23 protein-coding genes and 2 pseudogenes are annotated in these 45,897 nt (G+C 45.4%); 13 read left to right on the top strand and 12 right to left on the bottom strand.

What is annotated here, in order from left to right:
• On the top strand, nucleotides 1-18,939 hold an 18,939-nt coding region (locus tag AB4384_RS07580), incomplete at its 5' end, for a tandem-95 repeat protein (protein ID WP_372129242.1).
• 189 nt (nucleotides 18,940-19,128) lie between these two features.
• Entirely contained in the window at nucleotides 19,129-19,482 is a 354-nt protein-coding gene (locus AB4384_RS07575) for a hypothetical protein (RefSeq protein ID WP_372129240.1), read from the top strand.
• Nucleotides 19,483-19,669: 187 nt separating this feature from the next.
• Here the strand turns inward: AB4384_RS07575 and AB4384_RS07570 are convergent, their stop codons facing one another.
• The 5 genes from AB4384_RS07570 to AB4384_RS07550 form a co-directional block, all read right to left on the bottom strand.
• Nucleotides 19,670-20,566, bottom strand: coding sequence for an RNA polymerase sigma factor RpoD/SigA (locus AB4384_RS07570; RefSeq protein ID WP_229647550.1), 897 nt, complete (start codon nucleotides 20,564-20,566; stop codon nucleotides 19,670-19,672).
• Between the two features lie 411 nt (nucleotides 20,567-20,977).
• A complete protein-coding gene (locus AB4384_RS07565; protein WP_017060508.1) occupies nucleotides 20,978-21,310 on the bottom strand; it encodes an Hpt domain-containing protein in 333 nt (110 codons plus the stop codon).
• On the bottom strand, nucleotides 21,304-22,893 hold the full coding sequence (locus tag AB4384_RS07560) for a response regulator (protein WP_017064673.1): 1,590 nt from the start codon (nucleotides 22,891-22,893) through the stop codon (nucleotides 21,304-21,306). Before AB4384_RS07560 ends, AB4384_RS07565 begins: the two co-directional genes overlap by 7 nt.
• A 288-nt stretch (nucleotides 22,894-23,181) precedes the next feature.
• The gene (locus AB4384_RS07555; RefSeq protein WP_017060506.1) at nucleotides 23,182-24,732 is read right to left on the bottom strand and encodes a DHA2 family efflux MFS transporter permease subunit; all 1,551 of its coding nucleotides are present in this window, start codon (nucleotides 24,730-24,732) and stop codon (nucleotides 23,182-23,184) included.
• A 3-nt stretch (nucleotides 24,733-24,735) separates the two neighbouring features.
• Complete coding sequence (locus AB4384_RS07550) at nucleotides 24,736-25,800, bottom strand: HlyD family secretion protein (RefSeq protein WP_017072190.1); 1,065 nt, start codon at nucleotides 25,798-25,800, stop codon at nucleotides 24,736-24,738.
• A 128-nt stretch (nucleotides 25,801-25,928) separates the two neighbouring features.
• Here AB4384_RS07550 and AB4384_RS07545 point away from each other — a divergent pair, with 128 nt between their 5' ends.
• Nucleotides 25,929-26,840: a LysR substrate-binding domain-containing protein gene (locus AB4384_RS07545; protein ID WP_372129238.1), complete on the top strand. Its 912-nt coding sequence runs from the start codon at nucleotides 25,929-25,931 to the stop codon at nucleotides 26,838-26,840.
• A gap of 68 nt (nucleotides 26,841-26,908) precedes the next feature.
• Here AB4384_RS07545 and AB4384_RS07540 read toward each other — a convergent pair whose 3' ends face one another.
• The 4 genes from AB4384_RS07540 to AB4384_RS07525 all read right to left on the bottom strand — a co-directional run bounded on the left by AB4384_RS07540 (nucleotide 26,909) and on the right by AB4384_RS07525 (nucleotide 32,308).
• Nucleotides 26,909-29,341 carry a glycoside hydrolase gene (locus AB4384_RS07540; protein ID WP_372129236.1) on the bottom strand — a complete coding sequence of 811 codons (2,433 nt, stop codon included), beginning with the start codon at nucleotides 29,339-29,341 and terminating at the stop codon, nucleotides 26,909-26,911.
• Nucleotides 29,342-29,461: 120 nt separating this feature from the next.
• The gene (locus AB4384_RS07535; protein ID WP_372129233.1) at nucleotides 29,462-30,274 is read right to left on the bottom strand and encodes a DUF2861 family protein; all 813 of its coding nucleotides are present in this window, start codon (nucleotides 30,272-30,274) and stop codon (nucleotides 29,462-29,464) included.
• The gene (locus AB4384_RS07530) at nucleotides 30,274-30,921 is read right to left on the bottom strand and encodes a response regulator transcription factor (protein WP_372129231.1); all 648 of its coding nucleotides are present in this window, start codon (nucleotides 30,919-30,921) and stop codon (nucleotides 30,274-30,276) included. Before AB4384_RS07530 ends, AB4384_RS07535 begins: the two co-directional genes overlap by 1 nt.
• The gene (locus AB4384_RS07525; RefSeq protein ID WP_372129230.1) at nucleotides 30,899-32,308 is read right to left on the bottom strand and encodes a DUF3404 domain-containing protein; all 1,410 of its coding nucleotides are present in this window, start codon (nucleotides 32,306-32,308) and stop codon (nucleotides 30,899-30,901) included. The genes AB4384_RS07530 and AB4384_RS07525 overlap by 23 nt, the downstream gene beginning before the upstream one ends.
• Before the next feature lie 243 nt (nucleotides 32,309-32,551).
• Here AB4384_RS07525 and AB4384_RS07520 point away from each other — a divergent pair, with 243 nt between their 5' ends.
• Nucleotides 32,552-33,085, top strand: a complete 534-nt coding sequence (locus tag AB4384_RS07520) for a YbhB/YbcL family Raf kinase inhibitor-like protein (RefSeq protein ID WP_017060498.1) — start codon at nucleotides 32,552-32,554, stop codon at nucleotides 33,083-33,085.
• A 73-nt stretch (nucleotides 33,086-33,158) separates the two neighbouring features.
• On the top strand, nucleotides 33,159-33,956 hold the full coding sequence (locus tag AB4384_RS07515; RefSeq protein WP_372129229.1) for a helix-turn-helix transcriptional regulator: 798 nt from the start codon (nucleotides 33,159-33,161) through the stop codon (nucleotides 33,954-33,956).
• 29 nt (nucleotides 33,957-33,985) lie between these two features.
• Here AB4384_RS07515 and AB4384_RS07510 read toward each other — a convergent pair whose 3' ends face one another.
• Nucleotides 33,986-35,179 carry a CynX/NimT family MFS transporter gene (locus AB4384_RS07510; RefSeq protein WP_372129228.1) on the bottom strand — a complete coding sequence of 398 codons (1,194 nt, stop codon included), beginning with the start codon at nucleotides 35,177-35,179 and terminating at the stop codon, nucleotides 33,986-33,988.
• A gap of 132 nt (nucleotides 35,180-35,311) precedes the next feature.
• On the opposite strand from AB4384_RS07510, the pseudogene AB4384_RS07505 reads away from it, so the two are divergent.
• From AB4384_RS07505 to AB4384_RS07480, 6 genes and pseudogenes are all read left to right on the top strand, one after another.
• Nucleotides 35,312-35,941: pseudogene (locus tag AB4384_RS07505) on the top strand (D-serine ammonia-lyase); the annotation flags it as partial.
• A gap of 209 nt (nucleotides 35,942-36,150) precedes the next feature.
• Nucleotides 36,151-36,951 (top strand): hypothetical protein, encoded by an 801-nt coding sequence (locus AB4384_RS07500; protein WP_065583740.1) that lies wholly within the window; start codon nucleotides 36,151-36,153, stop codon nucleotides 36,949-36,951.
• Between the two features lie 226 nt (nucleotides 36,952-37,177).
• Entirely contained in the window at nucleotides 37,178-37,639 is a 462-nt protein-coding gene (locus AB4384_RS07495) for a hypothetical protein (protein ID WP_029235242.1), read from the top strand.
• Nucleotides 37,640-37,995: 356 nt separating this feature from the next.
• Complete coding sequence (locus tag AB4384_RS07490) at nucleotides 37,996-38,859, top strand: delta-class carbonic anhydrase (RefSeq protein WP_017064661.1); 864 nt, start codon at nucleotides 37,996-37,998, stop codon at nucleotides 38,857-38,859.
• Between the two features lie 226 nt (nucleotides 38,860-39,085).
• Nucleotides 39,086-39,940, top strand: a pseudogene (locus AB4384_RS07485) (DUF1214 domain-containing protein); the annotation flags it as partial.
• Nucleotides 39,941-40,377: 437 nt separating this feature from the next.
• A complete protein-coding gene (locus tag AB4384_RS07480; protein WP_206361188.1) occupies nucleotides 40,378-40,920 on the top strand; it encodes an MSHA biogenesis protein MshA in 543 nt (180 codons plus the stop codon).
• A gap of 95 nt (nucleotides 40,921-41,015) precedes the next feature.
• Here AB4384_RS07480 and AB4384_RS07475 read toward each other — a convergent pair whose 3' ends face one another.
• Complete coding sequence (locus tag AB4384_RS07475; RefSeq protein WP_372129226.1) at nucleotides 41,016-42,398, bottom strand: MATE family efflux transporter; 1,383 nt, start codon at nucleotides 42,396-42,398, stop codon at nucleotides 41,016-41,018.
• Nucleotides 42,399-42,858: 460 nt separating this feature from the next.
• On the opposite strand from AB4384_RS07475, the gene AB4384_RS07470 reads away from it, so the two are divergent.
• Nucleotides 42,859-43,692, top strand: coding sequence for an alpha/beta fold hydrolase (locus AB4384_RS07470; protein ID WP_102320437.1), 834 nt, complete (start codon nucleotides 42,859-42,861; stop codon nucleotides 43,690-43,692).
• Between the two features lie 260 nt (nucleotides 43,693-43,952).
• Here AB4384_RS07470 and AB4384_RS07465 read toward each other — a convergent pair whose 3' ends face one another.
• On the bottom strand, nucleotides 43,953-44,825 hold the full coding sequence (locus tag AB4384_RS07465; RefSeq protein WP_372129225.1) for a WYL domain-containing protein: 873 nt from the start codon (nucleotides 44,823-44,825) through the stop codon (nucleotides 43,953-43,955).
• 206 nt (nucleotides 44,826-45,031) lie between these two features.
• Here AB4384_RS07465 and AB4384_RS07460 point away from each other — a divergent pair.
• Nucleotides 45,032-45,897, top strand: an 866-nt coding sequence (locus tag AB4384_RS07460) for a hypothetical protein (protein ID WP_372129224.1), incomplete at its 3' end; no start/stop codon positions are given.

The following is a 45,897-nucleotide window of genomic DNA, read 5'->3' as shown; positions in this document are numbered from 1 at the left end:
GGTGACATCGATATCAGCTTCGATATCTCTGATGGCACCAATACCGTTCAAGCATCGGCTGACCTAACGGTTAACCCAGTAAACGACCTACCAGTACCTCAAGATCAACAGTTCAGTATTGCAGAAGACGGTACTTTACAGTTCACAGACGCGGATCTGCTTACAGGCGCGACAGACGTTGAAGGTGATAACCTGACGGTTGAGGGCATCACTTATGAAGGCACTGATGGCGTACTGACTGACTTGGGTGAGGGATCATATAGCTTTGCTCCAAACGAAAACTTCAATGGTGATGTGAGCTTTAGCTTCGATGTGTCAGACGGTACCGATACCGTGTCTGCAAACATTGATGTTAGCGTGACTCCTGAGAACGATCCGCCTGTTGCGGGCTCAACGTCCTACACGGTGAATGAAGATAATTCGATTACCATTTCTGATGCACAACTATTGGCAACATCTTCAGATATTGAAGGTGATGTATCGATAGACAGCGTGACTTACTCTGGTAGCGACGGTGTCCTCGAAATCAATGGTAACGGCACTTACACCTTCTCGCCAAATGAGAACTTCAGCGGTGAAATTGCACTGGATGTGGTTGTTGCTGATGAAGATGGTGCGACCGACTCAACGACCGCGGGCATCAATGTTCTTGAAGTGAACGATCCGCCGGTTGCAGGCCCTACGTCTTACACCATTGATGAAGACTCAGTACTTACCTTCAGTGAGTCTCAAGTGTTGCTTAACGCCTCAGATGTAGAAGGGGATGTTGAGCTTGTTGGTATTAGCTACGATGGCCCTGAGGGTATCTTCTCAGTAAATGGTGACGGCACTTGCAGCTTCGCTCCAAATGAGAACTTTAATGGCCAAGTTCAGCTTGATGTCACCATTCGTGATGAAGATGGTGCAGAAGTGGAAACCGTCATCAATGTTGACGTATTACCAATCAATGATGCGCCAGTGTCTGGTGATTTGGCTTACAACGTTAACGAAGATGGTTCAATCACACTGAGCCAAGATCAGCTGTTGTCTCAAGCGTCCGATGTAGAAGGCGAAGATCTAACCGCAAGTGACTTAACAGTTGGTGGTGATGCGACGGTTGTAGCTAACGATGACGGCAGTTTCACGATTACGCCAGATGAAAACTTCAACGGTGACATTGATATTCAATTCAACATCACTGACGGTACTGACACGGTTCAAGCAACCGCCGATCTTACTGTTAACCCAGTTAATGACTTGCCGGTTCCTCAAGACCAACAATTCAGTATCGCAGAAGACGGTACGCTTCAATTTACAGACGCCGACTTACTTACCGGTGCCACCGATATTGATGGCGACGACTTAACCGTTGAAGGTATTAGCTATACAGGTGGTGATGGCGTACTGACCGACCACGGTGATGGTACTTATACCTTTGCGCCAAATGAAAACTTCAATGGCGATGTGAACTTCAGTTTCGATGTGTCTGATGGCACAGAAACCGTTAGCGCTAACATTGATGTGAGTGTGACTCCTGAGAACGATCCGCCAGTTGCGGGTTCAACCTCATACATGGTCAATGAAGACAATGCCATCACAATTTCTGATGAACAGTTGCTAGCTAACTCTTCGGATATTGAAGGTGCGGTGTCGGTTGATACTGTGACTTACAGTGGCACTGATGGTGTGTTCCAAGATAACGGCGATGGCAGCTATACCTTCCTTCCTAATGAAAACTTCAGCGGTGATATCAGCCTTGATGTGATTGTTGCAGATGAAGAAGGTGCAATTGATGAAACCACAGCAGGTATTACCGTTCTTGAAGTGAACGATCCACCAGTTGCGGGTCCAACGTCATACACCATTGACGAAGATTCGGTTCTGACGTTCAGTGAATCTCAGATTCTTGTGAATGCTTCGGATGTCGAAGGAGATGTAGAACTTGTTGGCATTAACTACGATGGCTCTGACGGTATCTTCACTGTAAATGGTGATGGTACATGCAGCTTTGCACCCAACGAAAACTTCAATGGTCAGGTTCAACTGGGTGTGACCATTCAAGATGAAGATGGCGCAACGGTTGAAACATACATTAACGTTGATGTATTGCCAATCAATGATGCGCCAGTATCGGGCGATTTGGCTTACACCATCAATGAAGATAGCTCCATCACGCTAAGCCAAGAGCAATTGCTAGCAAGAGCAGGTGATATCGATAGCGACAACTTAGAAGCTATCAACCTATCTACTGATGAAAATGCGACCATCCAACACAATGATGATGGTAGCTACACCATCACACCGAACGCAGATTACAACGGTGACCTAGATCTGAACTTCGATATCATCGATAACGATGGTGGTTCAGTTCAAGTTGGCCTAGACATTACCGTGAATCCGGTTAATGACTTGCCACAAGCGCAAGATCAACAGTTCACGATTGAAGAAGACGGTACGTTACTCTTCACCGATGCTGACCTGCTTGTAGGCGCGTCGGATGTTGATGGTGACGAGCTGTCGATTGAAAACGTGCTCTACACTGGTGCAGATGGTGTTCTTAGCGATAATGGCGATGGCACATATAGCTTTGCTCCAAACGAGAACTTCAATGGTGATGTTCAATTCTCATTCGATGTCTCTGACGGTACTGATTCAACATCAGCTGTTATTGATGTCAGCGTAACGCCTGAGAATGACCCACCAGTAGCGGGCTCAACATCGTACACAGTTCAAGAAGATGGCCAAATCACGATCAGTGATGAGCAATTATTGGCAAACTCTTCCGATGTAGAAGGTGATGTTTCACTGTCTGGAGTATCGTACTCCGGTGATGACGGCTCTTTTGTTGATAATGGCAATGGTACTTACACCTTTACGCCAAATGAAAACTTCGATGGTGATATTTCACTAGACGTTGTTGTCGTTGACGAAGACGGTGCAACCGCAACCACAACCGCTGGCATCGATGTTATCGCTGTGAATGATGGACCTGAAACTTCGGGCATTCAGGCTGAAGTCGATGAAGATAATTCAATCACCATTACTCAAGAGCAGTTACTCGCTAATGCGACCGATGTTGAAGGTGATGAGTTAACGGCATCTAACCTACAAACCAACGATCCAGATGCGACAATTGTTACTAATGACGATGGTTCATTCACTATTACGCACACAGAAAACTTCAATGGCGAGTTGGACTTCACATACAGCATCAGTGATGGTGAGAATGAAGTTCTGACGACACTCGACTTGACGGTTAACCCTGTCAACGATGCGCCAGAAGCGGGCGATGAAATCTTCATCCAAGCGCAAGAAGACCAAACAGTTGGTGTGACACTTCGTGAAGAACCAGCACTACGTTTAGACCAAGCGCCAGAAAACGGCATCATTGAAGCAAATGTTAATGACGAATGGGTGGTACTGGAAGTAGGACAAGAAGTTCCTGCAGATACCGAAGTGCGCTTTGTTCCAAGTGAAGATGCTCTTGCTGAAGGTACACACACCACACAAATCGGTACGTTTGACGATAACGCGAGTGTGGATGATTGGGGTACAGAAGTTGACCCTTATACGCGTGAGTTCTCAGATGGTGACTTAACGGTAACTGTTCAAAGTAACGATGACCCTCTTGGTGCCTGGAATGGCAACACCCACATTGGTCATGGTATCGGTGATACTGACCGCCAAGGCTTAAGTGGTGATGAGAAACTGACGGTTTCAGTTGAAGGTCAAGACATCAATGAAATCAGTTTCCACCTAGATGGTTTGGGTGGCTGGTTCATGGAAGAGTCTCGTCACTTTACAGAAGTAGAAATCAAAGCGTTCAATGAGGATGGCGACCTAATTGACTCGATGACTTACCACAAAGAAGACCGTGGTACTTTCGAGACAGATTACACGCTAACGGTTGATCAACCAGTGTCCTACTTTGAGCTCGGTACCGTGCAAGGTAATGGTACTTACGTCGTTCAAAACATGACAGTGTCACAAACTTGTCATGATGAAGCGGTGTTTACATCGATTGGTGTAGATGGCTCAGAGATTACTGAAACGGTTGAGTTGAATATCCATGCGGGTGACAACGAAATCGAGTTAACGGCTGATCTTCCGAATATTACTGTCGATACCGATGGTTCTGCCCAGTTTGCTTCGGTTGTGATTACCGAAGAGCAACTACTGGCGCAAGCATCTGATATTGATGGCGACGACCTTGATATTGAAAATCTAGAGCTAGTGGGTGAAAACTCAGAGCATGCAACACTCACCGATAATGGTGATGGCACTTGGACGGTAACACCGGATGAAAACTTCCATGGTGAAATCGAACTTGGTTACCAAGTTACCGATGGTGAGCTGACAGACAGCAATATCATCAATATCAATTTCGAATCAGTAAATGATGCGCCAATCGTTTCTGGCCCGATTGTTCTATCGACAGATGAAGATGAAGGTATCACGTTCAGTGCAGATGACTTGCTAGCGAACACCACAGATGTGGAAGGCGATACGCTGTCTATTTCTGACATCACTTACGGTGGTGATAACGGTGAGCTAGTTGATAACGGCGATGGTACGTTTACCTTCATGCCGAATGAAAACTTCAATGGTGAAATCGACATCGACTACAAGGTGTTTGATGGAACTGATGAAGTTGCAACGCATCTAGACCTAACGGTCGTACCAGTCAATGATGTGCCGGTTCCGGGTGAACCATTGCACACCCAAATGCTTGAAAACGGCTCCATGATCATCGAAGCGAAAGACCTATTGTCTGGTGCTACCGATGTTGATGGCGACATTCTTCATGTCGAAAACCTATTACTTGCAGACCAAACGCAAGGTACGTTAACGGATAACGGTGATAATACCTTTACCTTCGAACCTGCAGAAGACTTCTACGGTGAAGTGAATCTGACTTTCGATATCAGTGATGGCCAAGCAAGCGCACCAAGTACAGCAAGAGTTGACGTTGAAATTGTCAATGAAGGCCCAGAGGTTGGTGGTCCAATTGAAGCCGCTGTTGATGAAGATGGTTCAATCACTATCACTCAAGAGGATCTGTTAGCGAATGCGACGGATGTCGATGGCGACAACCTTGAAGCCGTTAACTTAGCGACCAACGATCCAAATGCGGTTGTTGTAGAAAACCCAGACGGTAGCTTCACTATTACACCAAGTGCAGATTTCTTTGGTGAGATTGAGTTTACTTATGATGTCACTGACGCGATCGAAACTGTTGCGGCTGACCTCAACCTAACCGTAAACCCTATCAACGATGCTCCAGACGTGCCTGACATGTCTTTCACTACGGAAGACGGTCAAGCGATTACCATTACCGAAGCTGAACTATTAGCACAAGCGACAGACATTGAAGGCGACGAACTGTCAGTTGTGAATGTGACGAGTGCAAGCGACACGGTAGAAGTCACAGACAATGGCGATGGAACATACACATTAACACCAGAGCAGGGCTTCTTCGGTAACGTTGACTTAGCGTTTGATGTGAGCGATGGCACTGATGTGGTTGCCGCAAACATCGACCTAAAAGTTGAGTTCGTCAACGATGCGCCAGAAGCGACGCCAATGGTGGCAGATGTCGACGAAGATGGTTCAATCCTCGTTACACAAGAAATGTTGTTGGAGAACGCGAGCGACCAAGATGGCGATGAGTTGTTTGCAAGCGCGCTTGAAACTAACGATCCAAATGCCAGCATTGTAGACAATGGTGATGGCACGTACACAGTGACACCTTCAGAGAACTTCAATGGCGATATTGCATTCACTTATGAGGTGAGCGACGGTGAGCTGAGCACGTCTAATGATATGACATTGACCGTTAATCCGGTGAATGACATTCCAATTGTTGCTCCAGGAATGTACCACATCGAAGAGGATGGCAGCATCCTGTTCACTCAAGAAGATCTATTGAGTGGTGCAATTGATATTGATGGCGACGACCTAAGCGTTACCAGCATCAATTACTCTGGTGATGAAGGCACAGTAACCGACAACGGCGATGGCACGTTCAGCTTCGTTCCTGAAGAGCACTTCAGTGGTGATCTGCAGTTCAGCTTTACTGTGACAGACGGTACGGATGAAGTTGAACAAGACATTAATGTTCACATTGAAGCAGTTGCTGATGCGCCTGACTTAGTTATCACGGATGGTGATGGTGTTAACGTCGACGACCAGGCGATTTTGGTTGAGCCAGGCGGTATTGTTGAACTGAACATTGCTGCGGCACTTGTCGACCAAGACTTGTCTGAAACACTCACTGTTACAGTAGATGGTGTGCCAGAAGGTTCGGTTATTCAATACGATAACGAAGGCGTTCTGAATGACCAAGAGAACGGTATCACTAGTTACAACGACACTGAAATCACAGTAACGTTTGAAGGTGAGACGGCTGGCTACCAAAACGCTGCGGGTTACTACAAAGTAGACGAAGACGGCAACATCACAGGTGTTGAAGTTGTTTACGAAAACGCATCACAAGTTGGTGGTGGCGGCGACCTTGTTCCAGGGCAAGATCAATTCAGCTTCCAAGTCGAGGAAGGCGAAAGCTTTAACCTGTTCTTAATTCCAAACGGACATCAGCACAACGACTTTGATGCGATGCAAGACGGTCAGTATGAGTTCCGTGCTGAGGATGGTTCGCCTGCGAACATGGATACGGTTGATCCTCAACTTGTCTTTGTTGCGGCAGATGGCACTGAGACCGTGATTCAAGGCCAGAATGGTGACGCGATCTTCCATGGTGGTTCAAGCTCTCAGCTAAACCAAGATGGTATCGAACATACTCGCACGACGGTTAATGAAGACGGCGAGCTGGTTTACGGCTTTGAAGATTTGTATGGCGGCGGTGATGCTGACTACACAGATTTCAACTTCACAATCGATGTGGGTGAAGTGAACAGCCAAATCTACAGCGGTGAAGTAACGGTTGGCCCTGATGGTACGGTGAACTTACCGACAACGGCTATCGAAAATTCACTACAAATCCAGTTACCAGAAGACTTCAACGAACAGCTTGAAGTTCATGTAACCGCAACTGCGACAGAGTTATCGAATGATGATTCTGAAACGGTATCTCAAACCATCTACATTAACGCGACAGGCGCGCACATTGAGCACGCACCTGAAGCACTTCCGGTTTCTGCAACGGTTGAAGAAGATGGTTCAATCATCATTACGCAAGAAGACTTATTGGCTAATGCGCGTGATTTAGATGGCGATCAGTTGACGGCTCTGAATTTAGCAACCGATGATGAGAGCGTTACGATTACCGATAACGGTGATGGTACGTACACATTAACGCCAGATGCTGATTTCAATGGCGATGTGAGCTTTACGTTTGATGTGTCTGATGGTGATGATGTTGTCTCTACCAACCTTGAGTTAACAGTTTCACCAGTAAATGACGGTCCAGAAGCACAAGACCACGCATTCACAGTCGGCGAAGATGGCGTGTTAACGTTCAATGACCAAGACCTATTAACAGGTGCAACGGACATTGAAGGGGACGACCTAAGTGTTGAAGGTGTAACTTACACTGGCGCAGATGGTGTCCTAACCGAAAATGGCGATGGCACATACAGCTTCGCGCCAAACGAAAACTTCAATGGCGATGTGAACTTCTCGTTCAATGTATCAGATGGTACCGATACGGTAACCGCTAACATTGATGTGAGCGTGACGCCAGAGAATGACCCTCCGGTTGCGGGTAGTACGTCTTACACGGTTCATGAAGACAACTCTATTACAATCAGTAACGAACAACTGCTAGCGAACTCTTCGGATATCGAAGGCGAAGTCGCAATTGATAACGTGACTTACAGTGGTAGCGACGGTGTTCTGGAAATCAACGGTGACGGTACATACACCTTCTCGCCAAACGAGAACTTCAATGGCGAAGTTAGCCTAGATGTTGTCGTGACGGATGAAGATGGCGCGACTGAAGCAACAACGGCGGGTATTACAGTCCTTGAGGTGAACGATCCGCCAGTTGCTGGCCCAACGTCATACACCATCGATGAAGATTCAGTACTGACTTTCAATGAGTCTCAAGTTCTGTTGAACGCTTCTGATATTGAAGGTGATGTTGAGCTTGTTGAGATCAACTACGACGGTCCAGACGGTATCTTCTCTATCAATGGTGACGGTACATGTAGCTTCGCTCCGAATGAAAACTTCAACGGCCAAGTGCAGTTGGATGTGACCATTCAAGATGAAGACGGCGCTCAAGTTGATACGTTTATTACGGTTGATGTATTACCAATCAACGACGTACCAGTATCAGGCGACCTTGCATACAGTGTTGAGGAAGACGGTTCGATTACCTTGAGCCAAGAGCAACTTCTTTCGCAAGCGAGTGATGTAGATGGCGACGACCTTACTGCTTCTAACTTGATTGTTGATGGAGACGCGACGGTTGTTGCTAACGATGACGGCAGCTTTACCGTTACGCCAGATGCGAACTTCAATGGTGACATTGACCTAACGTTCGACATTAGCGATGGTACAGATACGCTGGTTGCGACGGCTGACCTAACCGTTAACCCAGTCAATGACCTTCCACAACCACAAGATCAAACGTTCAGCATCGGCGAAGACGGCATCTTGAACTTCACTGATGAAGACTTGCTGACAGGTGCGACTGACATTGATGGGGATGACCTGTCGGTTGAAGGCGTTACTTACACAGGTGCGGATGGTGTTCTTACTGATAATGGCGATGGAAGCTACAGCTTTGCGCCAAACGAGAACTTCAATGGTGATGTGAACTTCAGTTTTGATGTGTCAGATGGCACGGATACAGTTCAAGCCAACATTGATGTCAGCGTGACACCAGAGAACGATCCACCGGTTGCAGGTAGCACGTCTTACACCGTTCATGAAGACAACTCAATTACCATCAGTGACGAACAGTTACTTGCTAACTCTTCTGACATTGAAGGTGATGTGGCAGTCGATAGCGTGACTTACACTGGCGCTGACGGTGTCTTTGAAGACAACGGTGACGGTACTTACACCTTCTCACCAAACGAAAACTTCAACGGCGAAGTTAGCCTTGATGTTGTCGTAACTGATGAAGAGGGCGCAACTGAAGCGACCACCGCGGGTATTACTGTACTTGAGGTGAACGATCCACCAATCGCAGGCTCAACCAGCTACTCAGTCAACGAGGACGAAGTTATCACCATCAGTTCAGAGCAACTGTTGGCAAACGCTTCTGATATCGAAGGTGAAGTGGCGATTGATAGCGTTAACTACACAGGTTCAGACGGTATCTTTACCGACAATGGTGACGGAACATTCAGCTTCGCACCAAACGCTAACTTCGATGGCGATGTAAGCCTTGATGTTGTCGTTACTGATGAAGAAGGCGCAACCGTAGCAACCAACGCAAGCATTGATGTTCTGCCTGTTAATGATGCTCCAGTATCGGGTGACTTGGCGTACAGCGTGGACGAAGATGGTTCAATTACCTTGAGCCAAGAGCAATTACTTGCTCAAGCGAGTGATGTTGACGGCGATGACTTAACAGCGGCTAACCTGACCGTTGGTGGTGATGCGACCGTCACTGCAAACGATGACGGTAGCTTTACTATCACACCAGATGCGAACTTCAATAGCGACATTGATTTGAACTTCGACATTACCGATGGTGATGCGACGCTTCAAGCAACGGCTGATCTTACCGTTAACCCTGTCAATGACTTGCCAACGGTCGGTGAGCCACAGTTTGTGACTCAAGAAGACACCAGCTTTACCTTTACAGAAGAGCAACTGCTGCAAAATGCGGGCGACATTGATGGCGATAACCTATCGATTGAAAATGTGGCTTCAGATAGCGGTACTTTGGTTGATAACGGCGACGGTACTTACACATTCGCACCGAATGAAAACTTCGACGGCAATGTGAATGTGACGTTCGACGTGAATGACGGTACAGCGACAGTACCAGCAGAAGCGACGATTGATGTTCAATCTGTGGTTGATATGCCTGAGCTGTCGATTGCGTCTGACCTAGTGATTGCTTCAGACAACTTCGAGTCTGGCTCAAACGGTTGGAATACCGGTACTGAAAGCTCACAAGGGTTCGAATCAGGTGACATGCTAGGTCGTATTGGTGGCACTGGTGGCGATGAAGCTGTCAGCAAAACTTACGACATTCCAAGTGATGTGAGCGAAGTTAATATCTCGTTCAGTTTCTACGAAATTGATTCTTGGGATGGTGAGTCATTCCAAATCTTTGTCGGCGGCGAAGAGCTTACCTCGTTAGATAACTCAGCCTTCCGTACCGAAGATGGCACGACAACGTTGTACGACTCAGCGGGTAATGAAGTCGGTGAAGTCGTTCATGGCGTATCGCAAGGTGAAGGTTTCAGTGGTTGGAACGACCAAGCGCACCAAATCAACCTAACGGTACCCGTTGAAGACGGCCAACTTGAGTTAGGCTTCGGTTCAACCTTGAACCAAGGTGTGAGTGATGAGTCGTTTGGCATCGATAACATTGAAATCACAGTGTCTGACGCGGATTACCAAATCATTGGTACCGAAGACACACCTGTACCACTTGATATTGATGCGGCGCTTACTGATACCGATGGTTCAGAAAACCTTGCTATCTTGATTGAAGACGTGCCAGAAGGCAGCTCGCTTTCTGCAGGTGCTGATAACGGTGATGGCACTTGGTCATTGCAACCAGGCGAGCTAGAAGGGCTAGAGTTTATCCCTTCAGGTGACTTCAATGGTGATGTGGTTCTAACTGTAAATGCGACATCGACTGATGTTGATACGGGCACCACCGCGACGGCAACCCAAGATGTGACGATTCATATCTCGCCAGCGAATGATGCTCCAGAAGTTGATGGTGACATCAGTGCTGTGACAGCCGAAGACAACAGCATCACGCTAACTCAAGAGCAGTTGCTAGAGCACGCTGTTGACATTGATGGTGATGATTTATCAGCAATCAATCTAACTACCAATGATGAAAATGCGACCGTTCAAATGAACGACGATGGCAGCTTCACCATTACACCGAGTGAAAACTTCAACGGTAATATCGAATTTAGTTACGATGTAACCGATGGGGAAGACATGGTCGCGGCTGGCCTAGACTTGACGGTAACACCTGTCAATGATGCGCCAGAGCCACAAGACCAAGCATTCACTATTGGTGAAGATGGGGTTCTTAACTTCTCTGACGCTGACCTGTTAACGGGTGCAACGGATGTTGAAGGTGATGACCTAACAGTCGAAGGTGTGACATACACGGGTGCTGATGGCGTTCTTACCGACAATGGTGACGGAAGCTACAGCTTTGCGCCAAACGAGAACTTCAATGGTGATGTGAACTTCAGCTTTGATGTGTCAGATGGCACGGATACGGTTCAAGCCAACATTGATGTGAGCGTGACGCCTGAGAACGATCCACCAGTGGCGGGTAGCACGTCTTACACTGTGCATGAAGACAACTCAATCACGATCAGTAACGAACAGCTATTAGCCAACTCTTCAGATATTGAAGGTGAGGTTGCGATTGATAGCGTGACTTACACTGGCAGTGACGGTGTGTTCGAAGACAACGGTGACGGCACTTACACCTTCTCGCCAAACGAGAACTTCAATGGTGATGTGAGCTTAGCGGTTGTTGTTACCGATGAAGAAGGGGCAACAGAAGCGACCACCGCGGGAATCACCGTACTTGAGGTGAACGATCCGCCAATCGCAGGCTCAACCAGCTACTCAGTCAACGAAGATGAAGTTATCACCATCAGTGCAGAGCAACTGTTGGCGAACTCTTCTGATATTGAAGGTGAAGTGGCGATTGATAGTGTTACTTACACAGGCGCTGACGGTATCTTTACTGACAACGGCAACGGCACATTCAGCTTTGCACCGAACGCAAACTTCGATGGCGATGTTAGCCTCGATGTAGTGGTGACAGATGAAGACGGTGCGACAGTAGCCACCAGCGCAAGTATTGATGTTCTTCCAATTAATGATCCACCAGTATCGGGTGACTTGGCATACAGCATTGATGAAGATGGTTCGATTACTCTGACTCAAGAGCAGTTGCTGTCTCAAGCATCTGATGTGGATGGCGATGATCTGACCGCAAGCAACTTAAGCGCAGGCGATAATGCAACCGTTGTTGATAATGGCGATGGCACCTTTACGGTAACGCCAGATGCGAACTTCAATGGCGATATCGACCTAAGCTTTGATATTTCGGACGGCACCGAGTCGATTGTGGCGAACGCCGATCTGACGGTAAACCCAGTCAACGACTTGCCAACGACATCTGATGTTTATGCGAACGTTGATGAAGATAATGTCATCACTATCACGCAGGAGCAGTTACTTGCGAATGCCGCTGATATTGAGGGCGATGACCTTGTCGCTTCCGACTTAACCTTAGTGGGCGACGATGCAACGATTGTCGACAATGGCGATGGCACGTTCTCAATCACTCCAAGCGAAAACTTCAATGGCTACATCGATGTTGCCTACAGCATCAGCGATGGCGACACACCAATTGCCGCTAACTTAGGCTTAACCGTTGACCCAGTTAACGACGCGCCAATTGTTTCTGCTGATGTGGCGATAACCATTGAAGAAGACGGTTCATACACCATTACTCAAGAAGAGCTCCTACAATTCGCGACTGACATCGAAGACGATGACATGACCGCAATTATCGGAGAGCAAGGCGATGAAACGACCGTTACCGGTACTGTGTTGGATGCTGAAACTGGCAATCCAATCGCAGGTGCGGATGTCACGCTAACCGACAACGCAGGTCATTCTTACACGGCGGAGACGGATCAATCCGGTAACTACTCTGTGAGCGGTCCTGTTGTTGACCAAGGTACCGTCACTATTGAACAAGAAGGCTCTATTACTAGCAGCTTCCTAGTTCCAGCTGGTGAAGATACCAACGGTGGCGTAACCGCAATATCGGAAGTACTTGAAGAAACAGATATGCGTATCGTGGTCACATGGGGTGACAGCCCACGTGATATGGATAACCACCTATGGCTCTACGATACAGAGAATGGCAGTGAGCTAGACCATATTTACTATCGCGACATGAGCCATGATTTGGGTGAAGGTAATGTCGTTCAGCAAGATGTAGATGACACGAATGGCGGTGGTCCTGAAACCATAACTATTCCAAATTATCAAGATGCGGACATGCACTATTCAGTACACAACTACACCAGCAGAAGTTGGGATGTCGATGGTGTTGAAGATGTACAGGTTCAGGTATTTGTAGGCGATACATTGGTTGAAACCTTCAGCCCAGATTTATCTGATAACCCATCAGGTGACCATTGGCATGTATTTGATATCGTGAATGGCGTTATTGTTCCAAGCCAAGATGTAGGCAGCGAGAATGCGTTTGATTTACCAACGGCAGAAGAAGCGCTCGCGAATGAAAACGGCATTGATATCTCTGAATTGCTAACCGGCGAGGAAGGTGATGATTCTGGTGAAACGGGTGGTAACGAACCAAGTGTTGGAGATGTTTCCATTGAGAACGCTCTTATCACTGACAATGGTGATGGTACTTACACCATTACACCGGAAGAGAACTTCAATGGTGAATTCTCGATTAGCTACAACGTAGACGATGGCAACGGTGGGGTTACTCCAGCGGAACTAGACGTGACCGTAACAGCAGTTAACGACCTTTCTGTAATTTACGACCACGACTACACCATTAATGAAGATGGTTCGCTGACCTTTACCGATGAACAGCTATTGGCTGGTGCAACGGATATTGATGGCGATGACCTTTCTGTCGAGTCGGTTAACTACGAAGGTACAGACGGTGTGTTCACGGATAACGGCGACGGTACTTATACCTTTGCTCCAAACGAGAACTTCAATGGTAATGTCGACCTAACTTACGATGTGAGTGATGGTACAGATGTTGTATCGGCGAATATTGATGTTCAAGTGGTTCCAATCAACGACGTACCGGTAGCGGGTTCTACGACTTACAGTGTTGAAGAAGACGGCAGTATCACCCTAAGCGATGCACAACTTCTAGCGAATAGCTCGGATGTTGAAGGGGAAGTGTTTGTCAGCGATGTAAGCTACAGCGGCACTGATGGTGTATTCACTGATAATGGTGATGGTACTTACACCTTTGCTCCAAACGAAAACTTTAACGGTGACATCAGTCTTGATGTCTCTGTTATGGATGAAGATGGCGCAACCGCTGAAACAACCGCAGGTATCGACGTCATTGCCGTTAATGACTTGCCAGTTGCAGGTTCAACGACCTACAGCGTTGACGAAGATAACGTGATTACCATCTCTGAAGCACAGCTTCTTGCGAACAGCTCAGACATTGAAGGTGATGTATCCGTTAGCGACGTTTCCTACTCAGGCGCAGACGGTATCTTTACTGACAATGGTGATGGTACTTACAGCTTCGCACCAAATGAAAACTTCAACGGCAATGTCAGCCTAGATGTCACCGTTGCTGATGAAGAGGGTGCAACGGCTGAAACCACTGCGGGTATTGAAGTTATCGCGGTTAACGACGCGCCAGTGTCAGGTGACTTGGCTTACTCAGTGGATGAAGATGGTTCAATCACACTAAGCCAAGAGCAGCTGCTTGCTCAAGCATCGGATGTGGACGGCGATGATCTTACCGCTGCCAACCTAACCGCCGGTGATAACGCGACCGTTACGGCAAACGATGATGGTTCATTTACCATTACCCCGGATGCTGACTTTAATGGCGATATTGACCTAAGCTTCGACCTTTCTGATGGTACTGAAACGGTTGTTGCAACGGCTGACCTTACTGTGAATCCAGTGAATGACATCGCAGTTGTAGAAGATGTCGCTTACACCATTGAAGAAGACGGTTCGCTTACCTTTACGGACGAGCAACTGCTAGCAGGTGCTTCTGATATTGATGGTGATGAGCTTTCAGTTGCCGACGTGTCTTACACTGGCGCAGAGGGTGTGTTTACCGACAATGGCGATGGAACCTACACCTTTGCACCGAACGAGAACTTCAACGGTGACGTAAGCCTAGACTTCTCAGTATCTGACGGTACAGAGACGGTTGATGCAAACATCGACGTAACGGTAACAGACGTTAACGATGCTCCAGTGGCAGGCGCAACGTCTTACCAAATGAACGAAGATGGCACCATCACATTGAGCCCTGAGCAGTTGATTGCTAATAGCTCCGATGTGGACGGGGAAGTGTCTCTTGATAGCGTGAGCTACTCAGGTGCAGACGGTATCTTGGTTCAAAATGAAGATGGTTCTGTAACGTTCGCACCAAACGAAAACTTTAACGGCGACATCAACCTTGATGTGACGGTTATTGATGACGATGGTGCTACCGCTCAAACCACTGCTGGTATTGAAGTTATTGCAGTTAACGACGCACCAGTGGCCGGAAACCTGGCTTACTCGGTTGATGAAGATGGTTCAATTACGCTATCTCAAGAGCAGTTGCTGGCTAACGCATCGGATGTTGATGGTGATGCACTAACCGCAAGCAATCTATCTGCAGGTGACAATGCGACTGTAACAGCGAACGAAGATGGTTCATTTACTATCATGCCGGATGCTGATTTCAACGGTGACATTGATTTGAGCTTCGATGTGTCAGATGGCCTTGAAACTGTTCAAGCTGGAGTCGACCTAACGGTTAACCCAGTCAATGACCTACCAACAGCAGAAGACCAAAACTTTACTGTTGAGGAAGATGGAACGCTAATCTTCACGGATGCAGACCTACTAGCAGGTGCTGCAGACATTGACGGCGATGACTTGTCTATCGTTGACGTGTCTTACACGGGCGCAGAAGGTGTGTTCACTGATAACGGTGACGGCACTTATAGCTTTGCTCCGAACGAGAACTTCAATGGCGATGTCAACCTAGGCTTCACAGTGACTGATGGCACTGAGACAGTCGATGCCAATATTGGTGTGACGGTAACGGATGTTAACGATGCGCCGGTAGCGGGTTCTACGTCTTACCAAATGAACGAAGATGGCACCATCACAATCAGCCCTGAGCAGTTAATTGCTAATAGCTCTGACGTTGATGGTGAAGTGTCACTTGAAAGCGTGACTTACTCAGGCTCTGACGGCACCTTGGTTCAAAACGATAATGGGTCTGTGACCTTCACGCCAAACGAGAACTTTAATGGTGATATCAGCCTAGATGTGGTCGTGACCGATGATGACGGTGCAACGGCAACAACAACGGCAGGTATCGAAGTTCTGGCTGTGAACGATGGACCTGAATCTGAGGATGTGAAACTAACCACAGCCGAAGACAGCACCATTCTTATCACACAAGACATGTTGTTAGCTCAAGCTACCGACATCGATAACACCGCAGACGAGCTGTCGGCTTCTGGTCTACAAATCGACCCTAGCTTGGGTGAGTTGCTAGATAACGAAGATGGTACTTGGTCATTTACACCAAACGAAAACTTCAATGGCGATGTGCCAATGACGTTTAACGTTAGCGATGGCCAAGAGACAATTTCAGTCGACGGCAACATCGATGTTACGCCAGTGAATGATGCACCTGAAGCGCCAATGATTGAGATGCAAGGCGAAGAAGATGTGGTCATGGTGATTGACCCGGCTTACATCGCGGATCAAGTGACAGACCTTGATGGCGACGAGATCAGCATTGAGAGCATCACAGTTCGAGCTCCAGCGAACGCGACCTTAACTCAGCAACCAGACGGCATGTATCACTTAGTGACTACTCAAGACTTCAATGGCTTAGTAGAACTCGGTTATCAAGCGACTGACGGTGAAGAAGTGGTTGATGGCTCGCTGAATGTGGATGTCATTCCGGTTAACGACGCACCATTCAATGTCGGCAACGCAATGATGACCACAGACGAAGATGGCGCGTTCACCTTCGATGCTGGCGACTTGATGAACTTGTTCGGTGACATTGATACCGCAGACCTTGTTGTTTCTCGCATTATCACCGCAGACGGTGAAGATGGCGGAGAAGTTACAGACAACGGTGATGGTACTTGGACATTCACACCAACAGGCGACTTTGCGGGTGTTTCTGACCTACAAGTTGTCGTGAGTGACGGTGAGTTCGAAACGGTTCTCGATGTTCCTGTGTTCGTACGTCCTGTCGCAGATGGCGCGGTTATTTCAACTGACCATGACGGTCCATTGGTGTTCGGTGAGGATGAAACCGGTCACTTAGGACTGAATGTTGGCCTAGTCGATGATTCAGAAACACTAAGTAACCTAGTGATGACAGGTTTCCCTGTTGGATTCGAGGTAACAGATGGTGTGAATACCGTGATGATCACCGAGCCGGGTCAATACATCGACCTGTTCGATTGGGATATCTCAAACATTCAAATGACGCCTCCTGAAGACTTCCATGGTGAGTTCTTCGTAACCGTAAGCGCAACAACGGTTGATTACGGAGATGAGCCGGAAGCGTTTGAAGATGGCATCGATTCTGGTGATTTCGAAACCGTAGCGGGTGATTCCATCATCCTAACGGCGGACGACCTAATCGGTTTGGCTGAGAATGTGGATGCCGACAGCGATGATGAAGTGAAACTGGTTCATCTTGCCGACCGCAGCCAAGGTGAGATTGTCGATAATGGCGATGGCACTTGGACGTTCACACCAGCACCAGGCTTCACGGGCGAAGCAGACATTGCGTACGTAGTTGATAAAGATGGCGTGCTTCATGATGAGCAAACTGGCGTAGTCGTGAAAGAAGGTGACTCGCAAGGGAATGCAGCACCAGAAGTTAACAGCATCACAACGACGGAAATCGCAGCGGATGCCACCTTGTCGTTCACTGATGAAGACATGTTAGCGAATCTGAGCGATGCAGAAGGCGACAGCTTGAGCATTGAGTCAGTAAGCTTGATGGAAGGTCAGGGCGTAATTGAGAGCGATAACCAAGGTAACTATCAATTCACTCCTGCTGAAGACTACACCGGCGATGTTCAAGTTGGGTTTATAGCGACCGATGGCGAAAATCGCATCGAAAGCTTCTTCAATGTGGATATCCAAAGTGGCGATGAAGCAGCGGCGAGCGAAGGTTATACCTTAGCTGATGATGGTTCACTAACTATCACGGATGCACAGCTGGTGGATGAGTTAGGCGTCAGTGATTCTGCACAAGTTGTTGATGTTGCAGACGCGAACGATGCTGGCTTCTTTGCCGAATCAGGTGAAGGTGAGTGGACTTACTGGCCGAACGAAGACTTCGATGGCAATTTAGCGATGAATGTTGAAGTTAACGACGGCGGTGAAGTATCAAGTCACAGCTTAAGCATCCAAGTTGAAGATGATTCAGTACAAAGTGATGAACCACAAGTCCAAGCTGCTCAAGCAACAGAAGAGCAACAAGTGGAAGTGGCTCAACAAGCTGATGACCAAGCTCAAGATGCTGAAACTGAAGACAGTACAGCAGATGTAACCGCGGCACCGGGCGATACTATCTCTATCTCGATTCCAGATGAGGTGAGTGGTAACGAATCGGTTGATTACGCTGATATGTCTGGTCTACCTGAGGGCGCTACTGTGAGCAATGCACTGGATAACGGTGATGGTAGCTTCACAATCAGTGGCAACCTAGAGCAGCCTGTATCTGTCGAACTCCCAGAAGGTTACGAAGGTACTAGCGAGATCCAATTCCAAGGTTACGACGAATTGGGTAGCTCAATAGACGGTGCTAGCGGTTCTGTTGAAGTTGAGGTCGATGATCAATACACCATGCAAGGTTCTACGCAAGAACAGCAACCGGACATGGCGGGTATGGAATCTGGTGGCAGCGACTGGACAAGTTCAGGTGGTCAAGATCAAGGTGTTGACTTCACGGACGACTCTGGAAGTTTCGATTCAGATTCTCAAACTGGAACCGATCAAGGCAACGACTTCGATCAAAGCTCGATTTAATCGAGAGGGCTTAGTTTTAGTCTAAACCGACAAGCAGATAGGGCAGCGTAAAGTTGCCCTCATTAAAGCCATGTAGAGTTATTGATGCATGGCTTTTTTTTATTTATTTTTTTGTTTCGCTAAATAAACTTGAGAACAGGTAAATATGTCCTTAATTATTAGAAGGGTCCGTTAGACAGGAGGGACGACATGTATCGTTATGTCAGTTCACCGCAAGCGTCGAAGTACATAGTGCCACCACCTAAACATCGAGAGTTGTCGAGTGTGGATGTGCCTGAGTCCGAATTAGAGATGCGAGAAATATTGAATAATTGGTTTGCTGATGGTTTAGCGCCCATTATTGAAAGTGAAGATGACTACATCTCTGCGAGCGATCACGTTCGATTTGAAAAGCTTAGCCGCACCGTTGGGATGTTGTTGAGAAACAAAGATTATTATTTTGCGGCTAAACGGATTTTATCAGTGTGGGAACAAGATTGTCTTGAAACCACTTATATCAATTATCTCATTTTTCGCAGTGAGCGAGTCACTTCTTTAAGGTAAGTTAATGGCGTGGCATTTGTCATTTGTCATTTTTCATTAGGCATTAGCGACTTAGGGTTCGTGTGCTTACGATTTTTTTATTTTTCTAACGAATCAGCAAACAAAAAGGGCAAGCTTGGAGGCTCACCCTAAAGGTCTTTGTTTTGGCTTAACGTTATTTTCAACTAATTCTCAACTGGGCTACGACTTACACCCAACCATCAAATTTGAGTCGTTTTTGAATTCTTTCGACCGCTTCTTTCTGCATTTGTCTAACACGTTCATTAGACACATTCACATCCAACATTTGTCCGACCTCAGACAGCGTTTTCACCTTGTTATCAAAGAAACCAAAACGGTGGATGAGCACCTTTTGTAATTTTGGAGGAAGTGTATAGATGATTTGTTCTAGAGCTTGGGTAAAGGATTGATCCTCACAATCTTGTTGAGGGTCTGGGATATATTCACTTTCGCATTGATCAAGCACCATAGGCGCATGGCTAGTTCCAACCGTTGTCGTCACGTCAATAAACCCGCTTAACGCCACCAGTTGATCGACGCGTTCGGCCTTTACACCTGAACTGTCTGATAGCTCAGAAATTGAAACCTCTTTACTCATTTTTTTGCTTGCATCGAGCTTTTTTGAGGCGAGGCTGTTTATTTCTTTACACACGTGGGCTGGCAATCGAACGGTTCGACCCGTGTTCATGAGTGCGGCTTCAATGTTTTCGCGGATCCACCAAACAGCATAGGTTGAAAAACGATAGCCTGGTTCTGGATCGTATTTGTCGATGGCCTTAATCAAGCCAATGTTGCCTTCCTCGATCAGGTCGAGCAGGGTGAAATTATTGCCTTTACGTTTTAGGTAACTCTTTGCGATTTTCACAACAAGGCGCAGGTTTGATTCGATCATTACATCACGCGCTTTTTTCTCACCCGCGCGATTCAATTTTGCGTAATACACCTCATCTTCACGCGACAGCAGATCAATGCCAACAATATCTTTCAGATAATGAGCATAAGGGTCTGCACTGGTAGAAAATGATTCGGTAATGGGTGTTTCATCCGTGAGCCCCTGAAACGCAGCAAAACTATCGTTGTTCATTTCCTTGTCCTTATCTAGCCGACTGAACGTTTTAGTTTTTATTATGCCACCAAGTGATTAACGCTTGGTTTCATTAGAGTGTAGATAACAATTTCTTCTTTACCAATAAATAAAATGCAATTTCGTATGTTTATGTCACAAAAAGATCTACAAATATTTAACTATTTTGCATCTCATCAAGTGTGTTGGTTTTTCGTTTAAAACATTAAGACGGATAGTTTATAAAGCATGTGTTATACATCGGTTTATCTAGATAAATGACGTGAATTTATAGGTGTGGGTTAGAACTATAATTGAGAGGAGAAATGATGAGAAAAATGTTAAGAGTCGAGGTTCAATGTTTCCAAGCACCTCAACTCTTTTAGCTGTGTCGGCTGTTAAGTATCGCCATGCACGTTTTAATTCTATCGACTAATAAGTGCTAAGAACCTCATCGATTTGCTGATTAATGATCTTCATTTCGCTGTAGATAACCGAAAGATCATCATCTTGCGGCGCAAGCTTATTGAGTGTGTTTTGTTCTACTCTTTCCAATGCAACTGTGGCCGTTTCTTCACCAAAGCTGGCTAAAATGCCTTTTAAGGTGTGCACGGTAAAATGAAGCTTGCCCCAATCTTGTTGTTGAACCAACTCTTCGATCTCTTGTAGCGAATTGCCATGGTCTTCTTGATATGTAGACAAAACGGCGTAAATGACGTCTCTGTCATTGTCTAAATAGGCGTTTAAAGCATCAAAGTCTAGCATGTGGACTCCTGTCGGCTGAATGTTGAAAATGGGCTAGGCGGCTTAGTGGAAAAACCATACCTTGATGAATCACTAATCCATTGATTCCATTTTGGAGGAAGTTCTAACTGTAAGATTTCTTCTAGATAGTCGTCGCTAAGTTTCTCATCTATATGAGCTTTATTGACGGCGTATATATAGTCAAGTTTGGCGGCAACTGAATATGGGTAACTGTGAATGTAGTCCTTTATTTCTTGGATCGAACCCAAATTTTCAATGTTTATACACGTTGAAGGGTCGACATTTTTGGACTCAAGTTGGTGATTTATGGCTTCTCCACGAGATTTGAGACATTCCACTGTTAAATGATAAAGAGAGTACTCACCAAAGTGGGCGAGCATGGGTAGTAACTGAGTGAGCAAATAAGTCGGTTGGCTGTGGAAATTGTTCGCTAACAGTGTCGAAGCTCTAATCACTTTTTTGTGGGCAATCTGAGGGCTATTTTCGATGAGCAATATGCTGCTCTGAAATAGGGCAAGGCTGGCCAAAACTTGCTGCTGTTGTTTTACCGGAAGTTTCAGGTTTACCAACTCGGTGAATTGGTTGGCGTGCTCAAGCAAAATACGTTTGTACTTTAGTTGCGTCTCGCGCTGATACGTTGCTTTTAAGGAATTAAAGTGCGCACCAATGGAATGGATGACATCAATGTCAGCAGCTGAAATGTGGGTTGCATACATCTCACCTAACTTTATGATCATATGTGTGTTATCTGCGTTCTCAGCTAAGTCGATCGCCCTGATTGCACGATGGCTGATGCTAGGAGTCATCTCAAATGCACGAATCGCTAATTTAAGAGCAGGCAGCAGCATTTTATGTTTTTCATAGATACAGCTTAAGCAGTCAATCACGCTCAATGAGAGTGGCTGTGCTATTAGAAAATTGTGGAGCTTATCTATGGCTAAATTTGGCTTGCCTAAGCTGTCGAGAATCAGCGCTTCAGCCACCAATTTGGTTGGGTGCATGTTGGTTTTGGAGTTGTTAATGACGCTAGAGAGTAACTGCCATTTCTTACCTGCAATTAAATGTTCAATCAATGTCGCTTCGAACTGAACGCTAGTACCATTAGGGGAGATCGCCAAAGCTTGAGCTAATCTCTCTTGACTGGCAATGGGATACAAATCATTCAGTTGGGTGAGTTTCTTTGAAACGGACACGGCACTTTGGATCTTTTTACCCAACGTTTGAGTATTAATCGGTTTAGAAACGAAGTGGTGTGCTTCACCTGAAAGGGCGGTTAATACTGTTTCCTGACGCATATCCCCAGAGAGCAAGATTGTCGCCACCGTATGATCGATGAGGCGATTTCGATACAGAATGCCCAACAGCTCAAAGCCAGTAAAAGACTGTTCTAAGTGGTAGTCAATGAGGAGTACATGAAAAGAGTGTGTCTCGACCGCTTTAATGGCTTTTCGATAGTCGGTCGCAATAAAAATACAGTCGCGCGAAACTCCCAAACTAGCCAGTTGCTGCTTAATAAGTATTGTTGCGCTTTTAGAGTCGTCGACGATCAAAATTCGAAGGTCTGTTGGTAAGGTCAAATCCATTTTCCTTAATACCAAATGTTATTTTTTAATTTAGGTGTCAAGTTGCACATTGTCAAGGTGCCTATATCACATACAAACACTCAATAAACTATTGGTAATTAAAGAGTATTAGATAACATTTATGAAAGCCTTCAAACGCAGGTGACTTTTACCTGATTTTAGTGGGGTTATACGTGTTTTAGAAATAAAAAAGAGGCAAGCCGATAAGCTCACCTCTCTGTTTATTGTTCGAGTTTTTATTCGAAATGTTGATCTTTGCTTGAAGTTTTATTTACCGAAACTCTAGCGTTAATCACGCATGTTTAGAATCAATACTGCCGCTAGAGCCAAGAACGCCGTCATCATTAAGAACACATCGTTGTAAGCCATGATGGCTGCGTCACGTTGCATTGTGCCGAGCAAACTTGCTTGTGCTTGTTGCATCGCAGTTGCGGCATCACTTCCTGACTGAATGAAAAACGCTTGTTGTTGCTGAAGCGTCTGCCAACCAAGTTGACTCACTGAAGGTAGCGACTCCTTGATGTGTGCTAAGTGCTCACGGGTTTTGTTATCCAATAGCGTAGCGATAATCGCGATGCTGAAAGCGCCCCCTAAGTTCCGCATTACGTTGGTTAACGTTGATGCGTCTGGCGTGTCCATTTTGCTGATGTTCTTCATGGCAACCAAAGACAGCGGAACCATGATGAACGGACTACCAATAGCACGCAGAACCATAGATAAAATCAGCTGTTGCCCGCCAAAATCGATTGTCATGTGTGTATTTACGTAACAACTAAAACCGAACATCGCGAAGCCAAAGGTAACCAAGTACTTAGGCTTAATGATCTGTGTTAGCTTTGGCACAATTGGGAATATCAGAAGCTGTGGGAAACCCATCCACATTAGCACTTCACCAATTTCCATCGCGTTATATTGCTGAATTTGAGTGAGATACATCGGTAGAACATAGATAGAGCCGAGCAATGCCATTCCTAGAATCAAATAGGCGATACAAGACATCGCAAATTGCCCATCCCGCAATAGCCGCAGGTTAACCAATGGCTTCTTGTGTTGGAGTTCGTTTATCACGAAGTAAACCAAACTCACCGCCGACACGATACTCAAGCCAATAATAAAGCTCGAACTGAACCACTCTTCACGGTTACCTTCTTCTAACACCACTTCCAAACAACCTAGCCCTAATGCCATGGTGGCGATACCAAACCAATCGGCTTTTTTCAGCGTGCCAAGGTCGAGCTTTTCATCGTCCAAGCCATATCGGATCATGGTGATCACAAGCAAAGCTGGCGGAATATTGATGTAGAAAATATAGTGCCACGAGAAGTTCTCCGTCAGCCAGCCACCAAAGGTAGGGCCAATCGATGGAGCAAAGGTCGCGGTTACACCAAACAGTGCCATACCCACAGCACGCTTGTTGACCGGCAATAACTGAATCACCAGCGAGAAAGCAAGCGGGATTAGAGCACCACCACTGAAGCCTTGCATCGCGCGGAAAACGATCATCGAGGTCATGTTCCAAGAGAACGAACACAACAAAGATGAAATGGTGAAAATGGCTGTCGTCCACGTGATATAACGGCGTTTACCGAGCGCTTTAGAAAGCCAACCACTGAGTGGGATAGCGATCATCTCTGCGACTAGGTAAGACGTAGAGATCCACGAGCTTTCATCCAAGGTGGCTGATAGCGCACCTTGAATATCTTTGAGAGACGAGTTGGTGATCTGAATATCCAAGATCGCCATAAACGCGCCAATCAAGCCGCCAAATAGGGCGATCCAATGGCGTCTCGAAACCTCGTCATCATCATTTGTTTGGGTGACAACACCAGCGTTACTCATGGTCTAGCCTCGTTTATCGATGGTCGCTACCACAGACAAACCAGGAAGCAGTCGACCTTTCAACTCTTGCTGATCTGGAATAGTAATTTTAACCGGTACACGTTGAACGATTTTAGTGAAGTTACCGGTCGCGTTTTCTGGTGGTAGGAGCGCAAATTTAGCGCCAGTCGCAGGGGAGAAACTGTCTACCACACCTTCAAGAGGCTGCCCCGGGAACGCATCCAGCTCTACTTCAACCGTCTGACCTTTGTGAATACCACTTAGCTGTGTCTCTTTGAAGTTGGCTTCAATCCACACTTGGTTGTTTGGTACCAAGCTCATCAGTGGTGCGCCTGCTTGAATCAGCAAGCCTTCACGTACGCTGCGTTTACCAATCACGCCATCTGCTGGCGCGTAAATTTTGGTGTAATCAAGGTTAAGCTGTGCTTGATCTCTCTGGGCTTGAGCTTCGGTCACGGATGCATTTGCTTGCTCAATCTCACTAGCGATAACGGTTAATTGGTCATTGGTTGCAACGAGGTTTGCTTTTGCTTCTTCTAAATCTGCCTGAGTTACTTTTTGTTGTGCAACCATGCTATCGACTTCATCTTGAGACGCGTAGTTACGCTTTAGTAAGCTACGAGAACGTACCACTTGTTGAATCGCGCGTTCGTATTCAGCTTGTGCAGAATCAACGCGGCTTTCTGCTTGATTGATCTTGCTACGTTGTAACGTTTGTTGTGCCACTAGATTTTTGACGTCTGATTGCACGACGCTTAAATGGGCGTTTGCTTGAGCGAGTGCTGACTGGTAATCACGGTCATCGATTTGAACCAGCAAATCACCTTCTTTAACCGATTGGTTATCACTCACATAAGACTTAACAATATAGCCAGAGACCTTAGGGCTAATATTCGTGATGTCGCCTTGTAGGTAGGCATTGTCGGTAGATTCAAAGTACTGGCCATAGCCGTACCAGTATCCAGCACCGGCTAAACCCAATGACAGCATGATCGCAGTAGCAATAAGCGGAGCTTTTTTACGTTTTTTTGTGCTTACTGTTTGCGAAGCGTTGTTGTTCTCTGTCATTTTTTCTTTCTCATTTTGTTTTTATTTAGATGTAACGAATTGTAAATGAATTCGATTGATTGATAAGATAGGAAAAAAGGGAAACACTGTTGCAAAAATCTAACTAATTGCGCTTTGGGAGAAGTACGATGGACTTAAATGCTGTGACTGTTTTTACACAAGTTGTTGATTGTGGGAGTTTCACGCACGCAGCTGAAGCATTGAACATGACCAAGTCGACCGTCAGCCGAAAGCTAGACGAGCTGGACGAGCTGGAACAGCATCTAGGTGTGAGGTTGATCACTCGTTCGACACGAAGTTTAGTCTTAACGCCAGAGGGTGAGCGCTTTTATCAGTCGAGCATGCAGATGCAAGAGATCATGAACCAAGCTGAGCTAGAGGTTTCAGCCAATCAGGATTTGATCCGAGGGCAGTTGAATGTTGTGTTGCCTGTCGAATTGGGGCATCAAGTATTAGCCAAATACATCCACAGCTTCCTAAAAGAGCACCCAAACGTGACTTTGAACTTAGAACTGTCGAATCGAGAAGTCGACATCATTGCGGAGGGTATCGATCTTTACGCACAAATTGGTAAGCTAGTGGACTCGAGCTTGGTTTCTCGCTACCTCACAACATCAAAGCGTGTATTGGCAGCCAGCCCTGAGTATTTAGAGCAGTTCGATGACGTCTCTTCACCCGATGATCTTGAACCGCCATTCAGAATGATTGAGGTGGTGAACAAGGCCGCGCGTCTACCCAAGTGGCATTTACAATTAGAAGGCGGTGAGTCGATTTTGATCGATCTGCCGTGTCAGTTACGGGTGAATACCATCACGGCATGCCTAACAGCTTGTGTAGATGGGCTCGGTTTGGCGGTGCTTCCTGAATTCATTTGTCGTGAGCACTTCAAGACAGGCAAGTTGATTCGTTTGCTACCTGAATATGAGATGCCGGAAGTTTCAGTAAGCCTAGTGTATGCAGACAGGCAGTTGATGCCGAAACGTAAGAAGGTCTTTATCGACTATCTACTGACTGCCTTTCAAAATAGGAAGCAAAAGTAACGGGGAAAACCTTAGCGGTTAAGTGCTTAGGCTTCCTATTATTCGTTATTGTCTAAACCGTATCGAAGCTAACTATGATCGGGCTGCCAGTCGACGACTTGCCCATTCGCCAATATAGCTTTGACCGATAGGGCAGCAATATCGACACCGTTGTAACGAAATGCCTTGTTAGAAAAGTTAGCAATGATCTTACTCCCGTCACTGAACTCAGTTTGTTGAACATCGCCGTTCTTATCTAACCAGTCGAAATCGACCAACTGTTTATCCCATAACTGTTCGTGCATTGGTTCAAAGCCATCTTGATAGTGTTTGAGTGCTTTGATTCTCGGGCTTGAACTTGATAAAGCTTCATCTCTGGTCAAGTGAACCATCGGTGGTGTGTTGTATAGCATGGCGGTTAAGTCACGTTCTGCTTGTACATTAGTGAACTTGAGGCTGTCTGAATGCCAATGGTGCGTATTGATTACTTCATCATGGAAAACGGCTTGGTAAAGTGGAATTCGATATTGTGGCGAAAATAGTAGCGACTTGTAGGGCTCTTTAACCTCGGCCGGCTTAAAGAAGAAGTCAGGCTTGTGGTCTGGGTACCAACGACCTAAGTAATAGGGAGATTGGTGGTTCTCTTTCATGTCTTTGTCTGTCCAACCAAAACCAACCGTTTCTAAGCCGTGTGCAAACGCGATGCCTTTTGTTGTTAGGCTGTTGCCGTCTTCAGAGCCTAATACTAACGATGGTTGCTCGCTAAGCCACTGCATTCGGTTGTTGAAGCCTGAAAGCATGTCCGACTCGTTTGTATTGCCATTGCCATTACTGTTGCTATGACTGTCTATAGAGCCGCTGTAATCTTCACGTGCCATGGCGGTTGCATCAACATCTAAGAACAAGCTGTTGAAGTTGCCGAATCTCATAATGTCTTGAGCACGCTGTTTTACGTATTCTAAATGGCAGTTCGGATTTAGATAGAACCCGTTACCTCGAAACCCTTTTTTTAGGCTCCCATCTGCCATTTCAATGGCACAACTCTGACGCATCGGCTCTGGTAATTGAGCGGTTAGCCAGTTGTCATTGAGTTTCGCAGGAATGGCTGTGTTGTAGGAATCGTAGGTGCCGACCAGATATCCGGACTGTTTTGCCAGAGCCACGGCGTTAGGTTGATAGAATGCTGGCATCCAATTGTCGAATCCGAGCCACAGTTTGTTTAAGCCTGCCTTATTTAGGTTGGTGAGCATGTCTGAAGACAACGCTTGTCCCCAAGTCTCTGACGAGTTTAGGTAAGGGGAAGCGTGCTCTAGCAACCAGTTCTTCTTATCCTGTGCTGCTTTATATTGCGCTTTAATCGTGTTGTCTTCGAGTGTCGGATTACCAACAGGATATAACACCTGCAATGACTGGCTAATAGAGTCCAACAATAGTTGTTTGTGGTACTGACTGAACCAATCTTTCCCCTTGGAGAGTGATGATAGCTCTCTTTTCGCTTCCGCAGAAACACTGAGTTTAGAGCCCTCTAGATACCATGTTTTCAATCCCCACCAGTCACTCACATCTTGGATGCTTAATGGGTCTTTGCCAAATAGGTAAACGTGGCTCGCGCCGATCAACTTAGTCACATCTGGATTGCGCTTTTGCTTTGCTACAAGCGTTTCAGACTGGTCATTATTGATGCGCCAATCTCGGTATTGTTTGGCACCATCTAACCACGAGTCTCCGAGGGTGATACGAACAATAAAAGGTTGTGACTGATTGAGCATCGTAAATTGGTGTGCTGCCTTCATATCAATTTTGGTTTTTGTATTTGAGGAAGCATTAGAGGATGCATCTGAAAAGAGCAGTTGATTGTTGGTTGCATTAACCATTTGATAGCTAATGAAATGATTGTTTTGCTGTACTGTCCAAAAAGGCGTCTTCAAGTCTTGAGTAGTGTTACTTCCAGAATGGTTGTCGACTAGATAACTCCCCCAAAGCTTGTTATCTGTAGGTACACGCATGCCTTCGCTAAAAGGAAGAAATAGGGTCTGAGTTTGTTTTTCTGCAAGATCAAACCACGCCAACTCTACGGGCTGGTTACGTTTCACCTGTATATTTGAAGGGAAGCTGAACTGAAAAGTGAGTTGATCTTGATTAAGCTCTGCCTCAACGTTTATCCTACTAGGTACTAAGGTCCAAGTTGCGGTCTTTGCTGAGTTAGTTTTATCGGAAAGACCAATGACTAGATTCGTCACTTTCTGTGGTTGGCTATCAACGGTGAGAGCGCCGCTGTTAACGCTTAAGCCGTTCCAATCTATCTCTAAAGTATTCGATGAAATAGAGACTGTATTGTTGGTAGTGGTGTTAGCGTTGTCGCGAATACTGCTGCCGCTAATGCTATTTCCGCTAACGCTGCTGTTGCTAATACTGGTGAGCGTTATTTGGCTCGCTTGTGCATTGGATGAGACCAGACAAGCTGTTGTTAAAGCCACAATGGCACAAGTGGAAAGATTGAGAGGGTGACGTACGCTGAGCATATCTAGATTCCGTAAAGGGTGAGTACGGTCATTACACCTAAGTAGCGCTAGTGCTTTGTCACCTATATGTCTCTATTTTCTGCATTACCTAGTTTCTAATATTCTTCTGAATGCATTCCATTAGAAAGGCACGGCGACGCGTTGCACATATTGGACTTCAATAGCGCCTTGGTATTCAAACATTTCAACCGAAGCACTTAAGTGCTTGGCTTTGGTTCCTAGTGGACTTTCTGTGGGAACGGGTGCTTGTGTTGTTTTGATTGGCACTTTGTAACCCAGCAGGTTGTAGTCTTCATCAAACCATTGCCAACTCACATTAGCGTCAGGGCAGTTGTCGATCACCTTTGGAGGCGAGAGCACGATATGTGGTTCGCTGAGTTTACTTTCGAGCGTCAGCCATCGATTACTGTCATTTAAAGCGACAATAATAGGGTAGTGATTTGAACCTATCTTTAGTTGATAAACACCAGATTCGGGTTTGATGAACATTTCATTGGTTTCAATCTCTTGATACTCATTATTGGAAGCGAGTTGTCCATCAAGAAGGACTTTGCCTTTAGGCGATACCAAAGAAAGAGTTTGGGTTTCTAAGCCTTTGTTGAGCTGTTCGGAAGAGACTTTGATTTGATAACCGTGCGACGACAGGCCATAGCGTCGAATGAAGCTGACTTGAATGTGGTGTTTCGGCTCAGCACTTTGTTTTAGTGAGGTTCCACATTGAGTCTGGCTTAATATCTCTTGTTTGACTGGCAGCCAAAGCTCACTATCGAGTGTTTGTTGATCGAGTGCGATTTGCAGCTCTTGCCACGCAACTTGAGGCTGGTCATCAAGCAGAGATTGGTAGGTGTGCTGTAATGGCGTGTCAGTAAACCATGCTGCATGACTTGCGAACGGCAAGGTGCAGAGCAGTGCAGTTAACGAAGTGACTTTCATTATGACTCCCCAGCCAAGCGGTAACCAACGCCGCGATGTGTTTCTATATTCAATGTGGGCAGCTTCTGGCGTAAGCGCAGTATGTGATTATCAATAGTTCGGGTACTAGGAAAGGCCTGATACCCCCAAATTTTGTTGAGTAACTCATCTCGGTGAAACACACGACTTTGGTTCTGAACAAACAGTACCAATAGCTGAAACTCTTTAGGTTTTAGTGTTACTGGGCTTTCATCCAGATAAGCGCTCCGTTCCGATAAGTTGATTTGGATATTTGCGTAATTTAAGAGGCTCACACCTAACGGACGAAGCTGGGTAATGACTCGAGCAAGTAATTCGTCGTTAGAAAATGGCTTAGTCACGTAATCTTTGGCACCCGCCATTAAACCTTCAACACGTTGTTGAACTTCTACTTTAGCGGTCAACACAATCACAGGCAGCGCTTTGAGGAGCAACCAGTTTGGAAGGTGTTGCAAGCTGTCCCCATCTTCAAGCTGTCGATCCAGTATCACAAGATCGGCTCGAAACCATTTCTTACTGGCATTCTCTGAATCCTTCGCCCAAAGGCATTGGTAACCATTGGATTCAAAGAAGCTGACGAGGCCTTGTCCAAGCAGTTGGTCGTCTTCAATCAGCAGTAGGGTGTTCATAAGCAATTTCCAAAATACATCGGGTTGGGTTACGAAGAATAATGAGGCGGCCATTCGCTTGCTTCATCAAGTGCTCGACAATAGTCAGGCCAATGCCCATGTTATCCAGTTCGTGCGTTTCACTTGGCGTGACACCAGACATGAGCCGTTGTATCGGTGAAGGGAAGTGCCCCTCGTCTTGTACCTCAATCGTCAGCTTGTCACCGAGTTCGACCTTTACCAAAACCTCACCTTTACCATGTTGTTTGGCATTCTTGATTAGATTATCCAAGCAGATGGTTAGCCAGTAATAGGGAAGGTTCAGTTCAACTTCACGCGCTTCACATTGATAAGAAATATTGTGCTTTTCACAGACATGATCGAGCCACTCTTCTAATGATGCATTTTGCTTTAACAAAGGCTCTGACTGATCAGAACTTAGGTACACTTTGCTGTTTTCGGTGAGTTGAGAGAGTCTTTGATAATCAGATATTAAACGCCAAACCGCACTTTGAGTTTCATCCGAAAAGTCATCGTAGCGATTTCTGAACATCTCGACGGTTAGACCTAGGCTAGTAATGGGCGTGCGTAGTTCATGAGTAAGAAGCTGTAAAACGAACTGCCTCTCTTTTCGTTGTTTTGTTCTTAGGTATAAGACTCTAGCGAGGCCGGAAAGCAACGTTAACAGTAATGAAAATATCAAGGTTTTCATGATCAGGTTGTCATTGCTAGGCTCGCTTAAGCACACGTTGCTGTAACGAAAAGTACAGGTATCACCTGCCAAAGATATCTCTTGTTGTTCTGCGATAGGTTGCCAAACATCTAAGGGAATGGCTTTCCAGCCTTGTTCGCCACTTAACCAAAGTACATCATCTTGTTGCCAAGCGCGATATCCATTGAGCAGAGCTTCTCTGCCTTGTGCAGTGAGAGCCTCTAGCTTGGTATATAAAGGGTGCTGTGGGTTGGTAATATTCAAAAATGGACGTATTTGCTCGCTTACGTCTGGGTAAGCTGCCAAATAACGATCAGCAAAGCTGCCACCGGCAGGGTGACGTTTGGAGTGTGCTGCAAACCAAATCGAATCTAATGCTTGTTGCTGACACAGAGCGAGCTCGAACTCGATCGCGTCATGTAATGAAGGGTTACTGCTTTCAATTGCTTGGCAGTGATCTTGTATTGACGCTAACGCTGCGATGTCGTCCCAACTGAATTGGTTGAAATCAGGATAGCGGCTATTTTCATGGAGCAGAACTTTCGGATACTGAGCCAACTCTTGTTGAGATACTAAGAGTGGGGATGATTGCCAGCTCAGTTGATACAGAGTTTGCCACTTATCTTGCAAACTTTGGGCATTGACTAGGGTTGGGAGCCAAAAGATCAAGCAAAGAGCTAATGTAAACCTGCGCATCCAATCATTCTCGTTAAAAGTCGTGGGGCGAGTCTAAAGAGTTTTGGGCGCGATTTGTAACCTGAATGTCAACAAGTGTTCTTTTAACAACAAATTGTCGAGTGGGTCATGCTTTTAAATAATAAAGTACAAATACAGTAAGTATCATTTATTTGAAATAAAATAGCTAATTGTGTACTTACTGTCATTATTGGGCGAAATGAGGGGACTATACTGGGCTCATACCTAATAAGAGGAACCATCATGAAACTCATCATCAAATCAGTATTGGCAATCAGTATTTTGGCTACAGGCTCTGCTCATGCGTTCGAATTAACCAGCAACGATATTCAAGAAGGTCACCCAATGGCAAAGACTTTTGAATACTCTAGTTGGGGTTGTGACGGCGATAATCAATCACCACAATTGATGTGGAAAGATGCACCAGCAGGTACCAAAAGCTTTGCTATCACAGCTTATGATCCAGATGCACCGACTGAAAGTGGCTTCTGGCATTGGGTTGCGTTTGATATCCCTGCAACTGTGAACGAGCTACCTCGCGGTGTCGACATCTCTAAAGTCGGTGGCAAAGAAGGTCGCATTGATTATGGTACAGTTGGCTACGGTGGCGTTTGTCCTCCAGAAAAAGATGGTATGCACCGTTACCAGTTCACGGTTTGGGCATTACCAACGGACAAACTTAACCTCGACGAAAATACGCCGTCGGCTGTGGTTGGATTCACGTTGAACAGCATGGCTTTAGACAAAGCTAAACTGACCGCAACTTATACACGTTAATAGCTTATGTACGTTAATAGCTTATGTACGTTAAAGCTTATACACGTACATAATAAGTAAACAAGGGGATGAGATGAATCATCAATATCAAGTGACGATCTTTCGTGCAGAGCAGTTACAAAAGCTGCGTAATGTGAGGATTCTATCCCCTAGTATCATTCAGATCATTACAGGAAGTAAGCGCCTGTTTTGGAAAGATTCAGTGGCAGAGCTCTCACATTCTGATCTGCTGTTGTGTGAGGCATCAGCTTCACTAAGTTTTGAGAACATGCCCCACAAAGGGCGCTTCTTGTCGCGAGTGTTCAGCTTTCAATTCCAACCTTCTCAGGCGATGCTTGATTTAAGTGAGGAACGGTCGAATGATCTGGGACTGCCTACGGTGAAAGTGGATCGAAACTTACAAGACTCACTCAATGCGTTGTTTTCGTTTGATACACAGAGCATGAGCAAAGAGACTCAACAGTTTTGGCTGCAGGGCTTGTACCAGCAATTGGCTGAAAAAGGGGTGTTGCATCTATTGTTTGCCAGTGCCAACGTCTCGTTTAGCCAAAAGCTTAGCCATTATCTTTCACATTCACCAGATGAGAAACATCCGCTAGAGTCGGTGGCGGAGCGTTTTGCGATGAGCCGAGCGACGCTGATTCGAAAACTCAAACTGGAAGGTATGCAATATCGTGAGGTATTAGCTGAAGTTCGCTTGAGTCACGCGCTTTATCTGATGCAAAACGGACAACAGAACGTGGCGATGTTGGCTCAGTCTTGCGGTTACCAATCGGAAGGGCGTTTTAGTCAGCGCTTTAAAGGCAAGTTTGGTTTGTCGCCAAGTGAATACATCAAAACCGTCGTCAGCCATAGAGTCGCGAGCAAATAAAGTCGCGATACCATAATCATTCTGTTTGCCTAAACGCTCACTTTCTTATCTCGTGCTGCCAATGCCGCGAAAATCGTGCACGCAAAGGCAACAGATGCGACCAACAGAATCGGCACACTCCAAGAATCTGTCTGAGCATGAAGCTTACCCACCAGCGTTGGGCCAGTGGCTGCCAACGCATAACCGATTCCCTGAGCCATACCCGACAATGATGCGGCTTGGCTGCTATTCGATGTACGCAAGCCAACAAAAGAGAGCGCGATAATAAATGTCGAGCAGTTGGCTAATCCAAACAGTCCCACCCAAAAGATCGCAAACTCAGGCAAATACAGAAGACCAATCAATCCAACAAATACACTCGATGCACACAGAGTGATGAGCCATTGTTGATTGTCACTTTTGGCTAAGAATGGCAGTAACAGCAGCCCTGGAACCATAGTCGAAAATTGCAGAAATCCATAAATGTAGCCCGCGTCGATTTCGCTGTAGCCAAGATCGTTCAATATCTGTGGCAACCAGCCAGCCAAAGAGTAGAAGGTAAATGAGTTAAGCCCAAGCGCTAACGTTACTTGCCACGCTACGCCGCTTTTAATCATCTGTTTCATCGGCAGAGGTTTGTCTTGTTGCTTGTTATTGCTGGCCGAAGATGAGCGTTTTCTGATTTTAGGCAACCAGATCATCAAAGCTAATATTGGAAATACCAAGTTCATTAACAGCGCTAATTGCCAACCCGTGATCGTAAATAAGGTTAGATTTGAAAACGGCACCATCAAACTTGAGCCTAACGTCGACCCGATGCCCATCGTAAAGATGTACAGAGAAGTCACAGTAGCGATGCGTGTCGGGAAGCTAACTTTCACTACTACAGGCAACAACACGTTACCAATCGCGATACCAAGTCCAATCATTACTGTGCCGATGTATAACGTCGGAATTGCTCCAAAAGAGCGCAGTGTAATACCCGTAGTGATCAAAACTAAGCCTAAGAGCAAGCTTGGTTCTAGACCAATTCGTTGGGATATCTTGGTGACTAATGGTGAAAATAAGGCAAAAGTTAACAGTGGCAAAGCTGTTAAGAAGCCAGCAGCCGACGACGTAAGGTTGAGGCCTTCCATAACCTGAGAAAGCACAGGAGCCAAGCTCGTAAAAGGCCCACGAAGGTTAAGTGCTAGGAATAGAATCCCTAACATGACGAAAATGCTATTACGAAGAGAGGCGCTCATAGGTTGTTCTACTGTTTGCTTATGAGAAGACAGGCTAGCCTACAGATCATTGAATGATTACACAAATACCGTTTAAATAGGTTTACTAATGATTGAACCTGCGCAGTACGCGCTTAGCCAGAAAAGTCACCCATGACTGTATTAAATATCGACAAGCTCATCTCGGACTTCCCACTGCTTCAACAATTGATTGCATTGGAAGAAGTGGTTTGGTTTAACCCAAATGTGACGACTCTGGAGCGCGGTTTGCTTTATGTGGGATTAGGCGAACAAGATATTCACGATGCGAGCATGAGGCTACAAAGGTTTGCTCCTTATCTAGCCAAGGCGTTTCCTGAAACTCAAGCGACCAATGGCATCATCGAGTCTGAGCTTATTGACATTCCATCTATGAAATCAGTATTGGAAGCGCATTATCAGCAGTCTATAAAAGGGCGTTTGATGATGAAGAAAGACAGCCATTTGCCAATTTCAGGTTCAATCAAAGCTCGCGGTGGTATTTATGAAGTACTAACGCATGCCGAGAAGCTTGCGATTGAAGCCGGGTTGCTGTGTGAGAGCGATGACTATAGTAAGTTGCTCGAACCTGAATTCCGTGACTTCTTCCAACAATACAGCATTGCGGTAGGATCCACGGGTAATCTAGGCATGTCGATCGGTATCATGAGTGCCAAATTGGGTTTTACGGTCTCTGTTCATATGTCGGCAGACGCGAGATCTTGGAAGAAAAGCAAACTTCGTGAGCATGGCGTCAACGTTGTTGCAAATATGAGCTGCTAAAAAGATAAGTCATGATAGAAGAGTGTTGTTTATAGCTTGTACACACTCTTTCTCACCTCTAAATCCCACCTTAATTCAAACAATAACTTGCGCAGATCGTTATCCAAAACACACATTTTATAAATTAAGCTTCTTAGATGTTCTAACTATCAGTTAGGTTGAGTGGCATTCAACTTGATAGGGATTGAGCAATGCAGACGGACAAAGTGATACAGACAAGACACATAAACACACCAGAAAAATTACTCCAGCGTTTAGATGCGATTGGGGAGTCTTTGGAAGCATCGGGTAAGGCTCATGCTTTGCTGGGATTGGGCTCAGTAGGTATTGAAACAGAACGACTTGATCAGTATTCAGATGTCGATTTTTTCGCAATAGTGCAAACAGGGCACAAGCAGTATTTCTTAGACAGTTTGCATTGGCTATCTGATATTCACTCAATCGACTACGCAGTGAGAAATACCGTCGATGGCTATAAAGTTCTGTACGCTGACGGAATCTTTTGTGAGTTTGCAGTGTTTGAACCCCACGAGTTAGCGCACATTCCGTTTGCTGAAGGGCGTATTGTTTGGCAGCAACATGAATTTGATACACAGTGTTGTGTTTCACCAATAAAAGGGGAGACAGACACTAATTCCCAAGATTGGATCATTGGTGAGGCTCTAACCAATCTTTATGTGGGTATGTCTCGTTATAACCGAGGCGAAAAGCTGTCGGGCAGTCGGTTCGTTCAATCTTACGCACTCGATCGTTTGATCGATCTTGTGGATCAAACTGAACAGTCTGAGCCTGAATTCGTTGATGAATTTATGTCGGATAGAAGGCTAGAAGCACGCTTCCCTAAGTTTGCCCAATTGCTACCAACCTTTACCCAAGGCTACGAGCGCACCGCTGAATCGGCACTTGCCCAACTAGCATTCCTCAACACCCACTTCGCAGTCAACCAAGCCATGTGTGACCGAATCTCTGAACTGTGTTCCAGTAAAGATTAAGCTTATAGCGTGTGAATCCCCAAGCCTAACTGACACCACCTTTCAGATGATAAGCGGCGGGCAACCTAATTGAGCTCTCGAATTATTATTCTTAAGCACTAAACCCGTACGCTTTTGTTTACTCTTCAAGACCGTGACTGTTCGTGTTTACTCCGCTTATCACTGGATGTCGTCAGCCAAATAAAATACAATCGAACAATGTTTTATTAATTCGTGCTTTATCATTATGATGAGAAACTTACTCATATTCATCGTTAGCCTGTTCTTCTTAACAGCCTGTTCTTCAACGAGTAATCATCAGCTAGACGACGAGACATTGAGCAACGAAGACGCTATGTCGAAAAGTATAGAGGGAGAGAGTAATCTCGAGACTTCAAAGGATACAAACGCTGAGACCAGCGTTGATTCTTCCCATGATTCAATCGTTAATCATCAACCACTCACTAACCTTGATTCAAATAAAGACACGATAGCTCACGCCAATGCAGAGCCAGAATCAGTGGAGCCTTCTCAAATAGAAGCGACAGAAACAACGGAAAGCGATGCTAAGAGTGGCGGTGAAAAAGGCATCGGAAGCTATTTTATTCGTCATAATAAACCGACTAAGACGGTGATTAAATCACTAGAGGGCGTGACAGATGCATTGAACGTCATGACGTTTGGGATATTTGCCACCGGTAACGGTTAAATCGTTAACTTAGAACCACAACCTAATAGATAGAATGAAACGTGAAGGCGAGCCAGATGGTTCGCCTTTTTTGATCTTCTAAATCTGGCCACCGTTCTTCCTAAGAATCGTGCTCACTTATCTGAGCGCTGAGTCAGGCGACGGTTAACGTAAATAGGAATTATTAGTTCTGGAAGGGAGTCGCCGAATTTACCCTGTTTGACTTGTTATATGCATCAAGGGTTCTAATACTCATCCCAAAGTAAGCAATGAAATCTAATCTTACAAAGACAAGCCTTATATTCACTTACGAGCATAGTAAGATGTTTGCTGTTAAGTAGGTTTAGGTTTAGTTATCAATATTCTAGGGAAGAAAAATGAAGAATAAGAGTGTGTTTTTAAGTGTCGCGATGGTGATATTGTCAGCTCATGCAAATGCATCAGATGCGAACCATGAGTCTGTATCAGATGGAGTTATCGCAGAACAAAGAGCGAAGCTTTCTGAAAATACCCAAGGGCAAGGTTTTGGACCGCAAGCTCCACGAGATTTGGGTTCATTAGAAGGTAAAAATACTAGGCTGTTCTCGGATGCCCCTGATTCAACAGCGATGAACTTATGTAATATTCACTTCCATAAAAATGCTGAGCATAAAGGTGGAGAGTTTACTCAATACGCTGGTAACGGTGATGGTAAGGGATTCCAGAGTGGCTTTAAATACACAGGCAAGCTGAGTTCTGCTGAGCTGAAACCATTTGAGGGCAAGGTTTGTCCGAGCGAGCATGGTTCTTTGCATTCGGGTGACACCATTGAAGTTCACTATGTTTATTCAACGGCGCAAGTTGAACCGGGTGAAACACTGGGTGCTTGTTTTAACGATGCGATTACCAACCCGCAACTGCGTGTAGAAACCCAAGTTTACGTATTAGTGAATGACGACAAAGCACCCGACTTTGAAGCGCTCGCTAAACATTCAAAAGTGAACGGCTTACACCAAGCACCAAACATCCCACAAGATACGGGCTCAGCGATCCAATACGCAGGCTCTACAACGGGTCCTGGTTATAATGAGCAAGGTTCACCTTTCCAAGTAACATGGAGCGTTAGACCACAAGTCGCGAAAGTAAATATCGCGACAGTAGGTAGCTGGTGTGAAGGCAATGACTTTAACGAAGATCACGCCCACGGTGTGAGAAATTTGGTGGTTAACCCTGAGTTGTTATCACCCATTCGTAACGACTAAACGATTCTGGCGAACAAAATGATTAAGGCGATGGGTTCGCCTTTTTAGTTGGATATAAATGCCATCGTTTAAACAGAGACTTGTTTGTTAGTCACAATGGTGCAATTATTTAACGAGTGATATTACTCAGATGCATGTCTTATGATGACTATCGAACAACAGCTTTCTCGGCTGGATCTAAACTTATTGGTGTCGTTAAGTGTTTTAATCAAAGAGAGGAACGTAACGCGAGCTAACGCCAACAGATGAACAGGATGTGGTTCGAATGAACCGAGACACCTACTACTCAATGGCAGCAATTAATGTATCAAAGGGGGCGACCGTCACGTTACCTGAGATCCCTGAAGGCAAGTACATGTCGATGGAAGTGATTACTGAAGATCACCGCATTCAGCCAATGCAATACGGTTCAGGTACGTTTGATCTTTCTACTCATAGCGGTGATCACGTTTACGTCATTGTTCGTACCGACGCGACATTCTCGAAAAATGAAGTTCATGAAATCCAAGATAAAATGAGCATTGATGCAAAAGCGGATGGCGAGTTTACTGCTATGCAAGTGGATGAGAAATCTTTTGAAGAGGTAGAGACGAGCCTTAAGATGGAAATGCCAACAATACTTAAGCGAGATGGCGCTCAAGCGACATTTGGTATGTTTACCAGCCCTGAAGATGCTTCAAAAGAGATGTTTACCAAAGAGAAGTACGCAGTGGGTGCGGCTATCGGTTGGGGTGGCGCGCAGTTAGATGACAATATTTACGAAGTCTCTGGTAACTTCCCAGCAGACACTTGTCATCAGGCAACCTTTGATGATCCTAAGAACCAAGCGTTTTGGTCGGTAACGGTCTACAACAAGCAAGGCTTCATGTTTGGTGAAGTGGCGAACGTAAGCTCAAACACGGCTGAGAAAAATGCAGACGGCACTTACACCGTAAGCTTTGGTTGTGGTGATGATGCAGTAAACAACATCAAAACAGAAAACGATTCTGGTGTGTTTAACTTAGCTCTCCGTCATTACATTCCAAGCCAAAAAGTACGTGATGGATTCCGAGTGCTTCCTTACGTGAAAGCAGTGAACTAATGTTGCGATAGTCGTACAACGATTATAGATGCGCGTTATTACCAAATGGCAATAACGCGCTTTTTTATGGATTCTATTTCATTTCTTGCTTTCTTAAGTGTAGAAACACAAAGGGCGACTCAAAAATGGTCTAACTTTGATTATACGCAGCGAGCCTCAGTTCAAATAAATCAATTAAACCTTTTTCCATCGATACTTTCAGTTGCACCACGCATTTGATCGAATTTAAACCCGCTGACACCTTATGTGATAACGCTTCCAGTTACCTTTTCAGCCTCTAAAGGGAACAAATACCACAACCAGCGTTATAAAAAGCGATAGCCGTGGAGTGTTATGAGTCCTATTTGAGGTGTATAGTTATAGGTAATTCATTGGATTATTGAATATTTAAGTTATCAAAAGATGCGGGTGTTATGAAGAAAAGCGGCTTTACGTTAATGGAATTAATCGTTGTCATCGTGATACTCGGTATTATTGCTGTAACGGCAGCGCCGAGGTTTCTTAATATCCAAGAATCAGCGAGAGAAGCGGTGCTTGAAGGTGTTGCGGGTGCAATGGAAGGGGTGATCACACAAGTAACCTCTAAAGCTATTATCGCAGGGCTTGATCCTGACGCAACAAACCCAGGTGATCAGAGCAACTATGTGATCGATTTTGGTATCGGTAGTGTTGAGGTTGACTGGGGCACACTTTGTCCGGAAAGCCGAGGGGAGTCGGGCGACAAATTGACGATGATCGATTTTATGACCTTATCAGATGATGACAGCTTAACTTCTGATTTTGGTAATCGACACACTGTGATCGGGTATGAATACGACTTTACCCAAGCTGAATTAGATAGTACGAACATAACGGATGCGGATCTAGAGACGCGCCAAGGTTGCTTTGTTCTTTATGACTCTTTTGGCCGAACAAATGGCAGCCAATGTCCTGATGAAGGATGTGAGTGTACAGTTCGTATTGTAAACAACAATTGTTAAACCGAACCCTGTAACTGATTTTAAGACTTCGAATAAAAAGCGCGTTATCGCCAATGGCAGTAACACGCTTTTTTGTATCAGTTTATTGGTTTATCTTAATTTGCTGTTACCGCATCTGCTGGTGGCAAGTCACGCTTCTTAATCACGTAACGTAAGCGAAGTAGCATCAGAGCGGCTGACACACTCAAGCCCGTTAGAATACCAATCCAAAAGCCTTCTTCACCCATTGCTGGAACAATGTGGTCTGTTAAGCCCAACACCATACCCAGTGGTAACGCTAAGCCCCAGTATGAAGCGATAGCTAAGATCATCGGGATCTTGGTATCTTTATAGCCACGCAGAGCACCATTTGCAGAGGTTTGCAGAGCATCACTGAATTGGTACATCGCCGTAAAGGTCAACAATACCGCTGCTGTCGCGCTTATTGTAGGGTCGGTTGTGTAAAGCCTAATGATCCACTCAGGGAACAGCAGGAACATCGCTACTGAAAGCAATGAAATCAACGCTGCAACCAAAATACCGACTTTACTGCGCTCAATCGCGCCAAGTTCATCTTTTTCACCCAAAGCGTGTCCAACACGAATCGTAATGCCAAACGAGATACTCATCGGGATCACATAAGTTAGGCTCGATATATTGAGAGCGATTTGCGCCGCTGCCACATTCTCGGCACCAATACGGCCGATCATCAATGCGATAACCGCAAAGATACTGCCACACACTGCAATGTTCATCCCGATAGGTAAACCTAACCTTAAAAGATGAAGCATCTCTTTTGCTTTTGGCTTAGCGTCTGCAAAGCTGATGATGGTTTTGTAATGATGATGGCCTTTAATGTAGGAATACAGCATTCCCGACATTAGCCAATACACTAAGCTCGTTGCCCAGCCACAGCCAACAGCACCCATTTCAGGGAAACCAAACTTACCGTAGATAAGCACGTAGTTGACCGGAATGTTAATCAGCAAACCAATTACCGAAATGATCATCGGCACTTTGGTGTTGTTCATACCTTCACAGAAGCCGTTCAAGGTGTAGAACAGGGCAATACCCGGAACACCAAAGGCTAGGGCAAACGCATAGTCACTGCCAATTGGAATGATCTCAGCGGCTACGCCAATCCATTCTAAGATCGGTTTCGCACTCACCAAGTAAGCGATAAGCAGTACGCTAGCAATTAATGCCAACCAAACCATCTGGAAGAATTCAACAGAGATACTTTGAAAGTCACGTGCGCCGCGGTGGTAAGCGACAACAGGCGTTAACGCCATAATCACGCCACGCAGTAGCAGCAACACAGGAATCCAAAGGCTGGTGCCAAGTGCAATAGCGGCAAGATCAGCAGGGCTTACTTGGCCAGCCATTGTCGTATCGACAAATCCCATCGCTTGGGTAGCTATTTGAGTCAAAATGATTGGAATCGAAAGATGCATAAGCGCACCCGATTCACGAGTAAAAGGACGAAGTTTCGTTAGCATGGAAGTTCAAAACACCAATATAAATGCACCAGTGATGGCAGGATGGCCGGTGTGCATTTTAGGATGTGCCCCGTTGGACGGGCGACAATATAAACACCTTACCGTATAGGGTCAAGCATTGGCTTTATAGAGTTCAAGTTGCTCTGATATATACCGCCACGTCTTAGCTTCAAATCTAGTGCTGGATAACTCTCCTATTGCCACAATGCCAGCAGAAACACAAATAACCCAATTCCAAGCGTGACTTTTAAAAGTAAGCCAAGAGGGGCTCCACCTTTTGGCGCTTTATTGCAACATCCCATAATCGTTTCCTAGTTATATTGAGCTCGTGAGTTGACCTTAAACCTTCCCCTTACAGTAAGGTCAATAAGTTTATAAAACTTAACCAAATTAACCTTTCTTATCGTGTTGGATTCGTTAAGATAAATCCAAAGTCTGCGATTAGAAGTGTGAGGATAATGTGTTGATAGAAAAGTGGTTAGAGATCGATGGTGATCAGCTTTATTGCTTGTCGACTGATATCAAAGAGTCTCAGGAAACACTGGTGTTGATTCATGGGTTGGGTGAGTCGCATTTATGTTTTGCCGATGTGTTTGACTGGCTACCGAATTACAACTTAGTCATGTTCGACCTGTGTGGTTATGGCTATTCTCCTGCTTCGAATATATCCCACTCAACAGAAACTCAAGCAAATCGAATATTGAAAGCACTCGACTTATTGAGCATCCATGGTTGCTTTCTACTTGGGCACTCTTGGGGAGGCGATACATCGACGTTGATTTGTGAATACGACACGAGAGGCATCGTGCGTGGTTTCATTAATGCTGAAGGCGGACTGCACGAAGAAAGCATCATCCTATCCCAGATTATTGCAGATACATATTCTGAACTAAGCACTGACGAGTTTGCGAGCTGGGTGAAAGGAGAAGGTTTCTCAAAACGTTTTCCCATGGCTTGGGGACACGGAGCAGGTGTTAAGTATCTTTCGTCAGTTAGAAGATGTGAGCCAGAGGTTCTTGGTCAAACCGCCAGTGAAATCTACGGACAACATGCGACTCAAGATATCCGTGGCGTGGTTGGCTGGGGACAAATTTTCGAAAACTTATCCATACCTAAAGTATATTTTTGGGGTGCTGACAGCCTAGAGGGTTGTGAGCGTGCGAAAGAGTTTATTAGTACGTTAGACAACGTTTCATTTGAGGGCGCAAACCACTGGGTGCAAAACGATCCGGCCAAGTTCTATGCGGAAGTAGATAAGTTTATTACTGGCGTTACAAATAGAACCAAAACTTAGATATTCAACAACGATAATAGAAAGTCTATATGTGGATTGTTGGTTAGCTGGTGTCGTCTTATAATTAAGTTTGTGACCACAAGGACTGATTCCAAACAGCAAATTTCATGGAAATCTGTAATTAAGATTGTGACTTACCTGTCAAGCGACCTGAGATCACCTTGATACTCACTTAATTAAGTTTGTGACTAGTAGACTTGGTTGTGAAGTCAACGACCTCGAACCTTTGCTTATGAACTGGACTACCCTAGACAAAACGCCTATGCAATAACACTATTAATCATATGAGGTCGAATAGCCTCACGATCCTTTACAGTAAGCTGAAATGCTTTCGGACTCTCACAAAGTTGATTTTCATCTAGACATATATTGAGTCTTTGAACAATGTACTTCACTAGTGCGTTTCGTGATTTGATAGCCAGGTGTCCGTCGTTCATGCCATAGTCCTCCGCAATAATTTTTTGCTGTGCCGGCTCTAAATAAGGGTTAGGGATGACCTTTATCTCTGCCATTTCGTTCCAGTCGGTATCCCGATCGCGACCATAGTTCGATCTGTCAAGCAGATCAGGTACGTTGCGAAATCGGCTGAGTACAAAATCTCGATACTCGCTACGGTGCTCACAGTAAGCCCGTACATGCCAGCGGATACCATCATTCACAATCGTATGAGGGACAATATTACGTCCGACGATTTTTGGAGTGGAAAGCGAGACATAATCAATATCCACCCGACGCTGTTCACGTGCAGCTTGAATCAGGCTGCGCACAATAATTGGCGATATAGATCGTTCTGGCACCATAAGCACAGCAGATTCTGCATGCCCCATCTCAAAAAAATCAAAAGATTCCACTATCTGGTTTTGCTGGTGTAAGAATGTTAGATATTCGTTTGCAGTACCTTGGCTAAAACGAGGTGAGAAAGATGCAGCAGGTTTGTATCCCTTGATGGAGCGATCTAATTCAAGTGGAGGAGTGTCAAAAAGGTTTTGATATTTATTGATATCGCGCGACGCTTGTTGCCTACCAATTCTAAACGCAGAACATAGATGATTAGTAGTAAGTCGTCCCTCCCAAAGGGCGATAATCTCAATCAACCTAAAGCGAAGCGCTTGATCCCATTTAATGTCCTGCATTATCTCACCTGCATGAAAAGGCTACATATATATGTATACAGTGTATACGTGTATCTAATGTATACATATACTAATATTATACTAAGGATCAATCAATGTCTGATTACCGTTAGATAATAGGCAGATATGCCAACAGATATATCATTGTATAGGCTTGTTTTCGTGCCCCACAAATATTGCCATGTTGACGTTTGAAGGAATAGTTGATGACACATACATCTCAAGATAAGGCCAAAGAGGAGCTCGAGATTAATTATGACAAGCTCTCAGAACAAGTTCTTAATATCAAGCTCATGGAGCCAATCTTCCGTCTTCACATTAACCGCAATAAAGGGGTTAACAACGACGTTAAGGAGGATATAGACCTTGTTGCTGCAACAATGATGTTATTCGACATCGTGTTGCGCGAAATGGATTTCAGTAAAGGGTTAACCTATAAACAATTGAATGGCGCTGCAAATAAAGTCATTACAATGATTTCATCAAGCCTTACCGAAGAGGAGTTGAAGGCAGTGGCTAGCTACTTGGTGGATGGTTTGACAAACCGTAAGCAGAACTACCAGAAGTTCACGGTGGAGTTTTGGCATCCGCTTGAGAATGACCTAGCCGACAAAAACTTCCGTTATCTTGAACCTGTTATTGAATCAGATGCCGGTGAGGTTTACTTCACCCTGACCCAGGAAGGTTCATTGGTGTACTTCAGTGGTCTGGAGGTAGAGAGCCGCATTGGCCCGCTGATCGACCAGTTACGTGTCGAGTTGATGATCCAGCGTGGGGAAACCCGCCGGGCTTTGTTGTTTGCCCGTCAGTTGTTAACCCGGGCATCTGTGCAGAATAAGGAGTTGGAGGATATTCGTTTTCGCATTCAACGAAACAGCCGTACAGTCCATTTCGATGCCGACTTACACCCGATCCTGCTGGACTCGAAAGCCCTGTTTGACCAGATGGCGAAGAGCGACAAAGGGCTGAAGTTCGCAGCGGAGGCAATGTTGGATAAAGCTAGTTGGGTACTGATGGAGTTCTGCTCAACAGCTCCATTGGAACAGCCAATATTAGGTAAACGCCCCATGAA

The sequence above is a fragment of the Vibrio sp. 10N.261.51.A4 genome, assembly GCF_041471945.1.
GTDB lineage: Bacteria > Pseudomonadota > Gammaproteobacteria > Enterobacterales > Vibrionaceae > Vibrio > Vibrio crassostreae_C.
Note: the sequence above shows the minus strand (reverse complement) of the source record. Positions and strands in the feature narration are given on the sequence as shown.

What these genes read in the sequence shown, in the direction of transcription:
- AB4384_RS07575 (WP_372129240.1), top strand. Translation starts at nt 19,129, where the DNA reads ATGTATCGTTATGTCAGTTCACCGCAAGCGTCGAAGTACATAGTGCCA.
- AB4384_RS07570 (WP_229647550.1), bottom strand. Translation starts at nt 20,566, where the DNA reads ATGAACAACGATAGTTTTGCTGCGTTTCAGGGGCTCACGGATGAAACA.
- AB4384_RS07565 (WP_017060508.1), bottom strand. Translation starts at nt 21,310, where the DNA reads ATGCTAGACTTTGATGCTTTAAACGCCTATTTAGACAATGACAGAGAC.
- AB4384_RS07560 (WP_017064673.1), bottom strand. Translation starts at nt 22,893, where the DNA reads ATGGATTTGACCTTACCAACAGACCTTCGAATTTTGATCGTCGACGAC.
- AB4384_RS07555 (WP_017060506.1), bottom strand. Translation starts at nt 24,732, where the DNA reads ATGAGTAACGCTGGTGTTGTCACCCAAACAAATGATGATGACGAGGTT.
- AB4384_RS07550 (WP_017072190.1), bottom strand. Translation starts at nt 25,800, where the DNA reads ATGACAGAGAACAACAACGCTTCGCAAACAGTAAGCACAAAAAAACGT.
- AB4384_RS07545 (WP_372129238.1), top strand. Translation starts at nt 25,929, where the DNA reads ATGGACTTAAATGCTGTGACTGTTTTTACACAAGTTGTTGATTGTGGG.
- AB4384_RS07540 (WP_372129236.1), bottom strand. Translation starts at nt 29,341, where the DNA reads ATGCTCAGCGTACGTCACCCTCTCAATCTTTCCACTTGTGCCATTGTG.
- AB4384_RS07535 (WP_372129233.1), bottom strand. Translation starts at nt 30,274, where the DNA reads ATGAAAGTCACTTCGTTAACTGCACTGCTCTGCACCTTGCCGTTCGCA.
- AB4384_RS07530 (WP_372129231.1), bottom strand. Translation starts at nt 30,921, where the DNA reads ATGAACACCCTACTGCTGATTGAAGACGACCAACTGCTTGGACAAGGC.
- AB4384_RS07525 (WP_372129230.1), bottom strand. Translation starts at nt 32,308, where the DNA reads ATGCGCAGGTTTACATTAGCTCTTTGCTTGATCTTTTGGCTCCCAACC.
- AB4384_RS07520 (WP_017060498.1), top strand. Translation starts at nt 32,552, where the DNA reads ATGAAACTCATCATCAAATCAGTATTGGCAATCAGTATTTTGGCTACA.
- AB4384_RS07515 (WP_372129229.1), top strand. Translation starts at nt 33,159, where the DNA reads ATGAATCATCAATATCAAGTGACGATCTTTCGTGCAGAGCAGTTACAA.
- AB4384_RS07510 (WP_372129228.1), bottom strand. Translation starts at nt 35,179, where the DNA reads ATGAGCGCCTCTCTTCGTAATAGCATTTTCGTCATGTTAGGGATTCTA.
- AB4384_RS07500 (WP_065583740.1), top strand. Translation starts at nt 36,151, where the DNA reads ATGCAGACGGACAAAGTGATACAGACAAGACACATAAACACACCAGAA.
- AB4384_RS07495 (WP_029235242.1), top strand. Translation starts at nt 37,178, where the DNA reads ATGATGAGAAACTTACTCATATTCATCGTTAGCCTGTTCTTCTTAACA.
- AB4384_RS07490 (WP_017064661.1), top strand. Translation starts at nt 37,996, where the DNA reads ATGAAGAATAAGAGTGTGTTTTTAAGTGTCGCGATGGTGATATTGTCA.
- AB4384_RS07480 (WP_206361188.1), top strand. Translation starts at nt 40,378, where the DNA reads ATGGAATTAATCGTTGTCATCGTGATACTCGGTATTATTGCTGTAACG.
- AB4384_RS07475 (WP_372129226.1), bottom strand. Translation starts at nt 42,398, where the DNA reads ATGCTAACGAAACTTCGTCCTTTTACTCGTGAATCGGGTGCGCTTATG.
- AB4384_RS07465 (WP_372129225.1), bottom strand. Translation starts at nt 44,825, where the DNA reads ATGCAGGACATTAAATGGGATCAAGCGCTTCGCTTTAGGTTGATTGAG.